Annotated in this window: 43 protein-coding genes (1 of these 43 cut by a window edge); 24 read left to right on the top strand and 19 right to left on the bottom strand. The window is 60.8% G+C overall.

Translation table 11 applies throughout. The annotated features are described in order from the left end of the window. Positions 1 to 1,072: 1,072 nt before the first annotated feature. Positions 1,073 to 2,125, top strand: a complete 1,053-nt coding sequence (locus tag HNR03_RS19050; RefSeq protein WP_259155161.1) for a YCF48-related protein — start codon at positions 1,073 to 1,075, stop codon at positions 2,123 to 2,125. Between the two features lie 16 nt (positions 2,126 to 2,141). After that, positions 2,142 to 4,526: an RND family transporter gene (locus HNR03_RS19045; RefSeq protein WP_167360496.1), complete on the top strand. Its 2,385-nt coding sequence runs from the start codon at positions 2,142 to 2,144 to the stop codon at positions 4,524 to 4,526. A gap of 167 nt (positions 4,527 to 4,693) precedes the next feature. Here HNR03_RS19045 and HNR03_RS19040 read toward each other — a convergent pair whose 3' ends face one another. Both HNR03_RS19040 and HNR03_RS19035 read right to left on the bottom strand, forming a co-directional pair. Continuing rightward, positions 4,694 to 5,422, bottom strand: coding sequence for a FadR/GntR family transcriptional regulator (locus tag HNR03_RS19040; protein ID WP_259155160.1), 729 nt, complete (start codon positions 5,420 to 5,422; stop codon positions 4,694 to 4,696). A gap of 183 nt (positions 5,423 to 5,605) precedes the next feature. Continuing rightward, positions 5,606 to 7,342 carry an IlvD/Edd family dehydratase gene (locus HNR03_RS19035; RefSeq protein ID WP_090183261.1) on the bottom strand — a complete coding sequence of 579 codons (1,737 nt, stop codon included), beginning with the start codon at positions 7,340 to 7,342 and terminating at the stop codon, positions 5,606 to 5,608. A gap of 192 nt (positions 7,343 to 7,534) precedes the next feature. Between HNR03_RS19035 and HNR03_RS19030 the strand changes: the two genes are divergently transcribed. From HNR03_RS19030 to HNR03_RS18990, 9 genes are all read left to right on the top strand, one after another. Beyond that, positions 7,535 to 8,869, top strand: coding sequence for an MFS transporter (locus tag HNR03_RS19030; protein WP_259155159.1), 1,335 nt, complete (start codon positions 7,535 to 7,537; stop codon positions 8,867 to 8,869). 136 nt (positions 8,870 to 9,005) lie between these two features. Continuing rightward, positions 9,006 to 9,998, top strand: coding sequence for an AraD1 family protein (gene araD1, locus HNR03_RS19025; protein ID WP_259155158.1), 993 nt, complete (start codon positions 9,006 to 9,008; stop codon positions 9,996 to 9,998). 10 nt (positions 9,999 to 10,008) lie between these two features. After that, positions 10,009 to 11,589: an aldehyde dehydrogenase (NADP(+)) gene (locus tag HNR03_RS19020; RefSeq protein ID WP_259155156.1), complete on the top strand. Its 1,581-nt coding sequence runs from the start codon at positions 10,009 to 10,011 to the stop codon at positions 11,587 to 11,589. 203 nt (positions 11,590 to 11,792) lie between these two features. Further along, complete coding sequence (locus tag HNR03_RS19015) at positions 11,793 to 12,089, top strand: DUF5629 family protein (protein ID WP_259155154.1); 297 nt, start codon at positions 11,793 to 11,795, stop codon at positions 12,087 to 12,089. Beyond that, the gene (locus tag HNR03_RS19010) at positions 12,076 to 13,251 is read left to right on the top strand and encodes a lactonase family protein (protein ID WP_259155152.1); all 1,176 of its coding nucleotides are present in this window, start codon (positions 12,076 to 12,078) and stop codon (positions 13,249 to 13,251) included. Before HNR03_RS19015 ends, HNR03_RS19010 begins: the two co-directional genes overlap by 14 nt. Before the next feature lie 156 nt (positions 13,252 to 13,407). Beyond that, positions 13,408 to 13,587 carry a hypothetical protein gene (locus tag HNR03_RS19005; RefSeq protein WP_208668638.1) on the top strand — a complete coding sequence of 60 codons (180 nt, stop codon included), beginning with the start codon at positions 13,408 to 13,410 and terminating at the stop codon, positions 13,585 to 13,587. A gap of 210 nt (positions 13,588 to 13,797) precedes the next feature. Continuing rightward, positions 13,798 to 13,923: a hypothetical protein gene (locus HNR03_RS19000; RefSeq protein WP_259155151.1), complete on the top strand. Its 126-nt coding sequence runs from the start codon at positions 13,798 to 13,800 to the stop codon at positions 13,921 to 13,923. A gap of 115 nt (positions 13,924 to 14,038) precedes the next feature. Further along, entirely contained in the window at positions 14,039 to 14,251 is a 213-nt protein-coding gene (locus tag HNR03_RS18995) for a hypothetical protein (protein ID WP_259155150.1), read from the top strand. Then, positions 14,248 to 14,505: a hypothetical protein gene (locus HNR03_RS18990; RefSeq protein ID WP_222586363.1), complete on the top strand. Its 258-nt coding sequence runs from the start codon at positions 14,248 to 14,250 to the stop codon at positions 14,503 to 14,505. Before HNR03_RS18995 ends, HNR03_RS18990 begins: the two co-directional genes overlap by 4 nt. A gap of 7 nt (positions 14,506 to 14,512) precedes the next feature. On the opposite strand, the gene HNR03_RS18985 is transcribed toward HNR03_RS18990, so the two are convergent. The 3 genes from HNR03_RS18985 to HNR03_RS18975 are packed head-to-tail and all read right to left on the bottom strand — an operon-like array spanning position 14,513 to position 19,988. Continuing rightward, positions 14,513 to 15,109, bottom strand: a complete 597-nt coding sequence (locus HNR03_RS18985; protein ID WP_259155148.1) for a glutathione S-transferase — start codon at positions 15,107 to 15,109, stop codon at positions 14,513 to 14,515. Then, on the bottom strand, positions 15,106 to 18,747 hold the full coding sequence (locus HNR03_RS18980; protein WP_259155146.1) for an SbcC/MukB-like Walker B domain-containing protein: 3,642 nt from the start codon (positions 18,745 to 18,747) through the stop codon (positions 15,106 to 15,108). Before HNR03_RS18980 ends, HNR03_RS18985 begins: the two co-directional genes overlap by 4 nt. Next, a complete protein-coding gene (locus tag HNR03_RS18975) occupies positions 18,744 to 19,988 on the bottom strand; it encodes an exonuclease SbcCD subunit D C-terminal domain-containing protein (protein WP_259155145.1) in 1,245 nt (414 codons plus the stop codon). Before HNR03_RS18975 ends, HNR03_RS18980 begins: the two co-directional genes overlap by 4 nt. A gap of 213 nt (positions 19,989 to 20,201) precedes the next feature. Here HNR03_RS18975 and HNR03_RS18970 point away from each other — a divergent pair, with 213 nt between their 5' ends. After that, complete coding sequence (locus tag HNR03_RS18970) at positions 20,202 to 21,785, top strand: ATP-binding cassette domain-containing protein (RefSeq protein ID WP_259155143.1); 1,584 nt, start codon at positions 20,202 to 20,204, stop codon at positions 21,783 to 21,785. 6 nt (positions 21,786 to 21,791) lie between these two features. Here HNR03_RS18970 and HNR03_RS18965 read toward each other — a convergent pair whose 3' ends face one another. The 7 genes from HNR03_RS18965 to HNR03_RS18935 form a co-directional block, all read right to left on the bottom strand. Next, positions 21,792 to 23,432: a BatD family protein gene (locus tag HNR03_RS18965; protein ID WP_259155141.1), complete on the bottom strand. Its 1,641-nt coding sequence runs from the start codon at positions 23,430 to 23,432 to the stop codon at positions 21,792 to 21,794. Further along, a complete protein-coding gene (locus HNR03_RS18960) occupies positions 23,429 to 25,171 on the bottom strand; it encodes a tetratricopeptide repeat protein (protein WP_259155139.1) in 1,743 nt (580 codons plus the stop codon). Before HNR03_RS18960 ends, HNR03_RS18965 begins: the two co-directional genes overlap by 4 nt. Further along, entirely contained in the window at positions 25,168 to 26,247 is a 1,080-nt protein-coding gene (locus HNR03_RS18955) for a VWA domain-containing protein (RefSeq protein WP_259155136.1), read from the bottom strand. Before HNR03_RS18955 ends, HNR03_RS18960 begins: the two co-directional genes overlap by 4 nt. Further along, positions 26,240 to 26,734: a DUF4381 domain-containing protein gene (locus HNR03_RS18950; protein ID WP_090183285.1), complete on the bottom strand. Its 495-nt coding sequence runs from the start codon at positions 26,732 to 26,734 to the stop codon at positions 26,240 to 26,242. Before HNR03_RS18950 ends, HNR03_RS18955 begins: the two co-directional genes overlap by 8 nt. Further along, positions 26,731 to 27,675 carry a DUF58 domain-containing protein gene (locus HNR03_RS18945; protein ID WP_222586370.1) on the bottom strand — a complete coding sequence of 315 codons (945 nt, stop codon included), beginning with the start codon at positions 27,673 to 27,675 and terminating at the stop codon, positions 26,731 to 26,733. Before HNR03_RS18945 ends, HNR03_RS18950 begins: the two co-directional genes overlap by 4 nt. Before the next feature lie 5 nt (positions 27,676 to 27,680). Then, positions 27,681 to 28,640, bottom strand: a complete 960-nt coding sequence (locus HNR03_RS18940; RefSeq protein WP_020800601.1) for a MoxR family ATPase — start codon at positions 28,638 to 28,640, stop codon at positions 27,681 to 27,683. A 295-nt stretch (positions 28,641 to 28,935) separates the two neighbouring features. Next, positions 28,936 to 29,289 carry a hypothetical protein gene (locus tag HNR03_RS18935; protein WP_259155133.1) on the bottom strand — a complete coding sequence of 118 codons (354 nt, stop codon included), beginning with the start codon at positions 29,287 to 29,289 and terminating at the stop codon, positions 28,936 to 28,938. Between the two features lie 503 nt (positions 29,290 to 29,792). On the opposite strand from HNR03_RS18935, the gene HNR03_RS18930 reads away from it, so the two are divergent. Next, the gene (locus tag HNR03_RS18930; RefSeq protein ID WP_259155132.1) at positions 29,793 to 34,697 is read left to right on the top strand and encodes an NAD-glutamate dehydrogenase; all 4,905 of its coding nucleotides are present in this window, start codon (positions 29,793 to 29,795) and stop codon (positions 34,695 to 34,697) included. A gap of 162 nt (positions 34,698 to 34,859) precedes the next feature. Here HNR03_RS18930 and HNR03_RS18925 read toward each other — a convergent pair whose 3' ends face one another. From HNR03_RS18925 to HNR03_RS18910, 4 genes are all read right to left on the bottom strand, one after another. Then, positions 34,860 to 35,570, bottom strand: a complete 711-nt coding sequence (locus HNR03_RS18925) for an ATPase (protein WP_259155131.1) — start codon at positions 35,568 to 35,570, stop codon at positions 34,860 to 34,862. Positions 35,571 to 35,797: 227 nt separating this feature from the next. After that, positions 35,798 to 36,208 carry a cupin domain-containing protein gene (locus HNR03_RS18920; protein WP_259155130.1) on the bottom strand — a complete coding sequence of 137 codons (411 nt, stop codon included), beginning with the start codon at positions 36,206 to 36,208 and terminating at the stop codon, positions 35,798 to 35,800. Positions 36,209 to 36,417: 209 nt separating this feature from the next. Then, complete coding sequence (locus HNR03_RS18915) at positions 36,418 to 36,711, bottom strand: putative quinol monooxygenase (protein WP_259155129.1); 294 nt, start codon at positions 36,709 to 36,711, stop codon at positions 36,418 to 36,420. 123 nt (positions 36,712 to 36,834) lie between these two features. Continuing rightward, complete coding sequence (locus HNR03_RS18910; protein ID WP_259155128.1) at positions 36,835 to 38,268, bottom strand: PLP-dependent aminotransferase family protein; 1,434 nt, start codon at positions 38,266 to 38,268, stop codon at positions 36,835 to 36,837. A 206-nt stretch (positions 38,269 to 38,474) separates the two neighbouring features. On the opposite strand from HNR03_RS18910, the gene HNR03_RS18905 reads away from it, so the two are divergent. From HNR03_RS18905 to HNR03_RS18895, 3 genes are all read left to right on the top strand, one after another. After that, positions 38,475 to 38,915, top strand: a complete 441-nt coding sequence (locus HNR03_RS18905) for a carboxymuconolactone decarboxylase family protein (RefSeq protein ID WP_259155127.1) — start codon at positions 38,475 to 38,477, stop codon at positions 38,913 to 38,915. Positions 38,916 to 39,002: 87 nt separating this feature from the next. Continuing rightward, a complete protein-coding gene (locus HNR03_RS18900; RefSeq protein ID WP_259155126.1) occupies positions 39,003 to 39,923 on the top strand; it encodes a LysR family transcriptional regulator in 921 nt (306 codons plus the stop codon). Between the two features lie 955 nt (positions 39,924 to 40,878). Beyond that, positions 40,879 to 41,397, top strand: coding sequence for a GNAT family N-acetyltransferase (locus HNR03_RS18895; protein WP_259155125.1), 519 nt, complete (start codon positions 40,879 to 40,881; stop codon positions 41,395 to 41,397). Position 41,398: 1 nt separating this feature from the next. On the opposite strand, the gene HNR03_RS18890 is transcribed toward HNR03_RS18895, so the two are convergent. Next, entirely contained in the window at positions 41,399 to 42,091 is a 693-nt protein-coding gene (locus HNR03_RS18890) for an aspartate/glutamate racemase family protein (protein ID WP_259155124.1), read from the bottom strand. Positions 42,092 to 42,169: 78 nt separating this feature from the next. Here HNR03_RS18890 and HNR03_RS18885 point away from each other — a divergent pair, with 78 nt between their 5' ends. Both HNR03_RS18885 and HNR03_RS18880 read left to right on the top strand, forming a co-directional pair. Beyond that, positions 42,170 to 42,946: a helix-turn-helix domain-containing protein gene (locus tag HNR03_RS18885; protein ID WP_259155123.1), complete on the top strand. Its 777-nt coding sequence runs from the start codon at positions 42,170 to 42,172 to the stop codon at positions 42,944 to 42,946. A 70-nt stretch (positions 42,947 to 43,016) separates the two neighbouring features. Next, on the top strand, positions 43,017 to 43,511 hold the full coding sequence (locus HNR03_RS18880) for a hypothetical protein (protein ID WP_259155122.1): 495 nt from the start codon (positions 43,017 to 43,019) through the stop codon (positions 43,509 to 43,511). A gap of 124 nt (positions 43,512 to 43,635) precedes the next feature. Here the strand turns inward: HNR03_RS18880 and HNR03_RS18875 are convergent, their stop codons facing one another. Together HNR03_RS18875 and ccoN are read right to left on the bottom strand one after the other, a co-directional pair. Next, complete coding sequence (locus HNR03_RS18875; protein WP_259155121.1) at positions 43,636 to 43,857, bottom strand: cbb3-type cytochrome c oxidase subunit 3; 222 nt, start codon at positions 43,855 to 43,857, stop codon at positions 43,636 to 43,638. A gap of 8 nt (positions 43,858 to 43,865) precedes the next feature. Further along, positions 43,866 to 45,293: a cytochrome-c oxidase, cbb3-type subunit I gene (ccoN, locus tag HNR03_RS18870; protein WP_259155120.1), complete on the bottom strand. Its 1,428-nt coding sequence runs from the start codon at positions 45,291 to 45,293 to the stop codon at positions 43,866 to 43,868. Between the two features lie 393 nt (positions 45,294 to 45,686). Here ccoN and HNR03_RS18865 point away from each other — a divergent pair, with 393 nt between their 5' ends. From HNR03_RS18865 to HNR03_RS18840, 6 genes are all read left to right on the top strand, one after another. Continuing rightward, positions 45,687 to 47,360, top strand: a complete 1,674-nt coding sequence (locus HNR03_RS18865; RefSeq protein WP_259155119.1) for a nitrite/sulfite reductase — start codon at positions 45,687 to 45,689, stop codon at positions 47,358 to 47,360. Beyond that, complete coding sequence (locus HNR03_RS18860) at positions 47,357 to 47,836, top strand: DUF934 domain-containing protein (RefSeq protein WP_259155117.1); 480 nt, start codon at positions 47,357 to 47,359, stop codon at positions 47,834 to 47,836. Before HNR03_RS18865 ends, HNR03_RS18860 begins: the two co-directional genes overlap by 4 nt. A 124-nt stretch (positions 47,837 to 47,960) precedes the next feature. Then, entirely contained in the window at positions 47,961 to 48,578 is a 618-nt protein-coding gene (lexA, locus tag HNR03_RS18855; protein WP_259155116.1) for a transcriptional repressor LexA, read from the top strand. Next, positions 48,578 to 49,195 (top strand): translesion DNA synthesis-associated protein ImuA, encoded by a 618-nt coding sequence (gene imuA, locus HNR03_RS18850; protein WP_090183365.1) that lies wholly within the window; start codon positions 48,578 to 48,580, stop codon positions 49,193 to 49,195. Before lexA ends, imuA begins: the two co-directional genes overlap by 1 nt. Positions 49,196 to 49,202: 7 nt before the next feature. Further along, the gene (locus tag HNR03_RS18845; protein WP_259155114.1) at positions 49,203 to 50,618 is read left to right on the top strand and encodes a DNA polymerase Y family protein; all 1,416 of its coding nucleotides are present in this window, start codon (positions 49,203 to 49,205) and stop codon (positions 50,616 to 50,618) included. Further along, on the top strand, positions 50,594 to 52,287 hold the 5' portion of the coding sequence (locus HNR03_RS18840; RefSeq protein ID WP_259155113.1) for an error-prone DNA polymerase. The gene runs 1,405 nt beyond the window's last position; the window shows 1,694 of its 3,099 coding nt (coding positions 1-1,694); the start codon lies at positions 50,594 to 50,596; the stop codon falls past the right edge of the window. Before HNR03_RS18845 ends, HNR03_RS18840 begins: the two co-directional genes overlap by 25 nt.

The following is a 52,287-nucleotide window of genomic DNA, read 5'->3' as shown; positions in this document are numbered from 1 at the left end:
CCCGGATGAATCCCTCCCCTCAGCCTTCCGATGTCGCCCGTGGATCAAGATCAAGAGCTGCAGCCGAGCTAACGCTCATCCTGTTGAGTGGTGAGAAGCGGGCGGTATGCCCCGATTTACTGTGGGAGCTGGCTTGTCGGGTCGCCGCATCGCAGCGATGGCGGCCTGGCAGCCGACCAAACTACCGCAGATGCACACCGTACCTTGTGGGAGCTGGCCTGCCAGCGATGGCGGCCTGACAGCCGACCAATCTTTCCCAGATGTACCGATTTCCCTGTGGGAGCTGGCTTGCCAGCGATGGCGGCCTGGCAGCCGACCAATTATTCCCAGATGAACCCCATTCCCTTGTGGGAGTGAGCCTGCTCCGGGCGGCGTTCCGACGATGGCGGCCTTGCAGCTGACCAATTATGTCCAACTGTGGAAGCTGCCTTGTCAGGCGGGTGCATGGCTGCAAAAGGCGACCAGCGATGTGGCTGTGGCTGTGGCTTTTGATCTTGATCTTGATCTGCTGTTGATCTTTCGCCCCTTCGGCAGGCCGAGCGTAGGTGTTCATCAGGGGGTTAGGCGCGTAGCGCCGTGCGGCGAAGCCGCACACATCGAGAGGAGGTCGTCGCGAAGCAGACCGGAGGCGATGCCCCCTGATGGGCACCGTAGCGAGGGTACGCGGAGCCTCAGCGAGGCGCCGTACGCCGGGGCGAAGCCTTTTGCTTACTTTTCGCTGGGCCGGCATTCCGGCGTCTGGAAAAGTGAGTCGCTGTAAAAGCGAAACCATAAGCAGCCGTTACCGCAGCAACGGATATGTACCCAAACCTCAACCACCCAAAAGGCGCCATCCCAATCACCCCACCTGATACCCAATCATTCAGGAAATCCGCATTACCCCCAGGTTAACAAAACATAACGTGGCGTCGATTGTCAGACCTTTCCAAACCCCGATAGGATAAGCCAGCTTCCGAAGGGGCTCTAGATTGCGCATTTCAGGACTATGCTCCAGAACAGACAATCGCAATGAGCACCCCTTACGGCGCCCTGAAAGGTTAAACGACCTAACAATAATAATGGGGGAAGGTCTATGAGTGAGCCTGTCATGGGTGTGGGTATCTGCCGCCCGCCGGCATTACGCAAATTCGCGTTGCTGGCTACAGCGCTCTCGCTGTTGGGCTGTGCCATGTTATCGGGACCCGCGCTGGCCACTGCCGCGCCGACGTCCGATGTCGTCTATTCCGTCGAATCCGCCAAAGCCAGCAAAAGCCTGATGCTCGACGTCACCCATGCCGGCAAACGCCTGGTGGCCGTCGGAGATCGCGGGCACATCCTGTATTCCGATGACCAGGGCGCAACCTGGACCCAGGCCAAGGTGCCGACCCGGCAACTGCTGACCTCGGTGTATTTCGTCGATGACAAACACGGCTGGGCCGTCGGCCACGACGCACAGATCCTCGCCAGCGAGGACGGCGGCGTCACCTGGACCAAGCAATTCGAAGATTTGAAGCGCGAATCACCGCTGCTCGACGTCTGGTTCAAGGACGTCAACAGCGGCTTTGCCGTGGGCGCTTACGGTAATTTGATGACCACCACCGACGGCGGCAAAAACTGGGAAGACGCCAGCGATCGCCTGGACAACGAAGACCAGTACCACCTCAACGCCATCGCAGCGGTCAAGGACGCGGGGCTGTTCATCGTCGGCGAGCAGGGCAGCATGTTCCGCTCCGCCGATTGGGGCCAGACCTGGGAAAAGCTTGAAGGCCCTTACCAGGGTTCGCTGTTTGGCGTGATCGGCACCGCCCAGCCCAACACGCTGTTGGCCTACGGACTGCGCGGCAACCTGTTTCGCTCCACCGATTTCGGCACCACCTGGGAGCCGGTCGAACTCAAGGCGGCTCGCGGTGCGCTGGAGTTTGGCCTGTCGGGCGCCACGTTGCTCGACGACGGTTCCATCGTGATCGTCGGCAACGGCGGTTCGGTGATTCGCAGCAACGACAACGGCGAAACCTTCAGCGTGTTCAACCGGCCGGATCGCATTTCCGTGTCGGCAGTGACGGCGGCAGGCAACGGTAATCTGATTCTGGCAGGACAGGGCGGCGTTCGCGCTACTTCGCCAACCGGCTCAGAGCTGGGCAAATAATAAGAAGGGCGGAGCTATGACATCCATGACAACCCACCAACAGGACAAGGCGACGTTTCTTGAGCGCCTGATCTTCAACAACCGCCCGGCAGTGATCGTCATCTGCCTGCTGGTCAGCATTTTCCTGTTCTGGCAGGCAACGCTGATCCGGCCGTCCACCAGTTTTGAAAAAATGATCCCCCTCGAGCATCCATTCATCCAGAAGATGATGGAGCACCGCAACGACCTGGCGAACCTGGGCAACACGGTAAGGATTTCCGTGGAAGCCACTGATGGCGACATCTTCTCCAAGGAATACATGGAGACCCTTCGCCAGATCAACGACGAAGTGTTTTACATTTCCGGTGTCGACCGTTCCGGCCTCAAGTCGCTGTGGAGCCCGAGCGTACGCTGGACCGAAGTGACGGAGGAGGGTTTTGCCGGCGGTGAAGTGATCCCGCAGAGCTATAACGGCTCCCAGCAAAGCCTCGACCTGCTGCGCAACAACGTGCTCAAGTCCGGTCAGGTCGGACGTCTGGTGGCTAACGACTTCAAGTCGAGCATCGTCGATATTCCGTTGCTGGAGTCCTACCCGGACCCGCAGGACCAGGGCAAGTTGCTGGCGCTGGACTACCGCAAGTTCTCCCACGAACTCGAAGACAAGATCCGCAACAAGTTCGAAGCCCAGAACCCTAACGTGAAGATCCACATCGTCGGTTTCGCCAAGAAAGTCGGCGACCTGATCGATGGCCTGGTCATGGTAGTGATGTTCTTCGGCGTCGCCTTCATCATCACCTTGGTCCTGCTGTACTGGTTCACCAACTGCATGCGCAGCACCGTGGCGGTATTGAGTACGACGCTGGTGGCGGTGGTCTGGCAGTTGGGGCTGATGCACTTTTTCGGTTTCGGGCTCGATCCTTACTCGATGCTGGTTCCGTTCCTGATCTTCGCCATCGGTATTTCCCACGGCGTGCAGAAGATCAACGGCATCGCCTTGCAGTCCAGTGACGCGGACAACGCGTTAACCGCGGCACGTCGCACGTTCCGCCAGCTGTTCCTGCCGGGGATGATCGCGATCCTCGCCGATGCCGTAGGCTTTATCACGTTGCTGATCATCGACATCGGGGTGATCCGTGAACTGGCGATTGGTGCCTCCATCGGTGTGGCGGTGATCGTGTTCACCAACCTGATTCTGCTGCCGGTGGCGATTTCCTACGTCGGTATCAGTAAACGTGCCGTTGCGCGCAGCAAGAAAGACGCCCACCGCGAACACCCGTTCTGGCGTCTGCTGTCGAATTTTGCCAGCCCTAAAGTGGCACCGGTGTCGATTGTCCTGGCCTTGCTGGCCTTTGGCGGTGGCCTCTGGTACAGCCAGAACCTGAAAATCGGCGACCTCGATCAAGGCGCGCCGGAGCTGCGCCCGGATTCGCGCTACAACAAGGACAACAACTTCATCATCAGCAATTACTCCACCAGTTCCGACGTGTTGGTGGTGATGGTCAAGACCAAGGCCGAAGGTTGCTCGCGTTATGAAGCCATGGCGCCAATCGACGAACTGATGTGGAAGATGCAGAACACCGAGGGCGTGCAGTCGGCGATCTCGCTGGTGACCGTATCCAAGCAGATGATCAAGGGCATGAACGAGGGCAACCTGAAATGGGAAACCCTGTCGCGCAACCCGGACGTGTTGAACAACTCCATCGCTCGCGCTGACGGCCTGTACAACAACAGTTGCTCCCTGGCACCGGTGCTGGTGTTCCTCAACGATCACAAGGCTGCCACCCTGGATCGCGCGGTGCATGCCGTGCAGGACTTCGCCAAGGAGAACAACAAGGAAGGCCTGGAGTTCATCCTCGCGGCCGGTAACGCCGGTATCGAGGCGGCCACCAACGAGGTGATCAAGGAATCCGAGCTGACCATCCTGATCCTCGTCTACATCTGCGTCGCGACCATGTGCATGATCACCTTCCGTTCCTGGGCGGCGACCTTGTGCATCGTGTTGCCACTGGTCCTGACCTCGGTCCTGGGCAACGCCCTGATGGCGTTCATGGGCATCGGCGTGAAAGTCGCGACGTTGCCGGTGGTGGCGCTGGGTGTGGGGATTGGCGTGGACTACGGGATCTACATCTACAGCCGTCTGGAAAGCTTCCTGCGTGCGGGCCTGCCGCTGCAAGAGGCGTACTACCAGACGCTGAAGTCCACCGGTAAAGCCGTGCTGTTCACCGGCCTGTGCCTGGCGATCGGCGTGTGCACCTGGATCTTCTCGGCCATCAAGTTCCAGGCCGACATGGGCCTGATGCTGACCTTCATGCTGCTCTGGAACATGTTTGGCGCACTATGGCTGTTGCCAGCGCTGGCACGGTTCCTGATCAAACCGGAGAAACTGGCAGGACAGAAGGGCAACTCGCTGTTCGCTCACTGATCCCTGGCTGAAACAGAAAAGCCGCAACCTGAGGTTGCGGCTTTTTTATGTCTCAAATTTCACACCAAACCCTTGTAGGAGTGAGCCTGCTCGCGATGACGGAGTGTCATTCAACATAGATGTTGAATGTTAGACCGCTATCGCGAGCAGGCTCACTCCCACAGGGTTCAGTGTTGGTTCGCAGGATCGCTGCCCAGCACCACATTCAGCGCGCTGCGCGCATCATCGAGCTGCACCAGCGTTGCATGCCGTGCGCCCAGGGCATCACGGTTCTCGATCGCGGTCAGAATCGCCTTGTGCCGTGGCAACGCCAGTTCATGCAGGTTCGGCCGCTGGTTGGAATGCTTCAACGCTTCGGCAATCGCCACCGCCAACATGTTGCACAGGTTGGCCAGCAGGTCGTTGTGGGTCGCATCGGCGATGCGGCTGTGGAAATCCAGGTCCGGTTGCAACAGCGCTTCAGGGGTCGGCGCCGCTTCCATGCGTTGGTAGGCTTCACCGATGGAGGCGATGTCGGCTTCGGTCGCGAATTGCGCAGCGAGGGCGGCCGCGGCCGGTTCGATGATGCTGCGCACACTGGTCAGCAAATCGAAAAATTCATTCTGCGGGCTGCTTTGCATCAACCAGTGCAGCACGTCCGGGTCGAGCATGTGCCATTCCTTGCGCTGCTTGACCACGGTGCCGACCCTCGGACGGGAATACACCAGCCCCTTGGCGACCAACACACGGGTGGCTTCGCGCAGCACCGGCCGGCTGACCGCGTACTCCTCACACAGCAGGGCTTCGGCGGGCAGTTTGTCGTCCGGTTTGAAGCGCCCGGAAACGATCTGCATGCCCAGTTCCTGGACGATGCGCGAGTGCATGCTTTTGCGGTCGGAGGGTTTGCGGTAATCCATGGGGAACGGCGCGATCCTGTGCGATGGAGATGTCGCGCATGATAGCAGGCGCGGTGCAATCTTGAGGCGGGGATAGATCAAATGTGGGAGCGGGCTTGCTCGCGAAGAGGGCCGCACATTCAACATCAATGTTGGATGATCGACCGCCTTCGCGAGCAAGCCCGCTCCCACAGGGCACGGAGGTTAGTGAGAGTGGCGCGGTACTTCGGAACCGCGGCAGCCGACCAGGAAGTCGAAATCGCAACCCTGGTCCGCCTGCAGCACATGGTCGATGTACAGCTGACGATAACCGCCCACGATCAATTGCTGCGGCGGTTGCAGGTCGGCCATGCGCGCGGCCAGTTCCGCGTCCGAAATGTCCAGGTGCAGGCGTCCGTTGGCGCAATCGAGCTCGATCCAGTCGCCTTCCTTCACTGTCGCCAAAGGACCGCCGGCTGCCGCCTCCGGTGCCACATGCAACACCACCGTGCCATACGCGGTGCCGCTCATGCGCGCATCGGAAATGCGCACCATGTCCGTTATGCCTTGGGCCAGCAATTTCGCCGGCAAACCCATGTTGCCGACTTCGGCCATGCCTGGATAACCCTTCGGCCCGCAGTTCTTCATCACCAGAATCGAGTTGGCATCCACGTCCAGTTCCGGATCGTTGATGCGCGCCTTGTACATGTCGAAGTTCTCGAACACCACCGCACGGCCGCGATGTTGCATCAGCTCGGCACTGGCGGCGGACGGTTTGAGCACCGCACCGAGTGGCGCCAGGTTGCCGCGCAAGACACAGATCCCGCCGTCGGCGCGAATCGGGTTGTCGAGCGTGCGGATCACTTCGTCCTCGCCGTAGATCGGCGCGTCCTTGGTGTTCTCGCCCAGCGTCTTGCCGTTGACGGTCAAGGCGTTCGGGTTGGGGATCAGGTTGGCTTCGCCGAGGCGGCGCAGCACGGCTGGCAGGCCACCGGCGTAGTAGAACTCTTCCATCAGGAAGCGCCCGGACGGTTGCAGGTCGACGATGGTCGGCATGCCGCGACCGATACGGGTCCAGTCGTCCAGGTCCAGCTCGACGCCAATGCGTCCGGCAATCGCCTTCAGGTGGATCACGGCGTTGGTCGAACCACCGATGGCGGCGTTGACGCGGATGGCGTTTTCGAAGGCTTCCTTGGTGAGGATTTTCGAGAGTCGCAAGTCCTCGCGCACCATTTCCACGGCGCGCATGCCGGACATGTGCGCCAACACATAACGGCGCGCATCCACGGCTGGAATCGCCGCGTTATGGGGCAGGGAAGTGCCCAGTGCTTCGGCCATGCAAGCCATGGTCGACGCGGTGCCCATGGTGTTGCAGGTGCCTGCCGAACGGGACATGCCGCCCTCGGCTGCAAGGAAGTCGTCAATGGTGATGGTGCCGGCTTTCACTTGCTCGCTGAGCTGCCAGACCACGGTGCCGGAGCCAATGTCCTTGCCTTTGTGCTTGCCGTTGAGCATCGGTCCACCGGTCACGACGATGGCCGGCACGTCACAACTGGCCGCGCCCATCAGCAGCGCCGGGGTGGTTTTGTCGCAACCGGTGAGCAGCACCACGCCGTCAATCGGGTTGCCGCGAATGGCTTCTTCAACGTCCATGCTCGCCAGGTTGCGCGTCAGCATGGCGGTAGGGCGCAGGTTCGATTCGCCGTTGGAGAACACCGGGAATTCCACAGGAAAACCACCGGCCTCGATCACCCCGCGTTTGACGTGCTCCGCGATCTGGCGGAAATGCGCGTTGCAGGGGGTCAGTTCCGACCATGTGTTGCAGATGCCGATGATCGGCTTGCCGTGGAACTGGTGGTCGGCGATGCCCTGATTTTTCATCCAGCTGCGGTACATGAAGCCGTTCTTGTCGGCAGTGCCAAACCATTGGGCGGAACGCAGGGTGGGTTTCTTATCAGACATGATCGATTCTCTTATTGTATGACTATATTGTTCCAGCTGAGACGTAACATAAGCGCAAATTCGGCCATTTGGAAGTGTTGTTGGGTAATTAGTATTACTATATAGTCGTTTTCAACGGAGGGATGGCCCTGGCAGTTTTGGCGAGAGGCGTCCCCCGAGGTTCTATAACAACAACAATCGGAGACCGATCTCATGAGCCAGGAACTGCGGCTTATTCATCGCATCACGTTGAAACTGATTCCCTTCCTGATCCTGCTGTACCTGATCGCCTATGTGGATCGCTCTGCGGTCGGCTTCGCCAAGCTGCACATGGGCGCGGACATCGGCATCGGTGATGCGGCCTACGGCCTCGGTGCCGGGCTGTTCTTCATTGGCTACTTCCTGCTGGAAATCCCCAGCAACCTGATGCTCGAACGCTTCGGCGCGCGGCGCTGGTTTGCGCGGATCATGGTCACCTGGGGTGCGATCACCATCGGCATGGCCTTCGTCCAGGGACCGCACAGCTTCTATGTGATGCGCTTTCTGCTCGGTGCCGCCGAAGCCGGGTTCTTCCCGGGCGTTCTGTACTACATCACCCAATGGTTCCCGATTCGCCATCGCGGCAAGATCCTCGGGCTGTTCATCCTGTCCCAACCCATCGCGATGATGATCACCGGCCCCGTGTCCGGCGGCCTGCTTGGCATGGACGGCACCCTTGGCCTGCACGGCTGGCAGTGGTTGTTCATCGTCATCGGCACACCGGCGATCCTGCTGACCTGGCCGGTGCTGCGTTACCTGCCGGATGGCCCGCAACAGGTGAAATGGATGGACCAGGCCGAGAAGGACTGGCTGACCGGCGAACTGAAAAAAGACCTTGAGACTTACGGCCAGACTCGCCACGGCAATCCGCTGCACGCCCTGAAAGACAAACGCGTGTTGTTGCTGGCGCTGTTTTATCTGCCGGTGACGTTGAGCATCTATGGCTTGGGCCTGTGGCTGCCGACGCTGATCAAACAGTTCGGCGGGACTGATCTGGTGACCGGTTTCGTGTCTTCGGTGCCGTACATCTTCGGGATCATTGGCTTGCTGATCATTCCGCGCAGTTCCGACCGTTTGAATGACCGCTACGGCCACTTGGCGGTGCTTTACGTGTTGGGCGCCATCGGCTTGTTCCTCAGCGCCTGGCTGACGTTGCCGGTGCTGCAATTGGCGGCGTTGTGCCTGGTGGCGTTCGCGCTGTTTTCCTGCACGGCGGTGTTCTGGACTTTGCCGGGTCGCTTCTTTGCCGGCGCCAGTGCGGCGGCCGGGATCGCCTTGATCAACTCGGTGGGCAACCTCGGCGGCTATATCGGTCCGTTCGTGATTGGTGCGCTGAAGGAATACACCGGCAACCTGGCGTCGGGGCTGTATTTCCTGTCGGGGGTGATGGTGTTCGGGCTGGTGTTGACCGGCGTGGTTTATCGCCTGCTGGAGCGCAAGCATGTGCTGCCGTCGGACCAGTTCGCAGCGAGTGCACGCGGCGCAAGCCGTACACAACCTGAGGCCTGACCCAATCAACTGTGGGAGCGGGCTTGCTCGCGATGACGGACTGACATTCAACGTTGATGTCGGATGGTATGGCCTCATCGCGAGCAGGCTCACTCCTACAGGGAACAGTGATGTTTTGAATAACTGGAGAAAATTCATGCGTTTAGTTCAGTTCGAATTGAGTAACGGCGAGCGTCGGGTCGGCGTTGTCGAGGAAGGCCAGGTGCGCGAAGTGCAGGATGCGCGCACGGTGCGGGACCTGGCGTTGGCGGCGATCGAAGCGGGCGTGAATCTTGAGCAACAGGTGAAAATCCTGGGCCTGGGCATCAGCCATGACTATGCACAACTGCTGGCCAACCTGCAGATCCTGCCACCACTGGATCATCCGGACCCGGCGCACATGCTGGTCAGCGGCACCGGCCTGACCCATTTGGGCAGTGCCTCGGCGCGGGACAAAATGCATCAGCAGGCCGGCGACGAAGCCGCGCTGACCGACACCATGCGCATCTTCAAATGGGGCGTGGAGGGCGGTAAACCGGCGGCCGGTCAGGCCGGCGTGCAACCGGAATGGTTCTACAAGGGCGATGGCAGCATCGTCGTGCGTCCGGGGAAACCTTTCCCGCTGCCGCCCTTTGCCGAAGATGCCGGTGAAGAGCCGGAAATCAGCGGTCTGTATGTCATCGGCCACGACGGCAAACCGTATCGCCTCGGTTTTGCGGTGGGCAACGAGTTTTCCGACCATGTGATGGAGCGCAAGAACTACCTGTACCTGGCGCACTCCAAATTGCGCAGTTGCAGCTATGGCCCGGAACTTCGCGTGGGCGATCTGCCGCAACATCTGGCCGGCACCAGCCGCATCCTGCGCGACGGTGAAGTGCTCTGGCAGAACGAGTTTCTCAGCGGTGAGGCCAACATGTGCCACAGCCTGGAAAACCTCGAGTATCACCATTTCAAGTACAGCCAGTTCCTGCGTCCGGGGGACGTACACATCCATTTCTTCGGCACCGCGACCCTGTCCTTTGCCGACGGCATTCGCACCCAACCGGGTGACGTGTTCGAGATCAGTCAGGCCGAGTTCGGCGCGCCATTGATCAACGGGATTGCACCGGTTGAAGCGGCGTTCGAGCCCGGCACCATCGGCACCCTTTAAGGAGACAGGCATGACCCAGATTCTTGGTCACAACTACATTGGCGGCCAGCGCAGCGCCGCCGGCTCGCTCAAACTGCAGAGCGTTGATGCCAGCACCGGCGAAGCGTTGCCACACGATTTCTTCCAGGCCACACCCGAAGAAGTCGATGCCGCGGCCAAGGCTGCCGCCGCCGCGTATCCGGCTTATCGCAGCCTGAGCGCCGAGCGTCGTGCGCAATTTCTCGATACCGTAGCCGATGAACTCGACGCCTTGGGTGATGAGTTTGTCGCGCTGGTCTGCCGTGAAACCGCGCTGCCCGCCGGACGCATTCAAGGCGAGCGTGGTCGTACCAGCGGCCAGATGCGTCTGTTCGCCAAAGTGCTGCGCCGTGGCGATTTCTACGGTGCGCGGATCGATCAGGCATTGCCCGATCGCCAACCGCTGCCGCGTCCGGACCTGCGCCAATACCGCATTGCCCTGGGGCCGGTCGCCGTGTTCGGCGCCAGTAACTTCCCCTTGGCATTTTCCACGGCCGGTGGCGACACCGCCTCGGCATTGGCCGCCGGTTGCCCGGTGGTGTTCAAGGCCCACAGCGGTCATATGGCCACCGCTGAACGAGTCGCCGACGCGATCATCCGCGCCGCGGAAAAAACCGGCATGCCGGCGGGCGTGTTCAACATGATCTACGGCGGCGGTGTTGGCGAAGCGTTGGTCAAGCACCCGGCGATTCAAGCGGTCGGCTTTACCGGTTCGCTCAAGGGCGGTCGCGCATTGTGCGACATGGCCGCTGCGCGCCCACAACCGATTCCGGTGTTCGCCGAAATGTCGAGCATCAACCCGGTGATCGTCTTGCCGCAGGCCCTCGCCACTCGAGCTGAAACCGTCGCCCGCGACCTGACGGCCTCCGTGGTTCAGGGGTGTGGCCAGTTCTGTACCAACCCGGGATTGGTGATCGGTATTGCCTCGCCGCAGTTCTCTGCGTTCATGCAACAGGTCGCGGGGTTGATCAACGATCAACCTGCGCAAACCATGCTCAACGCCGGGACCTTGAGCAGCTACGGAAAAGGCCTGCAAAAGCTCCTCGCTCATCCGGGCATCACGCATCTGGCCGGTAGCACGCAACAGGGCAATCAGGCCCAGCCGCAACTGTTCAAGGCCGATGTCAGCCTGTTGATCAACGGTGATGAGGTGCTTCAGGAAGAAATCTTCGGCCCGACCACCGTGTTCGTCGAAGTCGCCGATCAAGCGCAACTCAGTGCTGCGTTGAACGGTCTGCATGGGCAGCTGACGGCGACGATCATTGGCGAACCTTCTGACTTCGAGCAGTTTGGCGAGCTGACGGCATTGCTCGAGCAAAAGGTCGGACGGATCTTGCTCAATGGTTATCCGACCGGGGTGGAAGTCTGCGATTCGATGGTCCACGGCGGGCCGTATCCGGCGACTTCCGATGCGCGCGGCACATCGGTGGGCACGCTGGCGATTGACCGTTTCTTGCGTCCAGTGTGCTTCCAGAACTATCCGGACAGTCTGCTGCCGGAGGCGTTGAAGAACGCTAACCCTCTGCGAATCCAGCGCCTGGTGGACGGCAAGCCATCCCGCGACGCCCTCTAACAGCCGAGGACACAACCCCCTGTGGGAGCGGGCTTGCTCGCGAAAGCGGAGTGTCAGTCGACACATGTATTGCCTGATACACCGCCTTCGCGAGCAAGCTCGCTCCCACATTTGTTCCGGTCGTGGTCGGGTTTTATGCCGGGCACGGGGCCGCCCTCACATTGAGCTATCATTGCGTCTTTCCCATTCAAAGATTGACTGCCATGACTGCCGTAACCGACACCTTGCTCGCCACCCTCGAACATTGCGATATGGTGGAAATCGATGGGCTTCACGCCTTCGAATTTTCCCTCGATGAAGACGACAATCTGCACATCGAATGCCTCGACGGCCGCGTGTCAAAACACTGGGAGTTCACCCCGGCCGAGGTCGAGGCCGCGACCTTCGATCCCACCCTGCAAAGCTGGCTGATCACCGGTACTTCCGGCGAGCACCGGTTGGTGTGCATGACCGCATTTCGCGGTGATGACGACGAGGAAGAAGCGAATGAGGATGCGTAATCTCTGGCCGCTGTTGATGGCCGGCAGCATTGGCGCAATGGGCGCTCAGGCGGCATTGGCCGAAGACTATCAATTGCTGGTCGGCTCCTATACGGCGGGGCAGAGTCAGGGCATCTATCGCCTGAAATTCGACAGCGCCACCGGGCAGATCGACTCCAAGCCACTGCAAGTGGTCAAGAGCGACAATCCGTCCTGGCTGACCGTGTCCAAGGACCAGCGTCATCTGTTCGTGGTCAACGAGAACGGCCCGGGACAGAAAGACCCGGTCGGGCGCGTCAGCAGTTATGCGATCGATCCCAAGACCCACGCGTTAAGCTTGATCAATCAGGTTCAAAGCCTGGGTAACGAGCCAACTCATTCAAGCCTCAGCGTGGATGCCAGTCATTTGTTCGTCAGCAACTATTCGGTGGTTGAGGACCCGGGTGGCACGCTGGCGGTGTTGCCGGTGGGCGCCGATGGCGCGCTCAAACCCGTGGTGCAGATGAGCAGTCATCCCTCGAGTCGGGTCAACCCCGAGCGGCAGATGTCGGCGCACGTGCATTCGACCGTCTCGTCGCCGGATGGCCATTACGTGTTTTCCAATGACCTGGGCGCAGACAAGGTCTTTGTCTATCGCTTCGATCCCAAGGCCAATCCGCAGTTGCCGTTGACGGCGGCCACGCCGGCGTCCGTGCAGTTGCCGGCCGGCAGTGGGCCGCGTCATTTGTTGTTCAGCGCGGATGGCAAGCATGCCTGGCTGACCATGGAAATGAGTGCTCAGGTGGCCGTGTTCGATTACCGGGACGGCAAGCTTGAACAAACGCAAATGGTCGACCTCGCCGCCGGCCAGCCCACATCGGACAAGGCTGCGGCGGCACTTCACGCCTCAGCCGATGGCAAGTTCCTGTACGTCAGCAACCGTGGCACCGCCAATCAATTGCTGGTGTTCGCCATCGATCCTGCGACCGGCCATCTCAAAGAGCTGCAGCGTCGTTCGGTCGAAGGTGACCACCCACGGGAGTTCAGTCTTGATCCCAGCGGCAAGTTCTTGCTGATTGCCAACCAGAAAAGCAACCAGATTGTCGTCATCGAACGCGACGCCAAGACCGGTCTGCTGGGTAAAACCGTGCAAAAGCTGCCGATGGATGCGCCAAGCGACCTCAAATTCCTGGTGCGGCAATAGGCCGCAGGCCCCGGTTGATGGGGCCTGCATCCTTGTATCAACGACGCTGATATTTGGTAATGCTACAAAGCATTTCAAGGCGTCGTTCCTCGGAGGTTAAGTTTGCTTCACGGCCCCACCGGGCATGCAAGCCAACTGACTCCGAGGAATACCGACATGAATTTCAATCTCTTCTCCATCATCGCTGCTTCCGCTATCTCTGCCACCGTTGCTCTGCCAGCCAGTGCCAACGTTGAAATCAACGACAAAAAAACCCACACCCAGAGCTACACCCAAAAATACCTGCAACAAAGCGCCAACTTCTACGCGGCACTGGATCACAAGACCCAAGCCTGAAATTCCAGCCCTGCACCTTTTATGCAGGAGCGAAGTCACTTGCGCCGATCGAACTGAATGCTTCGAAAGACGATGAGTGATGTCGCTCCTGCATAACGCGTTTACGACAGCATCACATAGCCATCAATGCATAGCTTGATATCACATGGCCATGCGTTTAGATTTGACGTTGTTTTTTTGACTCAAACTCTAATAACAAGGATCGGCAGCATGGCGATGCGTCTGGCAGTGGTTCTTCTGTTTCTCTATTCCACCCCCATTCTTTCGGCTGCCCAGCCCGTTCAAGACGAGCCGGATGCGGCGCGTGAGCGCTTGATGAGTTTTATTGAAGACTGAAATAGACTGGCTTAATGATCAACGAAGCTGATGGTGACTATGGATAACGCTGAGTGGTTATCACAGCTTTTTTGATCGATTCTGTGGGCTCTGAAACATGCCCACGGAGAACACCATGGCCAGCTCAATCATCACTTCTGCCAAATACGGCGCCTACCTGGCCATAGGTCTCTATGTGACCATGGTGCTGGTGGTCAGCATTGCAGCGCAGTCGCAACACACCTTCGAAGCGCCGATTCAGGTCGCATATCCCGCCATCCAGTTTGAACACCGCGCTCAAAACGTGATGATCGATCAGACAGAACTGGCGGGAGTGGTAGGGGCATGAAAGGGGGCAAACTCTGGGTCATCGCCTTTCTGGCATTCATGACCAATGGCGCTTCGCTGCTGGGGTTCGGGCAAGGTTCGGCAGGTTCCGTAGCCCGCTCGATCGAAGCCAATCACAATCTGGCGCGTGACATCGAAACGGCCAAAGCCTTTGGGCTGCAGGCCGGCAATCCACCGATGAAACGCCAAGTCGATTTCTTCGGGCCGTTCCACGTCGATTGCTCGGTGCTGCGGATGTGTGATGTGTTCGCGTAAACCGGAGTTATTTCTGCATCACGGTGGTGAACAACTCTGACTCCAGAAACCGCTGCAACCACGCCTGCAACCGCACGTAAGGCGTCTGTGCAAACCACTCGCGATCGACATGGGCGAATTGCCGTATGAACGGCATCAGGGCCACATCCGCCAGCGTGGGATGTCCGGCCAGCAAGTAATCGCGTCCATCAAGCAACTCATCCAGCTTGCGCAAGAACACCTCGCCCTCAGCCCGATAAACCGCCATCGGCTGCTCGGGATAACGCTCAGCGTATTTGTAGCGATTGAGGTGCACCTTGAACGCCTGATCATTCTCCTCGATTAGCGCAGCAGTCAGCACTTGCCCGGCAGGATCTTCCTTGAGCAACCAGTCTTGCGGATCGTTCTGCGCCAAGGCCCAGCGCATGATCGCCAGGCTTTCGTCGATGACTTGGCCGTCGACACTCAACACCGGCACCGTGCCCTTGGGCGATAGTGCGAGCATCTCGGGCGGTTTGGCCTTGAGGCTGACTTCGATAATGTCCACCGCCACACCCGAGTAGCGCAGGGCCATGCGCGCGCGCATGGCGTAAGGGCAGCGGCGGAATGAATACAGCGTATTCATTTCACCTCCAGGGTACTCAGGCCATTGCCTTGGCGCTGGACTTGAATCTGCACCGGAATCCGCTCGTGCATTTCCTGCACGTGGGAAATCACCGCGACCTTGCGGCCCTGCGCCTGCAAGCCGTCGAGGGCGTCCATGGCCAGTTGCAGGGATTCCGGATCGAGGCTGCCGAAACCTTCGTCGATGAACAGCGACTCGATTTTCAACGTGCTGGAGGCCATCGACGCCAAACCGAGCGCCAGGGCCAACGACACCAGGAACGTCTCGCCACCTGACAACGAATGCACCGAACGCAGTTCATCGCCCATCTCGGTGTCCATCACCAGCAATCCGAGCATGCTGCCGCCGCGTTTCAGGCGATAGCGCCGCACCAATTGGCGCAACTGTACGTTGGCGTGATGCACCAGCAAGTCGAGGTTGTAGGCCTGGGCAATCTTGCGGAAGGTGTCGCCAGTGGCCGAGCCGATCAACGCATTCAAACGCGCCCAGCGCTGGTACTCGGCGTAGGCCTCGGCGATTTGTTGCGCCAGGGCCTGATTGGCGTTCTGCCGACGCTGATCCTCGGCCTGTTCCGCGCGTAGTTCGGCGCAGCGGTGTTCGCTGGCGGCGGACAGGTTTTGCAACTCGGTCAGTGCCGTCGCCAATTGCTCGGCATCGAGATTGCCGTTGTGCTGCGCCTGATGTTTGAGCAGGCGCTGGTCGCGCTCCTGCACGCGCACATTGGCTTGTTCGATGGCTTTTTCGCTGAGCTGCAATTGCTGGCGCAGTTCGCTGACCTGCTGGTCGTCGACGCTCAGCAGCGCCTCCAGACCGCCATCATCCAGTTCCGGGTGCAAAGCTCGCCAGTCGGCGATCTTCGCGCTCAGCTCGCGGTCTTCGGTTTCCAGGGCCAGCAGGCGCTCTTGCTTGGCTTTAAGCTCGGCGGCCAGTTCGACCAGGCGCGTGCGCACGGTTTGCAGTTCTTGACTGGCCGTGGCTTCGGCGTTGCGTGCCTGATCGACCGCTTGATCGAGTTGCTGCTGCCAGAGTTCGGCGCTGCTGTGTTCGCCGAGCAGTTGTGCCAATTGCTGCTGGCACGCGTGTTGTTGTTCGGCGAGGACGCTGAACTGCTGTTGCGCCGCGTCCAGTGCCTCGGCGCGGGCCAGTTGGCGGTCCTGTTCCTTTTCCAGCGTCTGCTGACGTTGTTGCTGTTCGCCGAGTTCATCGCGTTGCTGCTCGAGTTGCTCCAGGCGCTGGGCGATCTGCCGGTCGAGCTGCATGAACGTAGCGGCGGGTTCGTGACGCAAGGCCTCCAGGGTGTCGGCCGGGAGCAGGGTGCTGAAGGCGCTGAGTTCTTCATCCAGGCGCTGGCGATCACTGCTCAACTCGCGTTGCTGATTGCTCAGGTGTTGGCTCGCTTGCTGACTGGCCGCTTCGGCGCTGCGCAGTTGCTGCGCGAGGCGAGCAGCGTCCTGTTGCAGGGTGAGCAGGGCGGTTTGGCGCTGTTCGTCCTGGGCGATGCTCTGGTTCAGCTGGCTGCTTTGCTGATGCAACCAGGCATCGCGTTTTATCGCGTCCTGCGCCAGCAACTGCGCCGATAATGGATGCGCTTCCAGGCTCGGCGTCAGGCCTTGTTGCTGGGTGGCGAGTTGGTCCTGTTGCTGCAACAGCTCTTTCTGTTGCGCGATCAGGCCGCCGACTTCGGCGCGCAGGTCGGTGAGTTTTTCTTTCAGCAGGTCAACCGCTTTTTGCGCGTTGGCCTGCTCGCTTTCATCATGGCGCCCCAGGCTTTGCAGCAACGCTTCGGGTTGATGATAAGGATGCTCAGGGCTGCCGCAGACCGGGCATGGCTGATCATCCTGCAACTGTTCGCGCAGTTCTTCGACGCTGGCGCTGCGGGCCAGACGCTGACGTTCCAGCAGTTCGCGAGTGACGCTCAAGGTCTGTTCGGCGACGACCAGTTCGTTCTTGGTCTTCACGCCGTCCTGTGTCAGACGATCACGTTCCTGCTGGGCCGTGAGCTGGCGCTGCTGAAGTTCTGCGCTGCGCTTGTCGATCTCCTGCTGACTGGCCCACAGTCGCGTCAGCTCTTCGAACGCACGCAATTGTTTGCGGTTGTCCTGCAACAGGTTGCCCAACAGCTGGATCTGTTCCGCCACGGCCTCGGGCTCGGCGCCGGCCTCTTTGTAGAGCACTTCCAGATTCTGTTTTTGCGTGGCCAGTTCTTCGCTGGCGCGGGCGGCATTTTGCTCCAGGGCGGCCAGCTCGGCCTGGCCCTTGTTCAAGCGATTGCCGATCAACATCAGCTGTTGGAGGCGATCACGGTAGGCGTTCCACGCATCGCTCAATGGCGCCAGATGCGCGCTTTGCTCAAGCTCCCCGGCGATCCGCTGCAGACGTGCGGCCACTTGCTGTTGTTGCTCCTGCAAGCCTTGAATCGTGGTTTGCCCCTGCGTGCAGGCCTGTTCCGCTTGCTGCTTGAGGTCGGCGCTGACACTGACATCTTTGACCAGACGGGCGAGGGCGCTTTGTGCTTCAAACGCCTGACGCAGCAACGGCGCGCTGGATGTGTGTTGGCGTTGGGCTTCGATCAGTGCTGTCTGCGCAGCGCTCAGGCTCTGTTCGAGTTGCGCCTGACGTGCGTTCAGCTCGCTCTGCTGTTGAGTGTGCTGCTGAATCTGCGCCGCCAGCGGCGTGAGCTGAGCGGTGAGCTCGGTCTTGCGAGCGAACTGGTGCCGTTGCGGGGCCAGTTGTTCCAGTCGCGTCAGCTTCAAGCGTTCGCCAGCGAGGCTTTCCCAATGTTGCCGGGCACCGGTCAACTGCTCGGTGGCGCTCTGTTGCTCATCCTGTAACTGACGCAGCTCCTTGAGCCAGGTGTGCTGCAACTCCAGCTGCTTGAGCTGCGCCTGCTGGGTCTTGAGCTGCTGCTGCGCTTCGTTGAAACGTTCATCGAGCTCGGCCCGGGCTTCGGGAGAAAGCGGCGTCACGCCTGTGGCTTGATCCTGCAACAGCTTGTGCGCTTCACGGGCTTCCTTGGCTTTGTCGAAGGCGCGCCGACCGAGGCGGGTATAGAGCGCGGTGTCGGTGAGCTTTTCCAGCAGTTCGCTACGCTCGTTGTCGTTGGCCTTGAGGAAGGCGCTGAACTCGCTCTGGGCCAGCAGCACGGCACGGGTGAACTGTTCGAAGTTGAGGCCCAGCACGGCTTCGAGCTGGGTCTTGAATTCGACTTTCTGGCTGGCCAGCAACTGATCCTGATCGATGTCGCGCAGACTCTGACGGCTGGCTTGCAGCTTGCCGCCGGCCTTTTCCCGAGCGCGATTGGCTTCCCAGCGCGCGCGGTAGCGGCGGCCGTCGATCCCGACGAAATCCACTTCGGCATAACCTTCACCGGTGCCTCGACGCAGCAATGTGCGTGGGTCGCCAGTGCTGATTTCGCCGTCGGCGTCCGGCGCTTTGGCAGACACCTGGGCATTGCTCAAGCGTGGCACGGCGCCAAACAGCGCCAGGCACAAGGCGTCGAGCAGCGTACTTTTACCCGCGCCGGTCGGCCCGGTGATCGCGAACAGGCCGGCGCTGGCCAGCGGCTCGGCAGTGAAATCGATTTCAAAAGGCCCGGCCAGCGAGGCCAGGTTTTTCAGGCGGATCGCGAGGATCTTCATGGTTGTTCGCTCTCCGTCTGCACGTCTTGCAACAGCTCGGCAAAGTCCTTCAGCGTTTGCTCATCGACCTCGCTGCCGTAGTTGTCCTGCCAGGCGCGGCTGAACAATTCCTGAGGCGTCAGTTGATCCAGTTCGATCAACGCAGTGCCCTCATCGACACCCTCGCGACCGCCGTTGCCGGCATATTCGGCGGCGATGCGCACCAGGCGCACGGCTTTGCCTTGCAGGGCGCTTTCCACTTGATGGCGCAAGTCGGGTTGCGGTTCGTCCAGACGCACGCGCACTTCCAGCCACGGTTGGCGCTGGATATCGGCGAGCAAATCGATGTTCGGCAGGTCGGCCAGTTGCAGCAGGATCTCCGCCAAGGGCGCCGGGCCAATGCGTTGCAGGTTCACGGCGCGGGGGATCAGCTTCGGTTCGACGCTGACCAGGGTTTCGCCGTCGAGCTTCACGTCGAGAATCTGATGCTGATAACCGATTTCCGAGAACGACAGCGGAATCGGCGAGCCGCTGTAGCGAATGCGCTCTTCACCGTTCACTTTCTGCGGCTTGTGCAAATGCCCGAGGGCGACGTAGCTGATGCTCGGCCCGAACAGGCTGGCGGGCAGGGCCTCGGCGTTGCCGATGATCAGGCTGCGCTCGGAATCTTCCGACACCGAACCGCCCGCCATGTGCGCATGGCTGATAGCAATCAGCGCCTGCCCCGGCTTGCGTTTGGCGTTGGCGGCTTCGATCAGCCATTCATGAACCTGGCCGATACCGCGCAGGTAGTTATCGCCCAAGTGCGCACCCGTCACTTCGGCCGGGCGCAGAAATGGCAGCGCCAGGCACCAGCCGGCAATCTCGCCGTTGGCATCCGGCAACGGCAGCAACAGCCGTTCGGCATCCAGTTGGCCGTCATCCAGCCACAACACCCGACCGAGCGCGTGAGTGCGCAAACGACGCATCAACGGCGCTGGCAGCTCGATCCGCGAACCGGAGTCGTGGTTGCCGGCGATGATTACAATGGTCAGCAGCGGCTGCTGCTCGTGGGCGCTGACGATGAATTCGTAGAGGCGTTCCTGGGCTTTGACCGGCGGATTGACCGTGTCGAAGATATCGCCGGCGATCAACAGCACATCGGGCTGGTCCAGCTTCAGCTGGCGCAACAGCCACTCAAGGAAACAACCGTGCTCGAAATCGCGGTCCTGGCCGTGCAGGTTCTGCCCAAGGTGCCAGTCGGAGGTGTGAAACAGACGCAAGGCGAACTCCGTAGGAAATAAGGTAATGGCCGCGAGGAAAAGGATTGCGGCGAAAAGGGGGAGAGTTTAATGGCAAAAGACCGGAGATGCGGAAAGCTTTGAAGGATTGTCTATCGATTGTCTGAAGTTTCAGTATGGTAGACAGCAGTCCGAAGTGACGTGGCGGATGCTGTTGTGCAACACCAAGGAGATTTGAATATTAAAGGAGACGTCATGAGCCAAAGATTACTTCAACTTGACCAAGTGTCGTTCAACCTGCCCGACGGGCGCGCTCTGTTCGATCACTTGAATCACACCTTCAACTCCAGGGCCACCGGCATCGTCGGTGCCAATGGCTGTGGCAAGTCCTTGCTTGGCCGGCTCCTGACGGGTGAACAACGCCCCACCAGCGGCATCGTCCGGCGCGAAGGTCAGGTATACGCTGTGGCGCAGCTGTTGGAGCCCGAGCGCTATCCCACCGTTGCCGCGCTAGCTGGCGTCGACTCGATTCTGGCGGCGCTGGATCGTATTGCACAAGGCAGCATCGACGATGACGACCATGCGTTGGCGGTCGATCAATGGGATTGCGCCACGCGCCTTGAGGCGGAGCTGGAGAAGATCGCTCTGGGGCATTTGAAAGCGGACTCGCGTACCGACACCTTAAGTGGGGGCGAGCGGCAGCGTGTGGCGCTGCTGGGGGCTTGGCTGTCTCGGGCCGACTGGCTCATTCTGGATGAACCCAGCAACCACCTGGATATTGATCAGCAGCACAAGCTCACGCAGCAGATCAATCGTTGGTCCAACGGTCTGGTTTTGATCAGTCACGACCGGGGGCTTTTGGAGCACATGAGCGAAATTGTCGAGCTCTCGCCTTTGGGGCTGGCGGCCTATGGCGGCAACTACAGTCAGTATGTGGCGGCGCGCGAACAGGAACAGCAGTCCTTCCAGTCGGCATTGCAAGGAGAGAGGGCACAGGCCAAGCGCGAACAACGTGAAATGGTCGTGCAGATGGAACGTCAGCAACGGCGCAATGCACGTGGCGACCGCCAGGCCCGCGACGGCAGTCAAACCAGGCTGATCACCAATGCTCAAAAAGAGCGCAGCGAAAACAGTCAGGGGAAATTGCGCCTCAATCAACAGGTGGCCCGGGAGCAGCAGCAACATCGTATTGCCGAGGCCCGGGCGCGGTGTGCGCCGGACATTCAGCGGATGATGTTGTCCCCCGAAAGCGTAGTGCCCAATGGCAAGCTGCTTGTGCAACTCAATGACGTGATTCTCCCGTTCGGTTACGCAGCGCCGATCAATCTAACGCTGGCCGGGCCTGTGCGCATGGCCATTTCAGGTGCCAACGGCAGCGGCAAGTCGACCCTGTTGCAAGTCATCGCTGGCCAACTGCCGGTGAGCGAAGGCGAACTCATACGCAGTTGCCATGTTGGCTGGCTGGATCAACACGCGGGGTTGCAGCACCCCGAACGCACGGCGGTGCAATGGCTCTACGAGAGTAATCCGGAGTTGCCTGAAGCCGAGGCACGAACCCGGTTGGCGCAGATGGGTATTGATGCGGATCGGGCGGCGCTCAAGACCTGTCAGTTGAGTGGGGGCGAGCGTTTGAAAATAGCCTTGGCGGCGCAGTTGTACGCCCAGCGGCCGCCACAGTTACTGTTGCTGGATGAGCCGGATAACCATTTGGACTTGCCCAGCAAAATAGCGCTGGAGCAGATGCTCAATCAGTACCAGGGGGCATTGATCGTCGTCTCTCACGACAGCGCTTTTTTACAGGCGATTCATCTGGATGCCGAGTTTCATCTCAACAGTTAGAGAGCATTACTTGGGATACAACGGCGGCAACCCACTGTCACCCACCGGATCATGAACCCGCTCGGCAATCGGGATTGCCTTGATCGCACGCCACAAATCTTCGCCTTGCCAATACTGGCCGGTTTCGCTGTAGAGCGCGCCGTTCAGGCCGTCCAGTGCGTCGGACAGTGGCACGAAGCGGGCGGCCATGTCGGCGAGGGTTTCCGGTTGTTGCCGGGCCCAGGCGTCGAGGGCCTGGCGGGTGGCGTGTGGGTCGTTGGCCTGGCAGGCGCGTTTGAGTTCGTCGAGCACTGTGCGTGGGCTAGGGCCGGCCTGCGCGGCGCGCGATATTGCCGGTTGCCAGCGCGCTCGCCACCAGAGGCCGAAGCCCAGCAGGGTGGTGCAGGCGAGGATCAGGGTGCTGAGTTTCCAGCGCCAAAGGGCTTCGCTGTCGGCCGTGGACGTGGGTTGGGCGCCGCTGGCCGGGGTGTCGACTACGAGGCTTGGGTTGTTCGCCACCTGCAGGGTTCGGGCGGGCAGGCTGCTGTGTTCCAGGTGGTCTTCGAAGGTGTTCCACCAGACTACTTCCACCGATGGCAGCTCGATGGCGCCACTGCGGCCAGGCACCAGGGCCTCGCGTTCTTCACGGTGACCGACCAAGCCGCGTTCGGTGCTTTGGTTGCTCAACACCGGTTGATCCGGGTAGCGGCGCAGGCCGTTGACGTCCGTGGCGGGCAACGGTGGCAATTGCGAACTGGCCAGGCCCTCGGCCTTCAAGGTCAGGCTGCGGGTCAGCGAGTCACCGACCTGCGTGTGGTCCGGTTCCGGGTTCCAGCTTTCGCTCAGTTCCAGGCTGCGTGCCGGTAGCCACGGCATGTCGGCTGGGTACGTAATGGGTTTGGCCTTCACTGTCAGCAGAATCGGCGTAGAGCTGACGCGCATCAGTTTTCCGGTTTTTGCCCCTTGGGCCGCAGGGTCCTGGGGGGGCTGGGTGTCCACCAGCGTGGCACTGAACATCTGCGCCGGGATGGTCAATTCACCGCTTTGTTGCGGATAAATCGCATAGCGCATTTCGATCACTCCGTGGCGCAGACCGTTGATGGCTTTTTCGTAGGTGCGTGTCTCGCCCAACTGTTCAATGCGCGCGTCTGGAATCTGCAACGGGGTCAGGCTGCTGTCGTCGTACAGCGACACCGAATGGTAGATGCGCAAGGTCAGGATGGCCTGGGCCTGTACGTACACACTGGTCTGGTCGAGGCTGGCGTCGATGAACACCGGCGCCAGTTTGTTTGTGGTGTCCTGGGTTTCACTTTCGACCACTTGCACGATGATCGGCTGGCTATGGGCCTCGCCCAACTGCAACGAAGGAATGGTCACGCTGCCGTTTTCCTTGGGCAGCAAGGTGATGATCCAGCGTGTGGTGGCGCGGTTGTCGCCGTTGAGAGTCGTCAGTTGGTTGACCTGGCGGGTGCCGCGCACTTCGAACTGCGGCTCCAGTGGCGCCAGATCAGGCTTGCCGAACTGCGTCACGTCGTTGGATTCCAGGGTCAGTTCGACCGTCTCGCCGGAGTTCAGGCGACTGCGGTCGACACTGGCGACCAGTTCCACCGCCTGGGCCTGAGCGGCAAAGAACAGCAGTGCGAGGATGAAAAGGGTGAAGCGGGTCATCGAGTTTTTCCCTGATCCTGATGTTGTTGCTGTTCGTACCAGAATTTGCGCCTGAGCAATTCACCCGGGTCGTCGGGGATTTTACGTAGCCATTGCTCAAGCGCCTGACGCTGTTCGCCATCGATGTTGTCGTTGGCCGGGTGCAGCGGCGGCGTGGTGGTTTGTTCATCCCCCAGTTCACTGCCCGGGACTTCATTGGTGCCCGGTTTTGCTGGTGTGGCAGGCGACTGATTGGCCTCCAATGCAGCCTGCTGGGCGTCGGTTTGTGGTTCGCCATTGTCCGATGGTTGCGTGGCGGCGCCCGGTGGTGGCTCTTGCGCGGCGGTGTCGGTTTGCTCGCCTGGGTTTTTGTCTGGTTCGACCGGCGTCGGAGTGTTTTTCTGCTTGAGCAGACTTTCCACCAACGCCTTGTTGGTCTGTGCCGGGCGCAAATCCGGCTGGCGCTCCAACGCTTGATCGTAAGCATCCAGCGCCGCTTCCAGATCGCCGCTTCGGGCCAGGGCGTTGCCACGATTGTAGTGGGCGTGGGCATCGTTGCCTTCGGCGAACCGCTGGGCGGCACCGGCGTAGTCGCCGGCTTCATAGAGCGCCACGCCTTGCCACTGCGGATCTTCAAAATGCTGCGCGGCCTTCGCCGGATGGCCTTGCTTGAGCAGGTGCAAACCGCGTTGATCGGGGCGCAGCCACAGGTCTTCAAAATCGAAGGCATAGCTCGGTTGCGGCAGCGCCAGCAACAGCGGCAGCAGGCAGAACAACCAGCCACGTCGACCGGCGCAGGCCGCCAGTAGCAATAACGGTAGCAGCAGCCAGTAACCCTGATCGGCCCACGTGTCGAGGCGCAGGGTCTGGCCGTCGTTGCGCAGATTGCGTGGACCGTCGAGCAGGCCGAGCCCGCGCAGGTCGGAATCGTCAAGGCGCGCCTGGTGATAACGCCCGCCAAGGTCATTGGCAAAGGCTTTCAGGCTTGGGCTGTCCAGGCGCGGCACCAGAATCGCGCCCTGGTCGTCTTTAAGGAAACTGCCGTCCTCCTGGGCCACCGGCGCCCCTTCGGCGGTGCCGATGCCCAGCATCAGAAACTGCGTCGATTTGCCGTCCAACGCTTGTTGAATGCCCTCGCGTTCCAGATCGGTTAGGGTTGAACCGATCAGCAGGATCCGGCCTTCGCCCAAATCAGCCTGATGGAGCAGGGACAGGGCCTTGGTCACCGCGAGATCGGCACGATGGCCGGCCACGGGCATCAGCGAAGGCTTGAGCGCGTCCAGCAGGTTGCGGCTGGTGGAGAGGTCGTCCGACAACGGCACCAAGGTGTGGGCGCTGCCGGCATAGACGACAATGGCCGTTTGGGCATCGCTGCGGTTTTGCAGCAGGTCCAGCAGCTTGCGTCGGGCTTGCTCCAATCGATTGGGGGCGACATCGGTGGCGAGCATTTCCGGGGTCAGTTCAAACACGACGACCACCGGGTCGGCGGGTTTCTGGCTGATTTGTTCAACCCGCTGCCAGCTCGGTCCCAGCAGTGCCAGAACGGTCAGTACCCAGGCAATGGCCAGGGTGATCCACGGCAATTTGCTGTCGCGACCGCCGCCACCGCTCAGCAACGCGGCATGAAAGGCCGGTGGCAGAATCATCTGCCAGCGTCCGGCACGTTTCTGCCGATGCCAGAGCTGCCAAATCAACCAGCCCAAGACCGGCAACAACAGCAGCCACCAGGGACGGAACCAGTACGGCCACAGCGCACTCATCGGCGCCTCCGCAGGCGCAGGCGGTTGAGCCGCTGGCGCCAGTCAGGCAATTGCGTTTGCAAAAACAGATCCTTGGTGAACAGTCGCTGCAGCGGGTTATCCGGCCAAAGCTCGCGCACCACCAGCAACATGCTCAGCAGCAACGCCAGCGCCAGGGGCCAGTGATACAACGCTTGAGCCGGGCGGGCCTGGGTCGGTTGCTGGGTCACCGGTTCGAGTTTGTCGAGGGTGTCCTTGATCGCCTGCAGTTCCTTGCCGTCATGGGCGCGGAAATACTGACCGCCCGTGGCTTGGGCGATGGCCTTCAAGGCCGGCTCATCGAGATCCAGGCTCGGGTTGACCCCAAGAAATCCCAACGTACCGCTTTGCTCCGGGTCGGCACCGATGCCGATCGGGTAGATTTTCACGCCTTCGCTGGCCGCCAGGCGCGCCGCGGTGAGTGGATCGATTTCGCCGCCATTGTTGGCGCCGTCGGTCACCAGGATCAGCACGCGGCTTTGTGCCGGACGCAGGCGCAGACGCTTGAGCGCGAGGCCGATGGCGTCGCCGATGGCGGTGTTCTTGCCGGCAATGCCGATACGCGCTTCGTCGAGCCACACGCGCACGGTGTGCCGGTCGAACGTCAGCGGTGCTTGCAGGTACGCCTGACTGCCGAACAGGATCAGGCCGACGCGGTCGCCTTCGCGGCTTTCAAGGAAATCGCCGAGCAAATGCTTGACCAGCGACAGGCGGCTGACGTCTTCGTCCTGCCACTGCATGTCGGGAAAATCCATTGAGCCGGACACGTCCACCGCCACCAGCAAATCACGACCACTGGCCGCGATCGGCAGCGGTTCGCCCAGCCATTGCGGGCGAGCGGCAGCCATCAGCAACAACAGCCACAACAGGATGAACGGTGCTTGCTGGCGCCATGCCGGCAGGTTGGCCCGGGCGCGGCGACGGGCCAGGCCCTCGAGGTCGTTGAGGAAACTGACTTTGAGCGCCGGTTCGCCGCTGTCGGCCACCGGCAACAGGATGCGCATCAGCCAGGGCAGCGGCAGCACGGCAAAGATCCACGGCCAGGCGAACTCAAACATGTTTGCGAATCCAGGTGTCGACGGCTTGTGTCAGGCCGGCGATGGCTTTGTCGTCGAGTTTGCATTCGGGTTTGTAGGCGCCTTCGACCAGCACCATCCAGCGGGTCAGGCCGGCGGCCGGGCAGCGGTTGTCGAGGAACGCCAGCCATTTGCGCCCGTTGAGGGTGTGGCTCTGGCTGTAGGGGTAATGGTTGCGGCACAGGCGCTTGAGCAAGCCATTAAGCTGCTGCAGCCAGGCGCCGGCCGGTGCGCCGTCATAGGGCTTGGGCATCCGCGCCAGTTCGGCCAGCGCGGCGATACGCACCGGATCCAGCGGTTGTTCGGCACGCACGACAGGGCGTTTGTTCGGAATGAAGCGCCGCGCCTTCCACAGTCCGAAACCGATCAGCGGCAGCAACAACAGCAGCAGCCACCAGCCGGGCGCGGGTGGCCAGAAATCGATGGGTGGCGGGGTGATCAGCGGTTGCAATTGATCGAGGCTGCTCATCGACCTTTCCCCGGTTTCTGTGGGTTCAAGTACTCGCGCAGCTGCTCGACCATCTCGCTCTGGGTGCTCAGCGGCATTAGCAAGACCCGCAACTTCTGCGCAAGCAATTCCCAGCGGGCAATGCGCGCTTCGGCCTGGGCGCGGTAGGTCTGGCGCAGGTCGAAATTGAGCGTGTCGAGTTCCAGCTGCGCGCCACGCTCGGCAAAGCGCAAAAGCCCGGCGGCGGGCAGGGCGTGGTCCAGCGGATCGGACAGCGGCAGCAGCAACAGGTCGCAATGGCGCGACAACAAACTCAGCTGCTGCTCGGAACCTTCGGTCAAGGCGCGTTCATCGCAGATCAAGATCACCAGACTGCCAGGGCGCAGCACTTCCCGTGCGCGGCGCAGGGCCAGGTTGAGCGAATCGCGGTGCTGCTCGGTCTCGGTGTGCAGCGACTGGTTGACCCGCACCAGGCGGTTGAGCAACTGCAGCAAACTCTGTTTGCTGCGCCGGGGTTTGATTTCGTAGTGCTCGTTGTCGCCGAACACCAGCCCGCCGACACGGTCGTTATGGCCCAGGGCCGCCCAGCCAATCAAGCTCGCCGCCTGGGCCGCAAGCACCGATTTGAACATCAGTCCGGAGCCGAAAAACAGCCGGCGGCTTTGCTCGACCATGATGAAAATCGGCCGCTCACGTTCTTCGTGGAACAGTTTGGTGTGCGGTTCCTGGGTCCGGGCGGTGACGCGCCAATCGATGGTGCGCACATCGTCGCCGGCCTGATAGACCCGCACCTGATCGAAGTCCACGCCGCGCCCGCGCAGCTTGGAGTGGTGCAGGCCGATCAGCGGGCTGCGCTGGCTCGGCGTGGAAAACAGCTGCACTTCGCGCACGCGATGGCGCATCTCGATCAGTTCGGTGAGGCTGACGCGGATGCCCGGCTCGGGCGGCAGGAGGGCGTTCATCGGGGTCAAGCGACGGCTACGACGTCGAGAATCCGCTGGACCACCCGGTCCTGGTCGATGCCAGCAGCTTCGGCTTCAAAGGAAAGAATGATGCGATGGCGCAGCACGTCGAACAACACGGCCTGGATGTCTTCCGGGCTGACGAAGTCGCGACCGGCGAGCCAGGCGTGAGCCCGGGCGCAGCGGTCGAGGGCGATCGAGCCGCGTGGACTGGCGCCGTAGGCGATCCACTCGGCCATTTCCGGGTCGAACTTGCCCGGCGTGCGCGTGGCCATGACCAGTTGCACCAGGTATTCCTCCACGGCGTCGGCCATGTACAGGCCAAGGATTTCCTTGCGGGCGGCGAAGATCGCCTGCTGGCTGACCCGGCGTTCGGGTTTGGTTTCGCCGTTCAGCGCTTCGCCACGGGCCTGTTGCAGGATCCGGCGTTCGACGGCAGCGTCCGGGAAACCGATTTTCACGTGCATCAGGAAGCGGTCGAGCTGGGCTTCGGGCAGCGGGTAGGTGCCTTCCTGCTCGATCGGGTTTTGCGTGGCCATGACCAGAAACAGCGGCGACAGCTCATAAGTGCTGCGCCCGACACTGACCTGACGCTCGGCCATGGCCTCCAGCAGCGCCGATTGCACCTTGGCCGGGGCACGGTTGATTTCGTCCGCCAGCACCAGGTTGTGAAAGATCGGGCCTTGCTGGAACACGAAACTTCCGGTTTCCGGGCGATAGATTTCCGTACCGGTGATGTCGGCCGGCAGCAGGTCGGGGGTGAACTGGATGCGGTGGAACTGGGCTTCGATGCCTTCGGCGAGTTCTTTGATGGCCTTGGTCTTGGCCAGGCCAGGGGCGCCTTCGACCAGCATGTGGCCGTCGGCAAGCAGGGCGATGAGCAAGCGCTCGATGAGTTTTTCCTGGCCGAGAATCTGCGTTGAAAGAAAGGTTCGCAGCGCTAGCAGCGCTTCACGATGTTCCATCGATGACTGTTCCTGGAAAGGGTGACCGAAGACGTTCGAATAACGCCAGGGCTGGGGGCGTTACTTTAATCCATCGCGGGGGGCGGCGACTAACGGCATTTTGTGCAAAGTGCGGGAATTGATTGGAGAAAGTGTTGGAGATTTGTGAGGTTCGAAGGTAGGCGGTGTGCTTTCGGGCCTCATCGCGAGCAAGCTCGCTCCCACAGGAGACCGAGTTGTTTCATGAAAATGCGATCTAATGTGGGAGCGAGCTTGCTCGCGATGGGGCCAGTTCAGACACTCAAGAATCCAAGGCTTAGAGCTCGCTTATATAAGTGCCGATGCCATCAAGAATATTCTGCAAGGTCTCTTCCACTTCCGGCAGGTCGCTGGCATCGGTGTTGTGAATGATTTCCAGGGAATCTTCGCCGTTGAGCGCATCGGCGTCGGCTGCTGCGATTTCGATCAGCAGGCGAGTAGGGCCGAAGGTGACTTTCACGCCATCGAGCGTTGAAGGCGTGTCCTGGAAGATGATTTCCAGCTCTTCCTCATCGGGGAAGCGGCTCATCAGGAACATCTCGCCGTCATCGCTGGTGCAGCAGAGCATGGCCAGGTTGTCTTCTTCGTCATCGCACGGGTTGACGATCAACTGTTCGGTGGTGATTTGCATGGGGAATTCCTGGCTCGGCGAGCGTTATGAACGCAATAAAACCCGATTCTGCCAGCCTGCGGGAATTTCTGCTCGTCTGAGTGTCAGAGGAAGTGTCGTGAACACTTGAAGTGTTGCTGGTCATTTCGAGTACGGAGGTGCCGTAAAAACGGGCATAAACCCCCCGTTTTCCTGCGCGACTGCTAGTGTTGTTCGAGGCGCATGCCGAGAGCTGCGTACCGATGACCGAATATGTCGCAGCACCGCAAGCACAGGCCTTGCCGCACTCGTTAAGCTGCGCATCGAATGGATACCTGTAAAGACATTGTGCAATTGATCGCAGAGTCGTTTTTGCAGATGCCCATTCTTGGAAGGTGAATGTGACCTGAGTGTCTCGTCCAGCTTCACCCACCTGTCACCCTGTTTCCTCTGCCCGAGAATCAGGAACAGGGTGACGGATCGCCCCGAAAGGGGTTTTGCACGCGACGCTTCCATCAATAACAAGCCCAAGCGGAGTACCACAGATGGCGTTCTTCACCGCAGCCAGCAAAGCCGACTTCCAGCACCAACTGCAAGCGGCACTGGCGCAGCACATCAGTGAACAGGCACTGCCACAAGTGGCGCTGTTCGCTGAACAATTCTTCGGCATCATTTCCCTGGACGAGCTGACCCAGCGTCGGTTGTCCGACCTCGCCGGCTGCACCCTTTCTGCGTGGCGCCTGCTTGAGCGCTTCGATCACGCGCAACCACAAGTGCGCGTCTACAACCCTGATTACGAGCGCCACGGCTGGCAGTCGACCCACACCGCGGTCGAAGTGCTGCACCACGACCTGCCATTCCTGGTGGACTCGGTGCGCACCGAGCTGAATCGCCGCGGCTACAGCATCCATACCTTGCAAACCACGGTGCTGAGCGTGCGTCGCGGCAGCAAGGGCGAGTTGCTGGAAATCCTGCCAAAAGGCACCCAGGGCGAAGGGATCCTGCAAGAATCCCTGATGTACCTGGAAATCGACCGTTGTGCCAACACGGCCGAAATGAATGTCCTGAGCAAGGAACTGGAACAGGTTCTCGGCGAAGTCCGCGTCGCGGTCGCCGATTTCGAGCCGATGAAAGACAAGGTCCAGGAAATCCTGACCGGCCTGGACAACAGCAAGTTCGCGGTCGATCCGCAAGAAAAAGCCGAGATCAAGAGCTTCCTGGAATGGCTGGTGGGCAACCACTTCACCTTCCTCGGCTATGAAGAATTCGTGGTTCGCGACGAAGCCGACGGTGGCCACATCGTCTACGACCAGGATTCGTTCCTCGGCCTGACCAAGCTGCTGCGCACCGGCCTGACCTACGATGACCTGCGCATCGAAGACTACGCCGTGAACTACCTGCGCGAACCGACCCTGCTGTCGTTCGCCAAGGCCGCACACCCAAGCCGTGTGCACCGTCCGGCTTACCCGGACTACGTGTCGATCCGTGAAATCGATGCCGACGGCAACGTCATCAAGGAATGCCGTTTCATGGGCCTGTACACCTCTTCGGTGTATGGCGAGAGCGTGCGGGTCATCCCGTACATCCGCCGCAAGGTCGAAGAAATCGAACGCCGCTCCGGATTCCAGCCCAAGGCTCACCTGGGCAAGGAACTGGCGCAGGTGGTCGAAGTGCTGCCGCGTGATGACCTGTTCCAGACTCCGGTCGACGAGCTGTTCAGCACCGTGATGTCGATCGTGCAGATCCAGGAACGCAACAAGATCCGCGTATTCCTGCGCAAAGACCCGTACGGCCGCTTCTGCTACTGCCTGGCCTACGTGCCACGCGACATCTACTCCACCGAAGTGCGTCAGAAGATCCAGCAAGTGCTGATGGATCGCCTGAAAGCCTCGGACTGCGAGTTCTGGACCTTCTTCTCCGAGTCCGTGCTGGCGCGCGTGCAGCTGATTCTGCGCGTCGATCCGAAGAACCGCCTGGACATCGACCCGGTTCTGCTGGAAAAAGAAGTCGTGCAAGCCTGCCGCAGCTGGCAGGACGACTACGCGAGCCTAGTCGTGGAAAGCTTCGGCGAAGCCCATGGCACCAACGTGCTGGCTGACTTCCCGAAAGGCTTCCCGGCCGGTTACCGCGAGCGTTTCGCTGCTCACTCGGCTGTGGTCGACATGCAGCACCTGCTGAGCCTGAGCGAAAAAAATCCACTGGTCATGAGCTTCTATCAGCCACTGGGTCAGGTCTCGGGCCAACGCGAACTGCACTGCAAGCTGTATCACGCCGATACCCCGCTGGCATTGTCCGACGTGTTGCCGATCCTGGAAAACCTCGGTCTGCGCGTTCTGGGTGAATTCCCGTACCGCCTGCGTCACAACAACGGCCGCGAGTTCTGGATTCACGATTTCGCGTTCACCGCTGCCGAAGGCCTGGAACTCGACATCCAGCAACTCAACGACACCTTGCAGGACGCTTTCGTCCACATCGTGCGTGGCGATGCCGAGAACGATGCATTCAACCGTCTGGTACTGACCGCTGGCCTGCCATGGCGCGACGTGGCGTTGCTGCGTGCTTATGCGCGTTACATGAAGCAGATCCGCCTGGGCTTCGACCTGGGTTATATCGCCAGCACGCTGAACAACCACACCGACATCGCTCGTGAGCTGACCCGGTTGTTCAAAACCCGTTTCTACCTGGCGCGCAAGCTGACCAGCGACGATCTGGAAGACAAGCAGCAACGTCTGGAACACGCGATTCTGACGGCACTGGACGATGTTCAGGTGTTGAACGAAGACCGCATCCTGCGTCGCTACCTGGACCTGATCAAGGCGACCCTGCGCACCAACTTCTACCAGACCGACTCCCACGGTCAGAACAAGTCCTACTTCAGCTTCAAGTTCAACCCACACCAGATCCCTGAGCTGCCGAAGCCAGTACCGAAGTTTGAAATCTTCGTTTACTCGCCTCGCGTCGAAGGCGTGCACCTGCGCTTCGGCAACGTTGCTCGCGGTGGTCTGCGCTGGTCCGACCGTGAAGAAGACTTCCGTACCGAAGTCCTGGGCCTGGTAAAAGCCCAGCAAGTGAAGAACTCGGTCATCGTGCCCGTCGGCGCGAAGGGCGGCTTCCTGCCGCGTCGCCTGCCACTGGGCGGCAGCCGTGACGAGATCGCGGCCGAAGGTATCGCCTGCTACCGCATCTTCATCTCGGGCTTGTTGGACATCACCGACAACCTGAAAGACGGCGCGCTGGTGCCGCCGGCCAACGTCGTGCGTCATGACGACGATGACCCGTACCTGGTGGTGGCCGCGGACAAGGGCACTGCAACCTTCTCCGACATCGCCAACGGCATCGCCATCGACTACGGCTTCTGGCTGGGTGACGCGTTCGCGTCCGGTGGTTCGGCCGGTTACGACCACAAGAAGATGGGCATCACCGCCAAGGGCGCGTGGGTCGGCGTTCAGCGCCACTTCCGTGAACGCGGCATCAATGTCCAGAAAGACAGCATCACGGTAGTTGGCGTCGGCGACATGGCCGGTGACGTGTTCGGTAACGGTTTGTTGATGTCCGACAAGCTGCAACTGGTCGCAGCCTTCAACCACCTGCACATCTTCATCGACCCGAACCCGGAGCCTGCCAACAGCTTCGCCGAGCGTCAGCGCCTGTTCGACCTGCCGCGTTCGGCCTGGTCGGATTACGACACCAGCATCATGTCCGAAGGCGGCGGGATCTTCTCCCGTAGCGCGAAAAGCATCGCGATTTCCCCGCAGATGAAAGAGCGTTTCGACATTCAGGCCGACAAACTGACCCCGACCGAACTGCTGAACGCCTTGCTCAAGGCGCCAGTGGACCTGTTGTGGAACGGCGGTATCGGCACTTACGTCAAGGCCAGCACCGAAAGCCACGCCGATGTCGGCGACAAGGCCAACGATGCGCTGCGCGTGAACGGCAACGAACTGCGCTGCAAAGTCGTGGGCGAGGGCGGTAACCTCGGTATGACCCAACTGGGTCGTGTCGAATTCGGCCTCAATGGCGGCGGTTCCAACACCGACTTCATCGACAACGCCGGTGGCGTGGACTGCTCCGACCACGAAGTGAACATCAAGATCCTGCTGAACGAAGTGGTTCACGCCGGCGACATGACCGACAAGCAACGTAACCAGTTGCTGGCGAGCATGACCGACGAAGTGGGCAACCTGGTGCTCGGCAACAACTACAAGCAGACCCAGGCGCTGTCGCTGGCTGCCCGTCGTGCCTTGCCGCGTATTGCCGAATACAAACGTCTGATGAACGACCTGGAAGGCCGCGGCAAGCTGGATCGCGCCATCGAGTTCCTGCCGGCCGAAGACGCGATCAACGAGCGCGTTGCAGCAGGCCACGGTCTGACCCGTGCCGAGCTGTCGGTGTTGATCTCCTACAGCAAGATCGACCTCAAGGAGCAGTTGCTCAACTCCCAGGTGCCGGACGACCACTACCTGACGCGCGACATGGAAACCGCTTTCCCGCCGAGCCTGGTGAGCAAGTTCTCCGACGCCATGCGCCGTCACCGTCTGAAGCGCGAAATCGTCAGCACCCAGATCGCCAACGATCTGGTGAACCACATGGGTATCACCTTCGTTCAACGACTCAAAGAGTCGACCGGCATGAGCCCGGCGAACGTGGCCGGTGCCTACGTGATCGTGCGTGACATCTTCCACCTCCCGCACTGGTTCCGTCAGATTGAAGCCCTGGATTATCAGGTTTCGGCCGACGTGCAACTGGAGCTGATGGACGAGCTGATGCGCTTGGGCCGCCGCGCTACGCGCTGGTTCCTGCGTGCCCGTCGCAACGAGCAGAACGCTGCCCGTGACGTTGCGCACTTCGGTCCGCATCTGAAGGAGTTGGGTCTCAAGCTCGACGAACTGCTGAGTGGCGAAATCCACGAAAACTGGCAGGCTCGCTATGAGGCGTACGTCGAAGCCGGTGTGCCGGAGTTGCTCGCACGCATGGTGGCTGGCACTTCGCACTTGTACACCCTGCTGCCGATCATCGAGGCCTCCGACGTGACTGGCCAGAACCCTGCAGACGTAGCGAAGGCTTACTTCGCCGTGGGCAGCGCGCTGGACATCACCTGGTACCTGCAACAGATCAGTGCACTGCCGGTTGAAAACAACTGGCAAGCCCTGGCCCGTGAAGCGTTCCGCGATGACGTCGACTGGCAACAACGTGCGATCACCATCTCCGTCCTGCAACAGGGCGACGGCACTCACGACGTAGAAACCCGTCTGGCGCTGTGGATGGAAGAGCACGAAGGCATGATCGAACGCTGGCGCGCCATGCTGGTGGAAATCCGTGCCGCCAGCGGCACTGACTACGCCATGTACGCGGTCGCCAACCGTGAGCTGCTGGACCTGGCGTTGAGCGGGCAAGCAGTGGTGACGGCCATTGCGGCTGTCAGCGCTGAAGAGCTGGAGCCTGCGGCCTGATATCAGCCGCTGAATGAAAAAGCCCCGCATTGAGAGATGCGGGGCTTTTTTTATCTCGCGGTTTTGTGTTGCCCGGTCAGGCCCTATCGCGAGCAAGCTCGCTCCCACAGGGGGACGCGGTCAACTGTGGGAGCGGGCTTGCCCGCGATAGGGTCATTAGCCTTAATACAACTTCCGGCCCATTGTGTTATCAATCATCGACACTTTATCTGTCGGGCTGGTCAATAAATTATTGAGCGACTGGTCAAACTTTTGCAGTGCGCGAACTTGCACATTCTGTTGTTCGTTAATGTCCGCGACGATCTCTTCGCTGCGTTTGAAGTCCGCCCATACAGGACTCAATTCTTTAGCGTCATGCCCCTGTGCAGTACCGATGTAATTAAAGTGGGCATCATAAAAGTCCGCGCTGACATCAGCCTGAATGTCCGAACTGCGCGAGGTGATCAACTGACTGCGGCTGTCGATAATCGCCACCACATCGGGTTTCGCCGCTTTAAGACTTTGCAGGTCCGGGTACACCGTGACCGAACCGAACTGACGCTGCAGGGAGGCCTTGACCCAGTCCACGGCGAGATCGGGCCTGGAGGTGGCAATGTAGGCATCGTGAATCGACTGCACCAGCAGGCTCTGGCCGAAACCGGTGCCGGCATTGGCCTGGTAGTCCTGAAGGTAGGCCCGGTTGACCTGGGTATTGCGGCTGTAGATAACGCCCAGCGAAACATGGCTGCCATTGGTGATGCGCGTGGCATTGCTGCGACCGACCGGTGGCATCGAGAGGCCGTCCAGCGAAGACACTGCCGTGGGTGCGGTGGGGATCGAGCAGCCCGTTAATACAACCGTCATTGTTAAGGTACTGACAAGCGCAAGTTTCATGGTGTTTCTCCAGTGAAACAACTTGGGTTTAAGCATCTTAGTTGCCGGAGATAATCGCGGTGATTCCAGACTAAACCTGTCGCGACTGATTGATATAGCCAGCACTCAACTTGTCGGTTGATCCCTAGTTTTATTTGGTTTAAAAGTTTTCAGTTAATGCCGCGGGGAAATAAAAAAGCCCGAACATCCAGTTCGGGCCCGTTTATTTATGGCTGCGCGTTCAGCCATCAGTTTTCCAAGGGGATCAACACTTTTTCGTCCGGCGACAGCACCATAAACACCAGCAACTTCGCAGGTTTGGTCTTGCTGGCATTTTTCGAGACCAGATGCTCCGAGCCTGCCGGTTCGTACCAGAACTCACCGGCCTTGTAGGTGATTGCCTTTTCACCCTTCACTTGCGAGGTGATCGATCCCGAAAGCACGTAGGCCATGGCGGTGCCTTCATGCTTGTGGGCGATAGAGGATTGTCCCGGCTTGTAGTCGACTTCGATCATCAATGCCTTTTTCCCAGGCACGTTTTTCAGCATCTGGTCCTGCAGGACCGTGACCTTTTCCGAAGGGTCGTGAGCAAAGGCCGAGGCTGATACGGTCAGGGCGAGGGCGGCAAGCGGGGCAGCAAGGAAACGCAACGCTTTCATGGTTCTTTACCTGCGGTGGTTATCGTCAGGACCCACGATAGTCCCCGGGTCGGGGCAATCAAACAGCCAATATTCGGGAAGGTGAGGGGACCAATTCAGCCACTGAAAAAAAAGATCGCAGCCTCGTTTCACTCGACAGCTCCTACAGGAAGTTGCGCACTTCGTAGGAGCTGTCGAGTGAAACGAGGCTGCGATCTTTTGATCTTGTTCTAGCGAAGCGGAAAGCTGTTGAAGTCGACGGAGTTGGCCAGTTGGCTGTCGATCAGGCCAATGAAGCCTTGTACTTCAGGGCAGTTGAAATGCATCTGCATGGCCGCTTCCGATTGCCAGCGGGCGCTGACGTTCCAGCGGTTGCTGTCCTCGGGGCAGCGGTCGACCATATAGGATTCACAGCCCGGTTGCTGACGCAGGGTTTCGACAATCTTTTGCAGTTGCTTACCCAGCTCTTCCGAACGGCCGGCGGCGGCCTTCACCTTTACGGTATTGATCACTTCGTTGGACATTGCTCACACTCCTGAATCAGGCCGGACGAATCCTGCTCATTGAGGGATAACGCCTATGCAGGATAGGCCTGCACCTTGGGACCGCCAATAGCCAATCGCCGGATAAAGTCGCAGACCAATCGGTCAGGCAACCTGCTGCAAAATGTCGCGCAGACGGTCTAGGGCGGTGTCGATGTCCAGGGTCTCGATGGCGCCAAACCCCAGGAAAAACCCGGCTTTTGGCGCTTGCTGGTAGTAAAAGCTGTCGATTGCATAGAGCCCGACTTCGACCTTCTTGGCCAACTCGATGACCAATGGAATATCGATAGGCACCTTGCACATCACCACCATGTGAAACCCGGCAGTGGTGGGCACCGGTGCAAGCCACGGTGAAAGATCACCGGCCATGCGCGTCAGGATCCGCTCGCGGCGCCCGGCATAGATCGTATGGCAGCGCCGGATGTGCTTGAGCAGGCAGCCTTCGGCGATGAATTTGGCCAGCGCCCATTGGGGCAGGGTCGAGGTGTGCAGGTCGGTGAGCTGTTTGGCGCGGATCACGGCGTCGAGAATTGCCGGTGGCAAAATCGCATAACCGAGGCGCAGTTCCGGCAGCATGGTTTTCGAAAACGTGCCGACATAGGCGACGATGCCGCGCTCGTCCATGCTTTGCAGCGAATCGGTGGGCCGGCCTTCGTAGCGGAATTCGCTGTCGTAATCGTCCTCGATGATGATCGCGCCCAACTCGTACGCGCGCTCCAGCAGCGCCACCCGGCGCGCCTGACTCATGGGCATGCCCAGCGGGAACTGGTGGGAAGGCGTGACGTAAATCAGCCGGGTGCCCAAGGGAATCTTGTCCACTTGAATACCTTCGGCATCCACCGGCACGCCGATCACCGTGGCGCCGTGAGTGCCGAACAACAAGCGCGCCGGCGGATAACCGGGGTCTTCCATCGCGACGATGCTGCCTGGCCGGTTCAGTACCCGGGAAATCAGGTCCAGCGCCTGTTGCGCGCCGTTGCAGACCACCACGTCTTCGTCCTGGCAATTGACCCCGCGAGAAAACGCGATATGCCGTGCGATGGCGTTACGCAGCGCCGGCAGGCCTTCGGGCAAGCTGTAGAAACCCTTGGACGCTGTGATCTGGCGCAATGCATGGGAGGTGCAGCGGCGCCAATCGTCCTGGGGAAACTGCCCTTTGCTGGTGGCGCCGCCGATGAAATCGTAACGCAGCGAGCCTTCCAGGTTCGGATGCCGCAGAAACACCGGCAGGTTGCGCCAGGACTCGATCACCTCAAAACTCGCCAGCGCCGAATGGCTTTGCTTGGGCACGGGTTTCGCCGCCCGGGCGTTGACGTAAGTGCCTTTGCCAATGACGCCGGTCAGGAAGTTTTCATACGTCAGCTGCGCATAGGTGTCGGAAATGGTTTTGCGCGAAATGCCCAACTGCTCGGCCAGCAAGCGACTGGGCGGCAGCTGCGTGCCGGCTGCCAGACGGCCGGTTTCAATGGCGCTGCGTAGTTGATTGTACAACTGGCCTGCCAGGTCCTTGCGGCCGTTGATGACAACATGAAGTTCCATACCGGCGAGGCTCCTGGGGCGATTGAGGCGCGTGTGCGTCGCGCCAGATTACCCGCAAGGGCGGTCGTGCAGAAGTTGCGTGGGCGAAAAAGCGGCGATTGGTCTGCTGCCGGGCGGTCCACGGCTTTTTCGCTCAATTGGATCTGTAACGTGCCGGCGTCAGCGCCTACCGTGGAAGCAACCCTTCAAACCAAGAGGCTGCCACCATGAGTTCCCGCCTTGATTACTACAGCGCCTCGCCCAAGGCGATGAAAGCGATGATCGCCATGGAAGCCTTGACCAGCAACCTCAGCATCGAGCCGGCGCTGTTGCACCTGATCAAGATCCGCGCCTCGCAAATCAACGGCTGCGCCTTCTGCACCGACATGCACTCGGTGGATGCGCGGCGTCTGGGCGAGACGGACCGGCGCTTGTATTCGATCGTGGTATGGCGCGACAGCGGCTTCTTCAACCCTCGTGAACGGGCGGCGCTGGCCTGGACCGAAACGGTGACGTTGCTCTCTGAAAGCCATGTGCCGGATGACGTGTATGCATTGGCCCGGGAGCAGTTCAGCGAAACCGAAATGGTCGACTTGACCATCGCCGTCACTACCATCAATAGCTGGAATCGCCTGGCGGTGAGTTTTCGGCAAACCCCCAGCGACTGAATCGATTTTCCATCGGGGGTGTCACGTCAGGTTCATAAACGCTGCGCAGGATGAGGTTTTACAGGACAGATCGACAGGGAGTCATAGATGGCATTCATGGAATCCACCCGCGCCGCCGGTATCGATCCGGTGCTCGCGCAATCCTTCCGGGTGAGCGCCCGTTGTGGTTGCTTCATGCAAGCGGCGCGCAGCCTCAATATCAAATCAACCCAGTTGCGCAAACACCTGGCGCAGCTTGAAGCGCAATTGCAGTGTTCGCTGTTCCATCATCAGGACGCTGGCGTGGCGTTGAGCCGTGAAGGGTTGCAGCTTCAGGCGCAATTGATCGCCCTGGCCCATGAGCACGACGTGCCGGTGATCGAACAGCCGCTGATTAGACTGGCCGTGGCCGAGTCGATCCTGCATGACATCCTTGGCCGTGATCTGGTGTCGCTGCTGCGCCGCAACGCCAGCGTTCGCTTGGACATCATTACGCTGGACAGTGAACTGGCTCTGCAAGCGATCAGTGCCGATGTGGTGCTGTGGCTGGCCGGCACCGATTCACCGCTGCCGGGGCCCAGTTTCGCCATCAGCGAACCCCAGCCACTGGCGCGCCTGGAGTATTTGCCGCACATCGCCAAACGCTATTCGCGAGTCACCGCACGGCCGGACAGCCTGGATGACCTGGCCGATTTCCTGTTGGTGCAATGGCAGCATGATCGGCAGATCGAGAGTTTCCGCCCATGGAACAGCGTGGTGGATCAGCGCCTGGCCGGCGTGGTGCAGTTGCATTCTTATGAGTTGATGCTGGAGATGATCCGCTGCAGCGCCTGCATCGGCCTGTTGCCGCAGTACATGAGCCAGTTTGACCGTAGCTTGATCGCGTTGCCCGGGTTGTTCGAGCAACCGATGCAGCGCCAGGTGTGGATGGCGGTCAATGCCGGGTCTCAGCGGCAGGCTGATGTGCAGGTGATCGTGGAGCTGATCCAAAACACCTTCAACGAGCGTCGGGAGTGGTTCCAAAGCTGACCTCGATCGCCTGTTAGGGTTGGGGTTGGGGTTGGGTGCATATCCGTTTTTTTGGTGATGGCGGATATTGGTTCCGCCCTGACGGCGGGTTACTTGGAAAAGCGCCAAGTAACCAAGCGCTAGCGCCCCTGACGTCCGGTGCCTCGCCTAGGCTCGGCATTCCCTCACTCCGGTCCTGCTCCGTGGGCCCGCCGCCATCGGCCATCCATGGCCGGGGGCGGCTAACCCGGCATCCATGCCGGGTTGCCCACTACGCAGAACCTGCGTTCGGCCTTCCGACGGGGCAGATCACGATCAAGATCAAAAGCGCAAGGCGAGCTAACGCTCGGCCTGAAGAGTGGTGAGAAGCCACGGGTGTGCACCGTCAAAATGTGGGAGTGAGCCTGCTCGCGATGCTGTTGCCGTTGATCGTTCCCACGCTCCGCGTGGGAATGCATCCCGTGACGCTCCGCGTCACCATCGCGCAAGACTCAAGCCTGGTGTCGACAGCGGAACGCAGAGCGTCCCCGGCGGCATTCCCACGCGGAGCGTGGGAACGATCAGGACGCGTAAGCGTTGAGCAAACAGGTCGGCCGGTAGGCTGCCTCGTTTTGCTTTGGCACTGCACGCCGCCTCGAGAGGCCGAGCGCAGGTTCTGCGCAGTGGGCACCGCGGCAGGGATGCCGCGGTAGCCGCCCCCGGCCATGGATGGCCGATGGCGGCGGGCCCACGGAGCAGGACCGGAGCGAGGGAATGCCGAGCCCTAGCGAGGCACCGAACGTCAGGGGCAAAAGCCCTTGGTTACTTGGGGCTTTTCCAAGTGACCCGCCGTCAGGGCGGAACCAATAGCCGCCGTTACCGCAAAAACGGATATGTACCCAACCAGCATCGCACTCCTACAGGGGGAGGATGTCGCCATACCGAGAGATAGCGTTGTAAAGTAATCAGCCATGTCTGCATCAAGGATGAATCACGCATGCCCGCCACCGACCCGGTCATCACCCTCGAACGCTTCAACGAATCCCACATCGACGGCGTCACCGCGCTCTACAACGACCCGGCCATCACCCGCCAGGTTTTGCAAATGCCGTTTCAATCCACCGAAGTCTGGCGCAAACGCCTGGCGCCGGATAACGAACGCATAGTGCAACTGGTGGCGCTGCATCAAGGCACAGTGATCGGCAACATTGGCCTTGAACAGTTCTCGCGCATCCGCCGCAGCCATGCCGGCAACCTCGGCATGGGCGTCGCGGTGGCATGGCAGGGCAAAGGCGTGGGCTCGAAACTGCTGGCGGCCGTGCTGGACGTTGCCGACAACTGGATGAACCTGCGACGGGTCGAACTGTCCGTGTATGCCGACAACGAAGCGGCCATCGGGCTCTACCGCAAGTTCGGTTTCGAGACCGAAGGTCTGTTCCGTGACTACGCCGTGCGCGACGGCCGACTGGTCGACACCTTGAGCATGGCGCGCCTGCGTCGCATGCCAGCCGATTGAGTCAGTCGCCCAACGCAAACGCCACCGCCGCCTGCGCATGCAGTTCGGTGGTGTCGAGCAGGGGCAGGGCGCTGTGCTCGGGTTTGATCAGCAGGCCGATTTCGGTACAGCCGAGGATGATCGCCTGGGCGCCGCGTCGGGTCAGTGACTCGATGATCTCTTGATACACCTTGTGTGACGTTTCGCTGATCACGCCGACACACAACTCCTCATAAATGATCCGGTGCACGGCTTTACGCTCTTCGGCTTCCGGCACCAGTACCGTCAGGCCTTTCGCGCCCAGCCGATCCTTGAGAAAGTCCTGTTCCATGGTAAACGCCGTGCCCAGCAAGCCGACCGTCAGTGTCCCGGCATCGACCGCTGCCTGACCCGCCGGATCGGCAATGTGCAAAAACGGAATGCTGATCGCAGCCTGAATCTGCCCGGCCACTTTGTGCATGGTGTTGGTACACAGCACCACGCACTTCGCGCCGCCAGCCTCCAAGCGCTGCGCCGCGTCCACCAGGATCGCTGCGGCATCGTCCCAACGCCCGGCATGCTGAGCCTGTTCGACAGGCCCGAAGTCGACGCTGTACATTAGCAATTGCGCCGAACGCAACGGTCCGAGCCGGTCGCGTACCTGTTGATTGATGAGACGGTAATACTCGGCGCTGGACTCCCAGCTCATGCCGCCGATAAGGCCGATGGTGCGCATGGCGTGCTCCTGTTGATGGCTACCCTTTGCGAGAGAGTGTCCAGTGGATCCCGGATTTGATCTATCAGGAAATTTCACATGCCTGACGTCATGAGCCAGCGCTTGTTCGGTGGCAGTGTTTGCCTGCAACTCTTGCCCCGTGCCGCCTACAGCGCGCGTGATGCGGCACAGTCACAAACCCTCGGGGTGACACTGGAGCGTCAGCAAGGCGTGCACACGATCGATTCCGACCTCCGTGTGGATTTCGATACCTGGCCTGGCGTCCTGGCCTATACGCCAATCGGCGTCGAGGTGTTTTCAGAGTCCGCCAGCGGCGGTGAATACCTGCTGATGCGCCTCGACGAAGCGTTTGCCAGTGAACAGTTACCCGCCGTCAACCATCGTGTGCAATCTTCAGGCAATCGCCGCGCGCTGTCCCTCGCGCGCGAAATGCGGCGGCTGTTGCTGGCCGCGCAGCCCGACCAGTTGGCGCTTGCACAATGCGCCCTGGGGTTTATTGGCTTGACCCAGCCGACGATCGAAGCGCCAGACAAGGTTGCACCAGCATCCTTTGCCCGGGTCCTGGATCAGATCGCCGAGCAGTTCCACCAGCCCCTGACGCTGGAACAACTGGCCGCCACTTACGGGCACAACGCGCTGCGTTTTCTGCGTGATTTTACCCAGGCCATTGGCCTGACGCCCCACGCCTATCTGGTTGAAGTGCGGCTTCAGGCGGCTCGCCGGATGATCGAACGCAGCGACTTGAACCTGGCCAGCATCGCTCTGGATACGGGGTTCGCCCATCAGTCCCACATGGGCAGCGCCTTTCGCAAATACCTCGCCATGACCCCCAGCCAGTACCGTTCGCGCTTTTAGTCGTACGCCGCCAGCGCGCATCTGCCATGCTCAATCTCCGCAGCACTGCTTCAACCAAAGGAACACCGCGATGGACGACGTACAGCAACTGGGCGAGATGCTTCGCCACTATGCAGAAAGCGAAGCGCACAAGAAGCAACTGTTTGAGTCGCAATCGGCCGTGTGGGCGACGCGCATTGGTGAACTGTTCGATCAGATCCAGCTGTGGCTGGAACCGGTCCAGGCACCGAATCTGCTGGAAGTGAACCGCGAGGCGTATGTCGCGTCAGGGCCGAGCGTTCCGGTCGAGACGTCCACGTTCAAGACTGAAAAGCTGAGTATCGTGATCGCCGGCAAACCGGTGGAGTTCGTGCCTGACGTGATGGGCGTGGGTGGTCAGATTTCATTGGCGGTGATGGGCTTGACGGCAGCGCGCTATGGCAGCATTTCGCTGGTGTGCCTGCCACCCGCGACCCATTGGCAGTGGCGCAAGACCAACGGCCTGAAAGACCCGGATACCTTTGCCTTCGATGCGAATTTCCTGGCGCAGCAGTTACAAAGCCTGATCCCCCGCGAGCGCGGCTGAATCCCCGGATCGACACAAATCAATGTGGGAGCGGGCTTGCTCGCGAAGAGGCCATAGCATTCAGCATCAATGTTGAATGTCAGTCCGCCTTCGCGAGCAAGCCCGCTCCCACATTTGCGTTGTGTCAGATTTCCAGGTTGCCCCAGCCTGGCTTAGCTTCTTCCGGCGCCACGGCCTTCACCGCTTTTCCCGTCGCCAACTCCACCCGCCGCGCCACCTCCGGATCATCGGCAAACGGAAGCAGACTGGCATCCTCCAGACTTTCGCTCGTCTGGTGCTTCAAGCAATACTCGATCGTCAGCCAAAACCCCACGACTCCCAACAGATTCAGCACTATCTCGGTCATCTCACACCTCACGCAATCTGCGCGTCACGTTCCGCCAAGGCCACGTCCGACACCCGCACCGTGCGCCACACGTTGTAAGCCATCAGCAACATCCCGCTGAGGAAGAACAGGCCGCCGACAAAACGCACCACGTACCCCGGATGGCTGGCCTGCAACGCTTCGACGAATGAATAGGTCAGCGTGCCGTCGTCGTTGATTGCCCGCCACATCAAGCCTTGGGTAATGCCGTTGACCCACATCGACGCGATGTACAGCACGGTGCCGATGGTCGCCAGCCAGAAGTGCGCGTTGATCAGCGGCGTGCTGAACATCTGCTCTCGTCCGAAGACTTTCGGCACCATGTGGTAAACGGCGCCGAAGGTGATCATCGCCACCCAGCCGAGGGCGCCGGCGTGGACGTGGCCGATGGTCCAGTCGGTGTAGTGGGAGAGGGCATTGACGGTCTTGATCGCCATCATCGGTCCTTCGAAGGTCGACATGCCGTAGAAGGCAAGGGATAGCACCAGAAAGCGCAGGATCGGGTCGGTGCGCAACTTATGCCAGGCGCCCGAGAGCGTCATCATGCCGTTGATCATGCCGCCCCAGCTCGGTGCCAGCAGGATCAGCGACATTGCCATGCCCAGCGACTGTGCCCAGTCCGGCAACGCGGTGTAGTGCAAATGGTGCGGACCGGCCCAGATGTACAAAGTGATCAGCGCCCAGAAATGCACGATCGACAACCGATAGGAATACACCGGTCGCCCGACCTGTTTGGGCACGAAGTAATACATCATCCCCAGGAACCCGGTGGTCAGGAAAAAGCCCACGGCGTTGTGCCCGTACCACCACTGCACCATGGCGTCGGTGGCCCCGGAATACACCGGGTAGGACTTGAACCAGTCCACTGGAATCGACAGGTGATTGACCACGTGCAGCATGGCGATCACCACGATGAAGGCACCGAAGAACCAGTTGCCGACGTAGATATGTTTGGTCTTGCGTCGCACCACGGTGGTGAAGAAGACGATGGCGTACGCGACCCAGACCACGGTCATCCACACCGCGCCGGAGAACTCGATCTCGGCGTATTCCTTGGTGGTGGTGTAGCCCAGCGGCAGGGTGATCAGCATCACCACGATCACTGATTGCCAGCCCCAGAACGTGAACGCGGTCAGTGTGTCGCTGTACAGCCGCACCTGACAGGTGCGCTGTACCGCGTAGTAACTGGCGGCGAATTGCGCGCTGCCGGCAAAGCCGAAAATCACCAGGCTGGTGTGCAGCGGACGCAGGCGGCCGAAGGTGGTCCACGGCAGGTCGAGGTTCATCTCGGGCCACACCAGTTGCGAGGCGATCCACACGCCCATCGCCATCCCCACGACACCCCAGACGATGGTTGCCACGACGAATTGGCGCACGACCTTGTAGTTGTAGGCCTGTGTGAGTGTTGCTGTGCTCATGGTCAATGCTTCCACGGTTGCAAAGTCTTGCCAGCCCACCCGGACTGGCATGCCGTCAACTGTAGAAACCCTGCCGGAAACAAAACAGGCTCAGAAAAACCGAGTTTGTGCGGATCAGATACAAGCCATGCCTGTGGTCATCTGACGCAGCCTGATACGGTTTTTTCGTGTTCAGGTGAATCTGTAATGCGCTGCGCCGTGGGTTCATAGTCCCCCTTACAAACGGGCCACAACACAAAACCTGTAGGAGTGAGCCTGCTCGCGATAGCGCTCTGGCATTCAACATCTTGGTTGGCTGACCTTCCGCCATCGCGAGCAGGCTCACTCCCACAGGGACTTGTGTGTTGACCAGTATCGGCTGCAGAGCCCGATCAACCCTGATGAGGTAGCCACATGTATCAGTACGACGACTATGACCGGGCCCTGGTCTTCGAGCGGGTTGCGCAGTTTCGCGATCAAGTCGAACGTTTCATGGCCGGCGAGTTGAGCGAAGAAGAATTCCTGCCATTGCGTTTGCAGAACGGCCTGTACATGCAGAAACACGCCTACATGCTGCGCGTGGCGATTCCCTACGGCACGCTCAATGCCGGGCAGATGCGCACGCTGGCGAGCATCGCCCGCGACTACGATCGGGGTTATGGCCACTTCACCACCCGGCAGAACATGCAGTTCAACTGGATCGAACTGGCTCAGGTGCCGGACATTCTCGAGCGCCTGGCGCAGGTCGAGATGCACGCGATCCAGACCTCTGGCAATTGCGTGCGCAACATCACCACCGAAGCCTTTGCCGGGGTGGCGGCGGACGAGCTGATGGACCCGCGTCCGCTGGCGGAAATCCTGCGCCAGTGGTCGACCATCAACCCCGAGTTCCTGTTCCTGCCGCGCAAGTTCAAGATCGCCATCTGCTCGGCGGAGCAGGACCGCGCGGCGATCATGATGCATGACATCGGCCTGTATCTTTATCGCGATGAAAGCGGGCAAATGTTGCTGCGTGTCATCGTGGGCGGCGGATTGGGGCGCACGCCGATCCTTGGTTTGCAGATTCGCGAGGGTTTGCCGTGGCAGCATCTGCTGTCCTATGTCGAGGCGGTGCTGCGGGTTTATAACCGCCACGGTCGGCGCGACAACAAGTACAAGGCGCGGATCAAGATTCTGGTCAAGGCCCTGGGCATCGAAGCGTTCGCCAAGGAAGTGGAAGAGGAGTGGCAGTACCTCAAGGACGGTCCGGCGCAGTTGACCGACGCCGAATATGAGCGTGTCGCCAGTGCCTTCGTGGCGCCCGACTACCGTTCGCTGTCTGATACCGACCTGGAATTCGGCACCCGCCTGGCCGACAACCCGGCGTTCGCCCGCTGGGTGTCTCGCAATGTCCAGCCGCACAAGGTCGCGGGTTACACCAGCGTGGTGCTGTCGACCAAACCGGGCATTGCCTCGCCGCCGGGAGACGTCACGACCGAGCAGATGCAAGCCGTTGCCGAATGGTCGGAGCAGTTCGGTTTCGGCGAAATTCGCATCGCCCACGAGCAGAATATCGTGCTGCCGGATGTGCCCAAGGCCGATCTCTACACACTCTGGTGCCTGGCCTGCGAACAGGGGCTGGGCTGCGCCAACATCGGTCTGCTGACCGACATCATCGCGTGCCCCGGCGGCGACTTCTGCGCACTGGCCAACGCCAAATCGATCCCGATTGCCCAAGCCATCCAGGCACGCTTCGACGATCTCGATTACCTCCATGACCTGGGGGATATCAGCCTGAACATCTCCGGCTGCATGAACGCCTGCGGCCACCACCACATCGGCAACATCGGCATCCTGGGCGTCGATAAAAACGGCAGCGAGTGGTACCAGATCACCCTCGGTGGCAGCCAGGGCAAGAACAGTGCGCTGGGCAAGGTCATCGGTCCGTCCTTCAGCGCTGGCGAAGTGCCCGAAGTCATCGAGCGCCTCATCGCTACATTTGTCAGTTACCGCGAGAGCGAAGAACTGTTCGTCGACACCCTGCAGCGCATCGGTCTTGAGCCATTCAAGGAGCAGGTTTATCCCAAGCTGCTGGAGGTGCCGGCATGAACAATCTGCTGCGACTGGAGGACGGCGTGGCGCGGATTGTCGCTGATGATCCGTGGGTGCTGGTTCGGGAACTGGAAGGTGAGCTGCCCGCCCGTCCATTGATTCTACCGCTGACCCGCTGGCTGCAAAATCCCGGGCAACACGCGGTATGGCTCGGGCCGGACGATGAGGTGGAAAGCCTCAAGCCATGGTTTGAGCAACTGTCCTTGATCGCCCTGGATTTCCCGAGTTTTCGTGACGGTCGCGGCTACAGCCAGGCGTACTTGCTGCGCACACGCCTGGGCTGGGCCGGTGAATTGCGCGCGGTGGGCGATGTATTGCGCGATCAACTCAGCCATATGCGCCAATGCGGTTTCGACAGTTTTGCCGTGCGCGAGGACAAATCCGCTGAGGACGCGCTGAAGGGGTTGGCAGGGATGAGCGTGTTGTATGGACGCTCGGTGATTGAGCCCAGGCCTTTGTTTCGGCGGCGATAAGCTCCAGGCTCTTTGGCTTGGGCGGCCTTATCGCGAGCAGGCTCGCTTGTGTCGATCTCATTCGGGCCTCGTTCGTCAGTTCCTGCAGACAAGTCCTTGTCAGGAAAAAGCCGAAAGAGTACAAATGTACTCCATGACGACTTTAACTCCCCGCCGTACCGCCATCCTGACTTTTATCCGTGATCGAATCGCGGAGCACGGTCAGTCCCCCAGCCTCGCTGAAATCAGCGAGGCGTTCGGTTTTGCCTCCCGCAGCGTGGCCCGCAAGCATGTGCTGGCGCTGACCGAGGCCGGTTTTATCGAGGTCAATGCGCATCAGGCCCGGGGTATCCGTTTGCTCGGGCAGCCCGCGCGGCCCGAGCTGCTGGACGTCCCGGTTCTCGGTCGGGTGGCGGCGGGTGCACCGATTGGTGCCGATGCAGAGGTCCACAGCCGCTTGCTGCTGGACCCGTCGATCTTCTCGCGGGTGCCCGATTACATGTTGCGGGTGCAGGGCGACTCGATGATCGAGGACGGCATTCTCGACGGCGACCTGGTGGGCGTGCACCGCAATCCCGAGGCGCTTAACGGCCAGATCGTCGTGGCGCGGCTCGACGGCGAAGTCACCATCAAGCGTTTCGAGCGCAGCGGCGACGAGGTCCGGTTGCTGCCACGCAACCCGGCCTACAAGCCGATCATCGTCGAGGCTGATCAGGACCTGGCTATCGAAGGGGTGTTCTGCGGTCTGGTGAGGCAAGGGTGATGGGCGCCGTCGTTGCGTTGGATACGCTGTTCAATGGCGGCCAGGTCTGGAAGGGCCGGCCTGCGCCACCGGCGGTCAGCCCGCAACCCACCGGGCATGCCGCGCTGGACGCGGCGTTGCCCACCGGCGGATGGCCGGAAGCGGCGTTGACTGAAATCCTCCTGGCCGGGCAGGGCGTTGGCGAGCTGCAACTGGTGTGGCCAGCGCTGGCGCGGCTGTCGGCGGCAGGGGAACGCATCGTGCTGGTGGCGCCGCCTTACGTACCGTATCCGCAGGCCTGGCAGAACGCCGGGGTCGATCTGCGCCAGTTGTCGATCATTCAGGCCAGCGAGCGCGATGCCCTGTGGGCGGCTGAACAATGCCTGCGTTCAGGCAGTTGCGGCGCGGTGCTGTGCTGGCCGCACAAGGCCGATGACCGGGCGTTGCGCCGTTTGCAGGTGGCGGCGGAAACCGGTTCGACCCTGGCATTCGCCTACCGCTCGATCCATGAAGCGATCAACCCGTCACCGGCCGCGCTGCGCATCGCCATCGATGCCAGGCCCGCGCAATTGCGCGTGCTCAAGTGCCGGGGCGGATTGGCGCGTTCGGCACCGATTGCCTTCCCCGTGGGGCATTGAGGTTGCCATGCGCTGGGTGTGCATTCTTTTTCCGCAATTGGCGCTGGACGCGGTGCTGCGTCAGCGTCCCGATCCTGATGAACCATTGGCCCTGCTGACCGGCCCGGCCCAGCGTCGCGTGTTGCAAGCGGTGAACGCTTCGGCGCGGGCGCTGGGCTTGCGTGCCGGGCAATCGATGACCGCCGCGCAAGCCTTGAGCAAAGCCTTTGCCACGGCTGAATACGACGTCGCCGAGATCGAGCACTGGCAACAGTTTCTGGCGGCGTGGGCCTATCGTTTCAGCTCACAGGTCAGCGTCCATTACCCGCGTGCCGTGGTGTTTGAAATCGAATCCAGCCTGGGACTGTTCGGGCCCTGGCCGCAGTTCGAGGCACGGTTGCGGACCGAACTCGGTGAGCTGGGCTTTCGTCATCGGATCGTCGCCGCGCCCAACCCGGTGGCTGCGCGGGTATTGGCCAACGTTTATGACGGTCTGGTGGTGCCGGACAACGAGGCCTTGCAACACCATCTCGGGCAATTGCCGGTCGACCGGATCGCTCTGGAACCGGCAGTGGCCACGGCGTTGTCGCGCATGGGGCTGCGCACCCTGGGCCAGGTGCAGGCGTTGCCGCGTAATAGTCTGGCGCGGCGTTTCGAGGCTCAGGTGCTCAAGCACCTCGACGCCTTGTCCGGTGAACGTCAGCTGGCGCTGGCGTTCTACCTGCCGCCTGATCGCTTCGATGTGCGCATCGAACTCAACTTTGACGTGCAATCGCATCAGGCGCTGCTGTTTCCATTACGCCGGTTGACCGGCGATCTGTCGGCGTTTCTGTGCGGCCGGGACAGCGGCGTGCAGCGGTTCGACCTGCACCTTGAACACGCAGGCTTGCCGGACACGGTGATCAAGGTCGGCCTGCTCAGCGCCGAGCGTGACCCGGCGATGCTCTTCGAACTGGCCCGGGGGCGACTGGAGCAGGTTCAAGTCGAAGCCCCGGTACGCGGTTTTCGGCTGCGCGCCGAAGACCTGCCAAGCTTTGTTCCGCAGCGTCAGGAACTGTTCGACGACCGCCCGCAGCAGTCCTTGCCCTGGGAGCAACTGCGCGAACGCTTGCGCGCGCGGCTCGGGGATGACGCGGTGCATGGCTTGCGCTTCCAGGCCGACCACCGGCCCGAGTGCGCGTGGCAGGCGCGGGTCGACAATCAGCTCTGTGCGGGGTTGTCGGGCGTGCAGCGTCCGGGCTGGTTGCTGACGCAGCCACTGGCGATCCACGAAGGGTCGGCGCGCATTCTCATGGGGCCGGAGCGCATCGAATCCGGTTGGTGGGACGGCGATGATGTGCGTCGCGACTACTATTTGGTCGAAACCCGTTCCGGCCAGCAGGGCTGGGCCTATCGTGCGGTGGGTGAGGGCGGTCCGTTGTGGCTGCAAGGCTGGTTCGCATGAGCATCGGATATGCCGAGTTGCACTGCCTGTCGAACTTCAGTTTCCAGCGCGGTGCTTCCAGTGCCCTGGAACTGTTTCAACGGGCAAAAAAGCACGACTATCAGGCGCTGGCGATTACCGATGAATGCACCCTGGCCGGCATCGTCCGCGCCTGGCAAGCCGCAAAGTCGGTGGAGCTGCCACTGATCATCGGCAGCGAAATACGCATCGAGGACGGTCCGAAGCTGGTACTGCTGGTGGAGAACCTCGAGGGTTACCAGACCCTCTGCCGGCTGATTACCCGAGCGCGACGGCGCACGCAAAAAGGCCAGTATCAGGTCTTGCGCGAAGACTTCAACGAACCCATGCCAGGACTGCTGGCGTTGTGGGTGCCGGACGCTGTCGATGATTTTGCAAGCGGCCACTGGTTGAAACAGGCCTTCGCCGAGCGCTTGTGGCTGGCGGTGCAGTTGCATTGCGGCCAGGACGACCGCGGGCGACTGGACGCCTTGCTGACCCTGGCCAGGGAACTGCGCATTCCGGCAGTGGCCAGCGGCGATGTGCACATGCATACCCGTGGTCGACGCGCCTTGCAGGACACCATGACCGCGATTCGTCATCACGTGCCGGTGGCCGAGGCCGGGTTGCGTCTTCATCCCAATGGCGAGCGGCATGTGCGCAGCCTTGAGGCGTTGCAATCGATCTATCCGCCAACGCTGCTCGCTGAAACCTTGACCATCGCCCGACGCTGCACGTTCGACCTCGGCCAGTTGCGTTATCAATATCCCCGCGAACTGGTGCCCCAAGGCCAGACGGCGACGTCCTGGCTGCGTCATCTGACCGAAGAAGGGATTGCGTGGCGCTGGCCAAAAGGCCCGCAAGCCAAGGTGCTGGTGCAGATCGACAAAGAACTGCAACTGATCGCCGAGCTGGGCTACGAAAGCTACTTCCTGACCGTGCATGACATTGTGCGATTTGCCCGTGAGCAACACATCCTGTGTCAGGGCCGCGGTTCGGCGGCCAACTCGGCGGTGTGTTTTGCCTTGGGCATCACGGAAATCGATCCGGATCGCACCACGCTGCTGTTCGAACGTTTTCTTTCCAAAGAGCGCAACGAGCCGCCGGACATCGACGTCGATTTCGAACATGAACGCCGCGAGGAAGTCTTGCAGTACGTGTTCCAGCGCTATGGCCGAACCCGCGCGGCGCTGACGGCGGTGGTCAGCACGTATCACGCGGCCGGCGCGGTGCGTGACGTGGCCAAGGCCCTGGGGTTGCCGCCGGACCAGATCAATGCGCTGGCCGATTGCTGCGGTCACTGGAGTGATGCAACGCCGCCGGTGGAGCGCCTGATCGAGGGCGGTTTCGACCCCGAGAGCCCGGTGCTTCGTCGGGTGCTGAGCCTGACGGGGCAACTGATCGGTTTTCCCCGGCACCTGTCCCAGCACCCCGGTGGCTTCGTGATTTCCGAGCAGCCGCTGGACAGCCTGGTGCCGGTGGAAAACGCCGCCATGGCCGAACGCACCATCATTCAGTGGGACAAGGACGACCTGGATGCGGTGGGACTGCTCAAGGTGGATATTCTGGCACTGGGCATGCTCAGCGCGATTCGTCGGTGCTTTGATCTGCTGCGCCGTCATCGCCATCTCGACCTGAGCCTGGCGACGATTCCGTCCGAAGACCCGGATAC

It is taken from the genome of Pseudomonas sp. JAI111, from assembly GCF_024809425.1.
GTDB lineage: Bacteria > Pseudomonadota > Gammaproteobacteria > Pseudomonadales > Pseudomonadaceae > Aquipseudomonas.
The sequence above is the reverse complement of the archived record's forward strand: the minus strand, read 5'-3'. Positions and strand labels throughout refer to the sequence as shown.

What these genes read in the sequence shown, in the direction of transcription:
- HNR03_RS19050 (WP_259155161.1), top strand. Translation starts at nt 1,073, where the DNA reads ATGAGTGAGCCTGTCATGGGTGTGGGTATCTGCCGCCCGCCGGCATTA.
- HNR03_RS19045 (WP_167360496.1), top strand. Translation starts at nt 2,142, where the DNA reads ATGACATCCATGACAACCCACCAACAGGACAAGGCGACGTTTCTTGAG.
- HNR03_RS19040 (WP_259155160.1), bottom strand. Translation starts at nt 5,422, where the DNA reads ATGGATTACCGCAAACCCTCCGACCGCAAAAGCATGCACTCGCGCATC.
- HNR03_RS19035 (WP_090183261.1), bottom strand. Translation starts at nt 7,342, where the DNA reads ATGTCTGATAAGAAACCCACCCTGCGTTCCGCCCAATGGTTTGGCACT.
- HNR03_RS19030 (WP_259155159.1), top strand. Translation starts at nt 7,535, where the DNA reads ATGAGCCAGGAACTGCGGCTTATTCATCGCATCACGTTGAAACTGATT.
- araD1 (WP_259155158.1), top strand. Translation starts at nt 9,006, where the DNA reads ATGCGTTTAGTTCAGTTCGAATTGAGTAACGGCGAGCGTCGGGTCGGC.
- HNR03_RS19020 (WP_259155156.1), top strand. Translation starts at nt 10,009, where the DNA reads ATGACCCAGATTCTTGGTCACAACTACATTGGCGGCCAGCGCAGCGCC.
- HNR03_RS19015 (WP_259155154.1), top strand. Translation starts at nt 11,793, where the DNA reads ATGACTGCCGTAACCGACACCTTGCTCGCCACCCTCGAACATTGCGAT.
- HNR03_RS19010 (WP_259155152.1), top strand. Translation starts at nt 12,076, where the DNA reads ATGAGGATGCGTAATCTCTGGCCGCTGTTGATGGCCGGCAGCATTGGC.
- HNR03_RS19005 (WP_208668638.1), top strand. Translation starts at nt 13,408, where the DNA reads ATGAATTTCAATCTCTTCTCCATCATCGCTGCTTCCGCTATCTCTGCC.
- HNR03_RS19000 (WP_259155151.1), top strand. Translation starts at nt 13,798, where the DNA reads ATGGCGATGCGTCTGGCAGTGGTTCTTCTGTTTCTCTATTCCACCCCC.
- HNR03_RS18995 (WP_259155150.1), top strand. Translation starts at nt 14,039, where the DNA reads ATGGCCAGCTCAATCATCACTTCTGCCAAATACGGCGCCTACCTGGCC.
- HNR03_RS18990 (WP_222586363.1), top strand. Translation starts at nt 14,248, where the DNA reads ATGAAAGGGGGCAAACTCTGGGTCATCGCCTTTCTGGCATTCATGACC.
- HNR03_RS18985 (WP_259155148.1), bottom strand. Translation starts at nt 15,109, where the DNA reads ATGAATACGCTGTATTCATTCCGCCGCTGCCCTTACGCCATGCGCGCG.
- HNR03_RS18980 (WP_259155146.1), bottom strand. Translation starts at nt 18,747, where the DNA reads ATGAAGATCCTCGCGATCCGCCTGAAAAACCTGGCCTCGCTGGCCGGG.
- HNR03_RS18970 (WP_259155143.1), top strand. Translation starts at nt 20,202, where the DNA reads ATGAGCCAAAGATTACTTCAACTTGACCAAGTGTCGTTCAACCTGCCC.
- HNR03_RS18965 (WP_259155141.1), bottom strand. Translation starts at nt 23,432, where the DNA reads ATGACCCGCTTCACCCTTTTCATCCTCGCACTGCTGTTCTTTGCCGCT.
- HNR03_RS18960 (WP_259155139.1), bottom strand. Translation starts at nt 25,171, where the DNA reads ATGAGTGCGCTGTGGCCGTACTGGTTCCGTCCCTGGTGGCTGCTGTTG.
- HNR03_RS18955 (WP_259155136.1), bottom strand. Translation starts at nt 26,247, where the DNA reads ATGTTTGAGTTCGCCTGGCCGTGGATCTTTGCCGTGCTGCCGCTGCCC.
- HNR03_RS18950 (WP_090183285.1), bottom strand. Translation starts at nt 26,734, where the DNA reads ATGAGCAGCCTCGATCAATTGCAACCGCTGATCACCCCGCCACCCATC.
- HNR03_RS18945 (WP_222586370.1), bottom strand. Translation starts at nt 27,675, where the DNA reads ATGAACGCCCTCCTGCCGCCCGAGCCGGGCATCCGCGTCAGCCTCACC.
- HNR03_RS18940 (WP_020800601.1), bottom strand. Translation starts at nt 28,640, where the DNA reads ATGGAACATCGTGAAGCGCTGCTAGCGCTGCGAACCTTTCTTTCAACG.
- HNR03_RS18935 (WP_259155133.1), bottom strand. Translation starts at nt 29,289, where the DNA reads ATGCAAATCACCACCGAACAGTTGATCGTCAACCCGTGCGATGACGAA.
- HNR03_RS18930 (WP_259155132.1), top strand. Translation starts at nt 29,793, where the DNA reads ATGGCGTTCTTCACCGCAGCCAGCAAAGCCGACTTCCAGCACCAACTG.
- HNR03_RS18925 (WP_259155131.1), bottom strand. Translation starts at nt 35,570, where the DNA reads ATGAAACTTGCGCTTGTCAGTACCTTAACAATGACGGTTGTATTAACG.
- HNR03_RS18920 (WP_259155130.1), bottom strand. Translation starts at nt 36,208, where the DNA reads ATGAAAGCGTTGCGTTTCCTTGCTGCCCCGCTTGCCGCCCTCGCCCTG.
- HNR03_RS18915 (WP_259155129.1), bottom strand. Translation starts at nt 36,711, where the DNA reads ATGTCCAACGAAGTGATCAATACCGTAAAGGTGAAGGCCGCCGCCGGC.
- HNR03_RS18910 (WP_259155128.1), bottom strand. Translation starts at nt 38,268, where the DNA reads ATGGAACTTCATGTTGTCATCAACGGCCGCAAGGACCTGGCAGGCCAG.
- HNR03_RS18905 (WP_259155127.1), top strand. Translation starts at nt 38,475, where the DNA reads ATGAGTTCCCGCCTTGATTACTACAGCGCCTCGCCCAAGGCGATGAAA.
- HNR03_RS18900 (WP_259155126.1), top strand. Translation starts at nt 39,003, where the DNA reads ATGGCATTCATGGAATCCACCCGCGCCGCCGGTATCGATCCGGTGCTC.
- HNR03_RS18895 (WP_259155125.1), top strand. Translation starts at nt 40,879, where the DNA reads ATGCCCGCCACCGACCCGGTCATCACCCTCGAACGCTTCAACGAATCC.
- HNR03_RS18890 (WP_259155124.1), bottom strand. Translation starts at nt 42,091, where the DNA reads ATGCGCACCATCGGCCTTATCGGCGGCATGAGCTGGGAGTCCAGCGCC.
- HNR03_RS18885 (WP_259155123.1), top strand. Translation starts at nt 42,170, where the DNA reads ATGCCTGACGTCATGAGCCAGCGCTTGTTCGGTGGCAGTGTTTGCCTG.
- HNR03_RS18880 (WP_259155122.1), top strand. Translation starts at nt 43,017, where the DNA reads ATGGACGACGTACAGCAACTGGGCGAGATGCTTCGCCACTATGCAGAA.
- HNR03_RS18875 (WP_259155121.1), bottom strand. Translation starts at nt 43,857, where the DNA reads ATGACCGAGATAGTGCTGAATCTGTTGGGAGTCGTGGGGTTTTGGCTG.
- ccoN (WP_259155120.1), bottom strand. Translation starts at nt 45,293, where the DNA reads ATGAGCACAGCAACACTCACACAGGCCTACAACTACAAGGTCGTGCGC.
- HNR03_RS18865 (WP_259155119.1), top strand. Translation starts at nt 45,687, where the DNA reads ATGTATCAGTACGACGACTATGACCGGGCCCTGGTCTTCGAGCGGGTT.
- HNR03_RS18860 (WP_259155117.1), top strand. Translation starts at nt 47,357, where the DNA reads ATGAACAATCTGCTGCGACTGGAGGACGGCGTGGCGCGGATTGTCGCT.
- lexA (WP_259155116.1), top strand. Translation starts at nt 47,961, where the DNA reads ATGTACTCCATGACGACTTTAACTCCCCGCCGTACCGCCATCCTGACT.
- imuA (WP_090183365.1), top strand. Translation starts at nt 48,578, where the DNA reads ATGGGCGCCGTCGTTGCGTTGGATACGCTGTTCAATGGCGGCCAGGTC.
- HNR03_RS18845 (WP_259155114.1), top strand. Translation starts at nt 49,203, where the DNA reads ATGCGCTGGGTGTGCATTCTTTTTCCGCAATTGGCGCTGGACGCGGTG.